Consider the following 47,539-nt stretch of genomic DNA (forward strand, 5'->3'; position numbering starts at 1 on the left):
GGTTGTTTATCAGTGCCGATGAGCAGGCCCTGGCGCAGGGGCAAGTCCTGGAAATGAGCGCGGCAACCGGCCGCCTGCAGCAGGCGGGCGAGCAACTGCAATCGCTCTCCGTCGATGCCCAGGCCGCCAACGCAGATCCCGCCGACGTGACCTCGCAACTGAACCTGCTCCGGCAAGAGCTGGAGCAGCTGAAGTCGTCCGTGCTGCTGCTCAGCGCGCCTCAGGGCATCGCCCTCACCAGCGGCAAGCATCTCCAGTTGGCCGCGCAAAACAACCTGATGCTCAACGCCGGGGGCGAAGCCGACCTCAGCGTGGTCAAGCGCTTGTTCATCGGCGTGGGGCAGGGGCTCAGCCTGTTCGTGCGCAAGCTGGGCATCAAGCTGATCGCCAACCACGGCCCGGTAAGCGTGCAAGCGCAAAACGACTCGCTCGAACTGATGGCTCGCCATGGCCTGTCGATCACCAGTACCGAAGACGAAATCCACATCACCGCCAAGAAGAAAATCACCCTCAACGCCGGTGGCAGCTACATCACCCTGGATGCGTACAGCATCGAATCGGGCACGGTGGGCGATTACAACGTCAAGTCGGCGGATTTCAACTACAGCGGCCCCGCCAGCATGAAGGCCACGCATCCGGATTTTCCGCAGAGCCTGTCCAAACAGATTTTGCACCTCAGCGTACCGCAAGCCCCCAACGCTCCCGACCAAGGCTGGGCGGGAATGCCCTACACGCTGTACGCCGACAGCGCTTTGCTCCAGCGAGGCGTGCTGGACAAGACCGGTCAGCTATCGATCGACCATCAAGTCGTGACCCGCAGTTACCGCCTGGATCTGGCCAACGGCCTGCGGTTCCAGATTCCGGTCCCCACCGACTACCGCAACACCGAGCAAGCGCACCTGGCCAATAAAGGCCTGCAAAACCACCCCTCGCAAACCGACCCCGAGGTGAGCCAACCCACCTCGCACACGGACCACCGCGCGCTGTACGCGGCGGTGTTGGAAGGCATCACTGACCAGGAAGGGAAAACACAATGAATCACCCCGACATCGTCTCACCCGTCGCACTGCAGCACACCAACGAGGTGACCTGCATCTCGCCCTGGTTTGTGCAGAACACCGAATACCATCCCGTAAAGGCCACCTATCACCCCTTGATCAATGGCGAAGAAACCTTCAAGGCCGTGCACCTGGCTATCGCGGCGGCCACGAAATCCATCGACATCATCTGCTGGGGATTTCAGCCGTCGATGTACTTTATCCGCGACGATCCCAAGGCGCCGAACATCGGCGCGCTACTCATGGACAAAGCCAAGGCAGGTGTCGAAGTTCGTCTACTGGGCTGGGAGATGCCGTTCAATACCGCCGGTGCGGGCGACGAGGCCAATCTGCCCGGTAAAGGACCATTGCGCATCATGGACCGGGAAATGCAACCCTCCACGGATGACCAGTACGCCAAGGATCGCGAATGGTTCGCCCGATGCGCGTTCACCGGCCACCTGGCCCCCGCCATCCGCGTAGCCCGCAACGTGCCCGTCTTCGTCAGTCGCGGTTTCAACCTGTTTGAAAGGGCCGAAGTGGCCCATCAAGCGAAATACAAAAGTCTCGACCCGAAGCTCAGCCCACTTACGCTTGTCGCGCTGGCGGCGGCAGCGACCCACCATCAAAAGACTGTTTTGGTGGACTACGAAATGACAGATCGTGCCGTCGGTTTTGTCATGGGCCATAACATGCTCGACGAATACTGGGACACCGACGGGCACACGGCGCTGAAGCGCGACAAGGGCGACAAACCCGAACCCAACGCCGGCCCGCGTGGCGATACACCCCGCCAGGACATCTCCAGCCAGGTCAGCGGGCCGATTCTGGAACACCTGCACCACAACTTCGCCACCGCCTGGCGTAAAGAAACCGGCGAGGACTTGCTCGCCTCCCGCCAGGCCATGCAGGTGGGACCCAAACTCCAATGCACCGCCGGTGAAATCCGCCAGTTGGCGCAGCTCGTGCGGACCCAGCCCCAGGACGGCAAACGCGATATCGAGCGGCTCTACCTGCAAGCCGTCAACAACGCGACCCAGTTCATCTACATCGAGAATCAGTATTTTCGCTGGCCACCCCTGGCCGAACTGATCAAAACCGTCGCCGCCCGCCATACCCAGGCCGGGAAGGACCCCGGCGAACACGGCCATTTGCATTTGTTCGTGATCACCAATGCCGACGAGTCCGGCATCGGCCCGGGCGCCTTGAACACTCAACGCATGCTTGAAAGCCTCGGACGCGGCGACACCATTCCGAATCTGACGAAATTGCAACGTATTGAGAAAGCAAAAGCTCAATCAGCGGCACTGGCGCCCACCCTGGGTGAACTCGTCGAAAAACAGGCCCTGCTCACGCTGACCAGTCTCACTGATGCGTTGGGAGGGACCGATATCAGCGACAAAGCCAGGGAAGCTCAAAGGGACACCGCCAGGTCCAATGAGTGGCGGCAGGACGCGCTCAAGAACCAGATCGAGGCGATCGAGAAGGACGCCGTTGTTGCGGACTTGGAAATCCCCGGGCTCAAGGTCCATGTGTGCTCATTGGTCGCCTCCAACTCACCCGCAGGTAAAAAATGGATGCCGGTGTACATCCACTCCAAATTGATGATCGTGAATGACGTGTTCACCACCCATGGCTCGGCCAATATCAACACTCGCAGCATGCAGGTTGATAGCGAGCTGAATATTGCTCATGAGTGGGCGAGTGTGACGCGGGCGTTGCGCAGACGATTGTGGGATCTGCATACGAATGGGGAGGGTGCACAGGATGATCCGTCTGAGGCGTTTAAGGCTTGGCGGGACATCATGGACAAAAATAAAAAACTTCAGGATGACGAAAAGACGCCAAGCGCCTCCCTCGTCGAATTCTATTACGGCGACGATGAGCGAAAGGACCTCGACTGATGCGCCGTATCTTCCTGCTGGCATGCCTATTACTAGCCGCTTGCGATCTTGACGGCGACTTTAATAACACTATGAAGGACAAATCCTTGAATCCGCTCACTGAGATTAAAGCCAATCTGGCATTCAGCTGCATGCACGAGACGATTCCCGAGTCGCCACCCGATGCCGATAGCCTGTTTCAATACGCGCGCTGGCTGCAAAAGAACAACCAGCTCAAACAGGGCAAAAGTGTCGATTCTGAAATTGAGCGGCTGTACCGCATCGCCAGCGAGAACGGAAATTATAAAGCCAACATCAACCTGCAGAACGGCGCCATGCGTGGACACTTCAACGTCCGTGGCGAAGAGCATTTGCGCATGAGTCAGCAACTGATCGAAGCAGGTGTGGCCACGGGTTATTTCTTCGCGGGAGCCTTTCTGAAGAACGGATCAGCTGGACTGAAGCAAGATACAGAAATGGCACTGCGTTACTACCGCAAAGCTGCGGATCAGGGTAGTGCAGAGGCGCAATATTACGTGGCTGACAAGTTGGCGCCCAAAAAGATTGCTCCTGCGGTTGCTCGGCAGATGCGTAAATGCGCCGCTGAACAGGGACATGGTAAATCGGCCGTCATGCTATCGCTCTACCTCCAAGAAGAACAAAAATATAACGAAGCTATGGAAGTCCTACAGAGGGGCGTGGCTGCCGGTAATGAGAATGCCGCCGGCCGTTTGGAAGAAGCATTTCGGGGACACTCTCCCTCAAATGAATTGTATTACCTAGGCCAAGAGGAAGACCTCGAACGCGCCGCGCGTTACGAGAAAATCTGGAGGGTGCTCGCAAACTATTCCTACGCCAACCCTACGGTCCCCGAAATCAACGAAATCCTCCCATTACCGCCAGGCAAGCTGCCCGTCTGGGACGGCAAACTCCAATGGCTCGAAGCACGCCTGGCCAACATCCCACCGCAAAAGCCCAGCGAGGCACTGATCCATCAACTGGCCAAGGCCAAGAGTCTCGACCCTGTTACCGGTCGGCCAACCCCAGACTCACCCGCCTTCATCCAGGCCACATACCCCTGGCCAACCTGCGAGAGCGGCCAAGCCTGCCCGCAGACTGGCTACTGGAAAGCCGAACCGATCTACTATTTTCGCGCGAGCATCCAGGGAACCCCTATCCGTCGTTTTAAAAAGGGCGAAATGATGCCAACCCAGGAGGTCACGAGGTACCAACGCCGTTTCTTACTCGCAGACCGAATCACGGTTCAAGTGGAAAACGTTAGTTGGAGATTGTTCGGTGAGGCCTAGATATCGAGCGCGGCGCTGGAATGCAATTCATTTTCAGTGACGGCGGCGCCGGCACGGCCGGTCTTTGGAACGGTTTTGACGCCTGTGTCGCCACTATCGAAATAGGCATTTCAGTTTCTACGTTCCGTGGCGCAAGGCAGTACTGATACGTAAACGGAGTGTCTGTTGAGCCGACAACAAATCCTCTGTTGCAGATGGTGACAGCATCAGAAGAGGGAACCGCTGATAAAGACGGGTAGATACCTCGGCATAACCGAAGCCGTTCAGAAGCATTGCAGTCCACGGGTGGCCCAGGGGATCTCATACTGAGCTTGATGCCAACCACCGTCAGACCGACAATCCACGAGACGACCCCGTGATGTGAACCAACAGGCGTGATCGCCTGAGGAGGCGTTCAAATGAGTCCCTCATCGCCACTCATCTTGCAAGACCGCGCCGCAGCCGGCCGTCTTCTGGTGGAGCCGCTGCTTCAATACGCGCACAGAGCCGATGTCATCGTCCTCGCCTTGCCCCGTGGCGGGGTGCCGGTGGCCTATGAAGTGGCCACTGCCCTGAAGATTCGCCTGGACCTGATGCTGGTGCGCAAGCTGGGCGCTCCCTCCAATCAGGAGTTCGCCATGGGCGCCATTGCCAGCGGCGGTATTCAGATCCTCAACGACTACGCGCTGCGGGCGCACCCGATTGATCAGGCCACCTTCGATGGTGTGGTGGCACGGGAAAGCCGGGAGTTGTTGCGACGTGAGCAGGCGTATCGGGGAGCTCGCGCGCCGGTGCAGCTCAAGGATCAGGTGGTGATCCTGATCGATGACGGCCTGGCGACAGGCGCCTCGATGATGGCGGCGATCCAGGCGGTGCGTTTGCAGGCGCCGTCGCGCATCGTCGTCGCCGTGCCGGTGGGGCCGATCGAGACGGCGGAGGCGTTGCGCCGTGAGGTGGATGAGCTGATCTGCCCCGTCGTACCGGATTGGTTCATGTCGATCGGTCATTGGTACATGGATTTTTCCCAGACTTCGGATGCAGAGGTCGTCACGCTGTTGCAGCGGGCCTGGCAGCGAGAGCCCCGTCGCGCTCGACAGCCTCCCGGTCATGAGTGACCAGGCTCAGGGCTTTGCCGGGCCGGGGCATCGGGATGGGGGTGCAGGACCTCACCGATCATGACGCCGCCCTGCGCCACGAGGCGCGCCATCGCAACCACCTCGTGTTTGCCGATGGCGTCGTCCAGATTCGCCGAGTCGTCTGCGGCAAAAAAATCAACACGGGCAGTTGGATCAAGACATTCAAAAATATAGCGGCAACGCTTCCAGTGTGAACTCGAGGTGACTACCCCGTAATCCGCCCAACCGCGTTTTTGCGCAAAGGCGATGATCATCCAAACGTCTTCGACCGTATTGGCGCTGAGCAGGTCGGCGGGTGCCGCTCTATCGATCGCTGCGCCTCGATTGAGCAAGCTTTGGTGCACCAGCTCGCGGTGTGGCGTGTTGGACGTGTTGAAATGATCGCCGAACCCGCCCGTCGCCAAGAGCACGACATCGGGCTGCATTTGCTGCAATTGGACCGCTCGCTCAATTCGTCCGATGGACATGGGTGAAAGCTCGCCATCGGCGCTGTTGGGGGAGGCAAGAATGAATACCGGTTTTTTCATTTCAGTTCACCCTTCAGCGTGTGGCAGCGGCGGTTGACCCAGGGTTCCGGGATTCGGTTGCAGCCATGAGAATCGTCGCCACCCAAGGCATGGGTCGACTGACCTTACTGAGGTGTCAACCGGGTCTGAGCCTGCGCGGCAATTGCCCGGGCACAGGCCCGGATCGCTTCTACAGCCTGGCCGGCATCCAGGGCATGGAAACGATAACTGGGCATACTGACGCTGATGCACCCCACAACGCCTAGCGCAGGGACAACAATCGGACAGCCGTAGCAACAGATATCGTCCTCGTTTTCCTCCAGGTCCGTGGTGTAGCCCCTCGCCGCACTTGTCTCGATCTCGGCGAGCAACGAGTCCAAACGGGTAATGGTGTTGCTCGTGAGAGGGCAGACATTGACCGTTGAAAGCAGTTTCTTGACGTCCTCGACTGGCTGTTGCGAAAGCCAGGCCTTGCCCACCGAACTGGAATACAGCGTGACGCGGGTGCCTATCCGCGACGCCATGCGCACCGTACGCCGGGACTCGAGTTTGCTGATGTAGATCATTTCCAGGCCACTGCGCATGGCCAGGTGGACGGTTTCATCCAGCCTGTCGCGCAGCTGAACAAGGTAGGGTTCGGCGATCGCGCGCAGATCAGAACCTTCCCAGGATTTGTAAGCCAGACTGATCAGCCGCGGGCCGAGGCCGACTCGACCCTCGGTGCCTGCCTCCACCAGCATGCCTTCAGCCAGCAGCGCAGCGACGATGCGGTGAGTGGTGGGGCGTGGGTAGCCCAGCGCTTTGGACAGCTCGCCCACGGAGGGCGGTTGCGGCGCGTCCGAAACGACCTGGAGCACGTTCATGAACTTGGTGAACGCAGCCGTTCCGGGTACATCGTTGTTTGAAGCCATAAAGAAGGTCTACGCCACCAGATACCCCCCGTCCACCGGCAGGATGGTTCCTGTGATGAATGCGGCCGCCGGGCTGCACAGGAAGACCACCGCGTCTGCGATGTCATCCGGTTTGCCCCATCGACCCAGTGGGGTGCGTTGAAGAATAGGCTGCGAGCGCTGAGGATCGTTTTGCAGCGCTTCGGTCAATGGCGTCGCGATCCAGCCGGGCGCCACGGCATTCACCCGAATGCCGTCGGCAGCGTACGCAATGGCAAGCGATTTAGTCAATTGCATCACCGCGCCCTTGCTGGCGCTGTAGGCCGGAACCAGGCCTCCGCCAAAAAAACTCAACATCGAGGCGGTGTTGACGATCGTGCCACCGCTGGCGGCCAGTTTTTCCCGTGCCAGGCGGCAGCAGCGCATGGTGCCATTGAGGTTGATATCGATGACTTTCTCGAACACCTCGATTTCATGCTCCTCGCCGCGGCGGATAACGCCGGCGCAGTTGATCAGTATGTCCAGGCGGGGAAGTGCGTCGAACAGGTTTTGCAGGGCCGGCGTATCGGTGACATCGATTTCCATGGCCCTGAGGTCCAGGTTGGCCGGGACAGCCAGCGCTTCGTGGTTGAAACCTATTGCCACGACGGTGGCTCCCAGCGCTGCAAGCTTCAGTGCCACGCCAGCGCCGATTCCCGTGGTACCGCCGGTGACGACCGCCGTCTTGCCTTTGAACAGATCATTGTTGAAGGTCATGAATGTTGCTCCGCAACCGGGGAGGAAAGAGGGAGAGGGGTGTCGTTTGCCGGTATCGGCTCCTTGACCAGGAAAAAGTAGGCGATGGCGCCCAGCACGGCGATCACGCCGCTGGCCACCAGGGCCCCTTCGTAGGTCCCCGTGGTCTGCACCACCCAGCCTGTGATCACGGGAGCAAAGGAGCCGCCCAGGTAACCGCCGAAGTTCTGGATGCTGCCGATCGACGCGACCTTTCGCTTGGGGGCAATCACGCTGACCATCGTCCAGCAGGCGGCACTAGCCATGTTGATGAAGAACATCGCAATCGAAATCAGCACCATCGCCCAGACGATGTCCGGGGTGTAGGCCGCAGGAATGGTCGCCAGTGCGCCGCCCAGCAACCCGATGCAAACGGTCCACTTGCGCGTGGCGATGACCGGCAGTTCGCGGCGTACCAGAAAGTCCGCAATCTGGCCCGCGGCAATCATGCCCAAGGCACCGAATACATACGGAATGGCAACCACCCAGCCAGCGTGGGCCACGGACAAGCCACGGTCATGTTCCAGGTAGCTGGGCAGCCAGGTCAGGTATAACCAGACCATGTAAATCACGCCGGAAAATCCGAGCAACATGCCCCAAGTGGTGCGATGGCCAAACAGCGAACGCCATTCTTTCCAGCTCATCTTCTGGCTGCTCTGCTCAACCTCCTCGTGTTGCGCCAAGTGCCGCACGTCACTGTCATCGAGGACGGACTCGCTACGATTGCGATAGCAGGCGTACCAACCGATTCCCACGAGCAGGCCGGCAATCCCGGTAAACACAAACATCCAGCGCCAACCGAACGCCAGCATCAGCGCCGTGAGTAACGGCGGAGCAAGACAAGGGGCAAGGCAACTTGATGCAATGAAAATCCCGGTAGGGCCGCCACGCTCGCGTACGGTAAACCACTCACTCACGACCTTGGCCCCTGCGGGGAACAACGGCGACTCGCCAATCCCCAGGATGGTCCTGGCAATCATGAATTGTGAGAAGGAATTCACCAGGCCGCAGCACAACTGGGCGACCGACCAGAAGCAGATGCCAGCGCCCAGTATCAGACGGTTGCCCAAGCGATCGATCAAGGCGCCTACGGGCAGTTGGGAAAATGCGTACGCCAGAGAGAAAGCGGAGAGCAGCAAGCCCATCTCTGTAGGACTGAGTGCCATCTCGTCGCGAATCGACGAGTTGGCAATGGACAGGGCGCTTCGGTCTATGTAATTGACGAAGCCAGCCACGGTGAGAAAGCTGATGGCGATCAACTGAATACGTTTGAGTTTCGCCGATTTGGCAGGCGGGTTATTCATTGGCTTAATCTCTTTGTCATTGTTTTGAGATGCAAGCTGGCGCAAGGCTGCTTTCGTCGCTTGAGGCGGACGGCGGCTGTGCAGTGCTAGCGAATGAACTGGTCGACGTAGTCGCCACCCAGGCCGACTTCTTCGTAATACGTTCTGCACATGTCGATTTTGGTGAATACGTCTTCGTAACCGACGTTCGCCCCCCAGGGATCCACGTAGTACATGCAGCCCTGGACGTTGAACAGGGTGATCATTTCTTCAACCCCCTCATCCACGACAAGGGTGTGGGTCTCCCCCGGCGGCTCGAAGGCGTAGCTGCCTTCAGTCGCTTCCCAGTCGTGTTCCAGGTAGTGCCAGCACCCCTTGATGACATAGGCGTGTACCGGCCCCGGATGCCGATGGCGGCTCAATACGCCGGACTTGCGCACGCGCAGCAGGTTGATCCAGTAACCCGCCGAGCGATTCAGGCATAACGGACGAAACCAGACGTTTTCCGCTTGCGGGACCCAGACTCGCTCGTCCGTCGGCACCGCGTCAGGCACGACGAGATCCGGCAATATTCCTGATGGCTGTGGGTGCTGGTAGGGCATTCGCTTGAGTTCGTCGGCGGTGTAGACCGTTCGTTCGGGGGTAGTATCAGGCATTTTTATTGTGCGTCCATATTATGGAGTTGATGTCCACAATATGATTGCAGCGAAAAAGTTCGGGTGTCAACTTGTTGCTGATTGAAATTTGATGAGCCGGAGAATAAATCCGGAGGAGAAAGACAGAGCCGGCGCAGCTGTGCGCCGCAGAGGAGAGGGATCAGATACTTGGCATTGGTAGCGTGTCGTCGTACAACGTTGTCTGGCCTCAGCGTTGGACATCAAAGAAGGTTCAGCCCTCGCAGCCTCACCCCAAAGCTTCAAGCTATAGCATTCTGCAGGTTAAATTGTCCTGTGAACCGGGTCTTTGAGACGAGCGGCGGTTGTTTCAGATTGACAGCCAGGTACTAAACTCGATATAAAAAAGCCTAGTTGTACGACGACAGACGAATCATTCGGCTGTCATCTCTAAAAATAAAAAGTGTCGACCTCTCATGAATTCAGCCCGCTTGTCCACGTCCCGCAATGCCCCCTCCAATGGTTCGAATCCTGGCTGCTTGCCGCGCAATACAGCCGGCCTGTTGCAGCGTTTTGCCGATGCTCCCCGAGTCAATTGATCTCGCTTGAAACCGAGCAATCATCAGCATAATCCAACAATAAAGTGATGCTATGAATCTGAACGAGCCCCACATCCCGCAACGAGTCGGCCAGGCTGTCGGCAACTATCGCTGGACCATTTGCGCGCTGTTGTTTTTTGCCACCACCGTCAATTACCTGGATCGCCAGGTCCTGAGTCTGTTGGCGCCGGATCTGTCGACGCAATTTGGCTGGAGCAATACCGATTACGCCAACATCGCCTCCGTCTTTCAGTTTGTGTATGCGATTTCCATGCTGTTTGCCGGTCGCGTGGTCGACAAGATCGGCACCAAGACCGCCTATGTACTGGCGATCGGCATCTGGTCGACCGGCGCGATCATGCACGCCTTTGCGGTACCGATGGGCGAGGGGATCGGCGCCCTGAGCAGCGCGTTGGGCCTTGCCGTCATCCCGGTCTCGATTGCCGGCTTCATGCTGGCGCGCGCCGTGCTGGCGATCGGTGAGGCGGGCAACTTCCCGATCGCGATCAAGGCCACCGCCGAATACTTCCCGAAGAAGGAGCGCTCCTTCGCCACCGGTATCTTCAATTCCGGGGCCAATGTCGGCGCGATCCTGGCGCCGATCTGCGTGCCGCTGATTGCCGCCCTGTGGGGCTGGGAAGCGGCGTTCATCGTGATCGGTGCGTTGGGCTTTGTCTGGGTGGCGGTATGGATCGCGCTGTACGAAAAACCGGAGCAGCAAAAACGCCTGTCGGCGCCGGAGCTGGCCTACATCCGCAGCGATCAGGGTGCGCAAGCGCTCGCCGGCACCGACTCGGCTGCCGCCGCTAAAAAAGTATCGTGGTTCAAGCTGCTGACCTACCGCCAGACCTGGGCCTTTGCCTTCGGCAAATTCATGACCGACGGCGTGTGGTGGTTCTTCCTGTTCTGGCTGCCGACCTACCTGTCGGCGCAATACGGCATGAAGGGCCAGGCCATCGTGTTGCCGCTGGCAGTGTTGTACACCATGACCATGGTGGGCAGCATCGGCGGTGGCTGGTTCCCCAGCTACTTCATGGCACGCGGCGACGCGCCGTATGACGGTCGCATGAAAGCCATGCTGGTGATCGCACTCTTCCCGCTGCTGGTGTTGCTGGCTCAGCCATTGGGCTACATCAGTTTCTGGGTGCCGGTCCTGCTGATCGGCGTGGGCGCCTCGGCGCACCAGGCGTGGTCGTGCAATATCTTCACGACCGTGTCCGATATGTTCCCGCAAAAATCCATCGCTTCGGTGGTCGGTATCGGTGGCATGGCGGGCGGCTTGGGCGGCGTCGCGATGACCAAGTTAGGCGGTTGGGTGTTCGACTATTACAAAACGATCAACGATATCCATACCGGCTACATGATCATGTTTGCCATCTGTGCGCTGGCCTACCTGGTGGCGTGGAGCGTGATGAAGGTGCTGGTGCCGCGCCATAAGGAAATCACCGATCTGTAGAAGAGCGATTGGCTTGGCACTGATGGGGCGCAGTGAAACGACGCCCCATTTTACTGCCTGGCGACTTTCCACGGGCAAGGTGGGACCGCTCGATGGGGCTCGCCACCGAGCCTGGATGGATAACCAAAAAATCCTTTACGAGCCAGCACAGGCACCGGATGATCTTGCACCAGCGGACGCAGCAGCCCGACAGAAAAAACAAGATCAGGTGCCTCTATGCTTCTCGAGCAGGCGTTGTTAACCGATGTCAGCGGCAAGCCGCTTCAGCAGCATCACAAGAATTTTTCTACCGAATGGGATGAAATCAGCGACTGGTCGGATCGCGTCTACATGCCCTATCGGGTGTGTCCCGTAGGGCAGGCCATCAAGCCGAGCGCCAGCATGCACTCGTCGAGGATCGGCGAGCTGACGCTGACGCGTTTTGCCTATGGCGTGGCGGTAAGCATTGACGATTTTTCCCCCGATGCCGGGAACGCGCTGCTGCTCACGACCGTTCGCGGCAATGCCCGGCACTGGGCGCAGCGTTCGGTCACAGAAGATACTGCGGCGGGCGAATCCTTCATTGCCGATTGCAGTCGGGTCGATTACCGGATCGACCTGGACCCGGATCACCTGCAGCTGAATCTGACCATTCCCCATGCAGTGCTGGAGCGGATGGCGCAGCAGTGGTTCGGGTTCGTCCCCGATGACCGGTTCTGGCGACACAAGTGCGTCCTCGGCGGGGTCGGTTCGAGCTGGTTGAGTCTGCTCGAGTACACCGTTCGCTGTGTGGCCGAGGCCCCCGGGCACATGGCCGAAGGGCGCATGGGCGCGCACCTGGAGCACAATCTTTGCGTGCACTTGCTGCAGGAATGGGCCAGCCGCGCCGGGCGGGCGGGGCTGGATCTGAGCAGTCCGATGAACCGGATCGCTCCGCGTTATGTGAGGGCTGCCGAAGAGTTCATGAGTGCCAATGCCGCGAACCTGCCGACGCTGGCAGAGGTGGCTGGCGCAGTCGGGACCAGTGTGCGGTCATTGAGTGGTGCCTTTTCGCGTTTTCGTGGCATGACCCCCGGTGCATTCTTGCGCGAGCAGCGGTTGCAGGGGGCGCGCCGGGATTTGTTGGCGACTGATCCGCAATCGGGTACGACGGTGGCGGTCATCGCCTCTCGATGGGGGTATCTGAACCTGGGGGAATTTGCCGGGATCTATCGCAGGCGGTTTGCTGAACTGCCTTCGCACACCTTGCAGCGCCGTCTGCGCTAGCGTGTGACGCAAAAAAAAGGGCACCGGAAGTGGCGTCCATCCCACCCACTCGGTGCCCCAAAAAAACCGGTCGTTCGTCTCGGGTCAGAACACCCACAACGGCCGTCGATGCGGGTCTCTCCACCCCAGAGGTGAATGGCTCAGCCGGTCAGATAGCGGTAGGCCGCCGTTTCGAAACCCAGATAGCCGGAGACCGAGATGGGGTCGGCGAACGGTAGGGTCTGGGTGGCCCAAAAACCACCGATGCCGTTCTTGCGATCGATCCAATAGAACAGATTGGCCAGCCCAGCCCAGGCCAGAGAGCCCGCCGGGCGACCGGTGTGCGCATCCTCGTCATTGATCATGAAACTCAGCCCCCAGGACTTGGGCTTGCCCGGGAAGAATTCCGCGGTGTTGGTGAGGCTCGGGATAACGCCGGGCAGGGCTTTGATCTTCAGGTTGTCGAGGCCGTTTTTTTCCGCCAGGCGAATCGTCTCCGGCCGTAGGATCCGCCCATGATCGCCTTGTCCATCGTTCAGCCAGGCACGAATAAACCGACAATAATCCTGCACGGTCGAATACAGGCCATGACCTCCCATATGCACTTCGGGATCCTGCGGCAGGATGAAATCCTCGAGTACGCTCAGCGATCCATCCACTTCACGCTGATGCAGGCAAGCTCGCCGCTGGAGCATCGACGGGGTCATGGTAAAGGCGGTATCGGTCATGCCCAGCGGCTCGAAGATACGCTGCTGCATGACTTCGCCCAGGCGCTGTCCGGTAATGGCCTCCACCACCAGGCCGGCCCAATCCAGGTTGGAGCCGTATTCCCACTGTGCTCCGGGCTCGAACAGCAAGGGTGTTTGCAGCGCCGCCAAAGACCCGCTGATGATGCCGGGCAGTCCCTGTTCCCGGGCCAGTCGGTTGTAGTGTTCGTTGAAAAACTCATAATCAAAGCCTGCGGTATGAAGCAGCAGCATGCGGGTGGTGATGGGTTTTTTCGGCGGGCGCAGGCGAGGGCTGCCGTCGCTGTCGAAGCCCTCGAGTACCTGCCGTTCGCCGATCATCGGCAGGTAGTCCCTGGCGGGCGCATCGAGATCCAGTCGACCTTCCTCGACCAACTGCAGCACCGCGGTGGCGGTGATCGCTTTCGTCGCGGAAAACAGGGCGAAGACGCTGTCGGTGGTCATTTCCCCGGCTTGACCGAGTGTGCGTTGGCCCGAAGCGCCTTGATAGACCAGGCCGTCACGCCCGGTGATGGCGGCGACCACGCCAGGCACGCGTAGCGGTCCACCTGTGACGGTACTGAACAAGTGGTTGAGTGACGAAGTAAGACCTGTATTCATTATTCTTACTCTCCCTACACCCCTCCATGGCCGGCTGGCGCTCATGGCGAGGTGTGCAGTGGTAGGACTGGCTTGCCCGACGTGAAGCGCTGAACGTCGGGGCCAGTGGAGAGTAAGAACATGCAATCAGGGCGTCTGTCGGTTGCCGGCAGAGGGTGTCGGAATCAGGCAGTTAATTTATATGCCGGGCAGGTGAGGCGATGCAAAAAACGGCTCAGGCAAAAATCCCGAGTAAAATCGTCGCCAGAATCACCGTCGAGGCACCACCGATACGCGTGGAGATCTGCGCGAACGGCATCAGCGCCATGCGGTTGGACGCCGACAGGATCGCCACGTCCCCGGTGCCGCCCAGGCCGCTGTGGCAGCAGGTCACGATGGCCGATTCGATGGGGTACATTTTCATCAGGTTGCCGATGAAAAAGCCGGCAATCGTCATCGACACCACGACGGACACACAGACCAGCACATAACCGACCGAGAACACTTTGACCACGCTGTCGAGCGGGACGTAGAGCATGCCCAATCCGATCATGACCGGCCAGATGAAGGCCGCGGACACCAGTTTGTAGAAAGTGTTGGCGCCTTTCTCCAGCTTTTCCGGCAAGACTCGCATGTACTTGAACAGCACGGCCGCCAGAATCATCATCACCGGGCCTGGAATGCCCACGACTTTCTCCAGCAGACCGCCGAGGATGAAGAAGGCGCAGATGACCAGCACCCCGGCGCCCATGATCCGGAAGTCGACCATCGAGCCGGTGTCTTCCTTGACCTGGAATTTATCGTTCTCGGCCTTGACCCGAATCAGCGAACCTTCGCCATTGAGGTGTGGACGCTTGAGCGCCAGGCGGGCCAGGTAACCGGCGCAGATGATCGCGGCGATGTTGCCGACCACGGCGGCCGGTGCCAGTTGCGCGACGTAGATGTCCGGCGTCCCGCCGAGGATGGCCGAGTAGGCCAGCGACAGCGGCAGGATCCCTTCGCCAATGCCGCCGCCAATGATCGGCACTATGATGAAAAAGAAGCTGTGGTAGAAGCTGTAGCCCACCAGCTTGCCCACGAGCAGCCCGCTGCCCACGGCGGCCAGGGTGCCGACGAGCAGGGGGATGAACATCCGGATCATGCCCTGGACCAGAATGAAGCGGCTCATGCCCAGAATGCTGCCCACCACCAGGCTCGCAATCACGAAGTATAAAAAATTCGCCTCCTTCATCAGCATCTTGGTCGCGTCGATGGTGGCGGGGCCGAAGAAGCCGAAGAACACCAGCACCGAAGGCAGCATCAGGCACAGGATGGCGCCGCCGCCGATTTCCTTGAGGATGGGCAGGCGTTGCCCCATCTGGCCGAAAAACACGCCCATGGTCATGATCACGGCAAGGCCGCCGATCATGTTTTTCGGCAGGAAACCGAGGTGGGCCGAGAGAAAAACAATCAGGGCGATGCCAAGAAATATCGGTAGCGGGACCACGCCTATTTCATAGGCACACAGGTTGCGCAGGCGCTGACGAAACCCGCCATCACGGACTTCATCGAGGTTCAGGGGCTGCTCATAAGACTTGTTCATGGGGCTCATTCCTCATGCTTGTTTTTATCGAGGATTCAAGGAAACGCACGGCTGACCGGTGACGGATCACTCGTCGGTAGAACGATGGTATCCTTCGCGAATCATGAGATAAACCGCGTAAGTATGAGGCGTATGAACACGAATCGTGATCAATTTCCCCTGCCCGAAGACCTGAAGGTGTTCCTGACGGTGGTCCGCAAAAATGGCTTCGCCAGCGCCGCGGAGGAGCTGGGTTTCTCACCGGCCTACATCAGCAAACGCATCTCGGTGCTGGAAACCACGCTCGCGACGCGCTTGCTGCACCGCACCACCCGGCGCATCGCGTTGACCGACGATGGTGAACGGGTGCGGGTGTGGGCCGAGAAGCTGCTGGGCGATCTTGACGATTTCCTCGGGGAAATCGCCGAGGCGCGGCACCAGCCAAGCGGCTCGCTGCACATCTGCAGCAGCTTCGGTTTCGGACGCAATCATGTCGCGCCGGCCATCTGCAAGCTGTCGCAAACCTACCCGAAACTGGAAATGCGCCTGGACGTGTTTGATCGCGTGGTCGATATCGTCAGCGAAGGCTTCGATCTGGAAATCGCGTCGGCGATGACCTGCGGGCCAGCACCTGGGCCGCAAACTGGTGAGCAATCGGCGGGTGCTCTGTGCCGCGCCCGAATACCTGGCGCGGCGCGGCGTGCCGCAGTCGCTGGACGATTTGAAAGACCACGATTGCCTGGTGCTCAAGGAGCGCAATAACGCCTTCGGGGTCTGGGAGCTGACGAAAGACGGGCAGCCGGAATCGGTGCGCGTCAGCGGGCCCTTGTCCTCCAACAATGGCGAGATCGTGCTGGAGTGGGCGTTGAGTGGTGGCGGGGTGTTACTGCGTTCGATGTGGGACGTCAAACCGATGCTGGAGCAGGGGCGCCTGGTGCAAGTGCTGCACGAATACACCCAGAGCGCCAATGTCTGGGCGGTGTATCCGACGCGGCTCAGCCAGTCTGCCAAGTTGCGGGTGTGTGTTGAGTTTCTGGAGGAGTATTTTCGCGAGCTGTCCGTCGAGTGAAGCCCTGGCGATGCAGAACTTGCCTCGGGACTTGAGTACGCACCGATTACCTGCAGGAGCTGGCTTGCCTGCGATGAACCGGAGAGCGCCGCGGAGTGTCAGGTTTCCAGCGCTATCGTTGACGACCATCGCGAGCAAGCTTGCTCCTACAAGTTATCGTAACCAGGGATTTTCAGTCAGGTGCCGGGATTCGAAACCGCGGATCTGCTCGGCACGCTGCAGCGTGGTGCCGATGGCATCCAGACCGAGCAGCAGCGATTGCTTGCGCAGTTCATCGATCTCGAACGGGATCACCGTACCATCGGCCAGGCGGATGTTTTGCTCGGGCAGGTCGATGCTGATCGCCGCGGTCCGCGGATCGCTGATCACCTCCGCGATTTGTTGCAACCGAGTCTCGGACAGCTGAATCGCCAACACCCCGTTACGCTGGCAATTGTCATAGAAAATCCCGGCGAAGCGGGTGCCGATCAGTGCCCTGATCCCCACTTGCTTCAAGCCCCAGACCGCGTGCTCGCGACTCGAACCGCAGCCAAAGTTGGGCCCGACCACCAGGAACGCGGCGTCGCTCCAGGCCGGTTGATTGAGGATGAATTCAGGGTTGGGCGCGCCGGATTCAAGGAACCGCAGATCGAAGAACAGGCCCCGGTCCAGCCCCTTGCGGTCGATCCCCTTGAGAAACTGCTTGGGCATGATGACGTCGGTGTCGATGTTGGACGCCAGGAACGGTGCTGCACTGCCGGTGACCGTAGTGAAAGGTTGCATGCTTCAAGCCTCCAAGGCGAATGATCGAACGTCAGTCAGGTGACCGGTAATCGCCGCCGCGGCGACCATCGCCGGGCTCATCAGATGGGTGCGCGCACCGGCGCCTTGACGGCCTTCAAAGTTGCGATTGGTACTCGACGCACAGCGATCACCCGGGGCCAGCACGTCGTCATTCATCGCCAGGCACATCGAGCAGCCCGATTGCCGCCACTCGAAACCGGCATCGAGGAAAATCTGCGCCAGCCCCTCGTCTTCGGCCTGGTCACGCACCAGGGTCGACCCGGGCACGATCATCGCCCGCACATGGGCCGCCACGCGCTTGCCGCGCACCACCCGCGCCACGTCACGCAGGTCTTCGATCCGGGCATTGGTGCAAGAGCCGATGAACGCATGGCTGATCACCACGTCGCTGAGCGGCATGCCAGGCTCCAGGCCCATGTAGTGCAGGGCGCGCTGCATGCCCTGGCGCAGGATGAGGTCGGGTTCGGTGGCCGGGTCCGGCACATGCCCGCCGACCGGCGCCGCCTGATCGGGGCTGGTGCCCCAGGTCACCATCGGCTCCAGAGCCGCGATGTCGAGGCTCACTTCGCGATCGAAAAGGGCGCCTGCGTCACTGTGCAGCTCGCGCCATTTGCCGACGGCCTGATCCCAGATTTCACCTTGGGGCGCGCGGGGTTTCGATTGCAGGTAGGCAAAGACCTTCTCGTCCGGCGCCATGAACGCGCCCCGGGCGCCGGCCTCCACGGCCATGTTGCAAATGGTCATCCTGGCCTCGACGCTGAGGGCATCGATCGTCGGCCCGGCGAATTCAATCGCATAACCCGTGGCGCCCGACGCGCCGATCTTTTCGATCAGCGCCATGATGATGTCCTTGGAGGTCACACCGTTGCCGAGCACCCCGTTGACCGTGACGCGCAGGGTTTTCAGGCGCTTGTAGACCAGGGTCTGCGACGCCAGCAGGTGTTCGATTTCAGAGGTGCCGATACCGAAACCGAAGGCGCCCAGCGCTCCGTAAGTCGTGGTGTGACTGTCGCCCGCGGCAACCACCATGCCCGGCAGGATAAAGCCTTGCTCCGGGGCCACGACGTGTTCGATGCCCTGGCGCTTGTCGAGCACGTCGAACAGTTCGATGCCAAAGTCACGGCAGTTTTCTTCGAAGTACGAGACCTGCCGCGCACCCCCCGCGTCCGGCATCGTGGCGATGCGCGTCGGGGTGGTAGGGTTTACATGATCCACCACCGCGAGCGTGGCAGCGGGGCGCCAGACCTTGCGCCCGGCTTCACGCATGCCGCTGAATGCTTGCGGGCTGGTGTATTCGTTGGCGACCTGACGGTCGATGTACAGTAGCACATGGCCCTGGTCGTCGAGGGAACAGACGGTGTGGCTATCGATGTGCTTCTGATAAAGCGTTCTGGGGCTGTTCATGGGGGAGGGCTCATTATTCGTGTTGTGCGAGATCACGGGATGCGACTTAACGACAGCATATTCATCGCGGAATCTGCATCAAGAGTCGTTAAGTGAAGGCGTTGAGCACGAATTGTGAATAATGAGTAGCACCCAATCAGGAATGCGCGGTGTTCTTGAGCCAGGTTTCAAACCGCGTCGCCCCGAGGATTGGATGATCTCCCGGCGTCAGCGACTGATCGTTGACCGGCGCCCCGAAATACGGAACGGTATCGTCCGACACCGCCTGGCGCGGATCCTTGATGTGTTGCAGGTACTCGCTGACGAATTCCACCAGCGGTCGGCGTTCGGGACCGGCCACTTCCACGGTCTGGTTGCTCGGCATTTTCAACGCAATGTCGGTCAGTGCGGCCGCCACATCGATCGAGGCCACCGGTTGCAACGCGGCGCAGGTCAGGTGGATGGTGTCGCCGTCCTCGCGACCCGAGAAGGCAATGGCACTGATGAACTCGAAGAACTGTGTGGCCCGCAGGAGGGTGTAGGGAATGCCCGAGGCCTTGATCAGTTGTTCCTGGGCCATCTTCGCCCGGAAGTAGCCGCTGTCGAGCATCCGTTCGGTCCCGACCACGCCCAGCGCAACATGGTGTTTGACGCCGTTGACTTTCTCCGCCGCCAACAGGTTGTTCCCGGCCGTTTCAAAAAAGTGCAACGCCGCATGGTCTTCGAAAGAAGGCGAGTTGGCTACGTCGACCACCACGTCGGCATTGTTCAGCGCATCGAGCAGTCCTGCACCACTGATGACGTTGACGCCGGTACTGGGGGACGCCGCCAGGGTTTCGTGCCCCAGCGCCTGCAGGTTGTTGCACAGTTGGCTGCCGATCAGGCCAGTGCCGCCGATGACGACGATTTTCATGGTCGGTCTTCCGTGGTGGTGAGCTTTAATTAAACACCCGCTCGGCGCAGGCGTCGGGCGTGGCATCGAGTGGACCGACAGGTGGTCGGAAGTCAGGCCGGCAGGTGGCATAAACCGCGGTTCTTTGCTTTAGTCCACCTGTGGCTGGCCGGTGCGCCCAGCACCCCGACGCAGCAGGAAACCCTGACGGAAGAAGCCCATGACCCCTCGATTTTCACCTTCCGCCGCCTGGGTTGCCGCACTCGCATTCGCGGCCTTGCCCTGCGTCGAGGCGGCCGAATACACCCAGGTCAATGCGACTGCCAGCACCATTTCCTTCACCTATAACCAGTTCACCTCACGCGCCTACGGCACCTTTGGCAAGTTCGAAGCCACCCTCGATTTCGACACCGACAACCCCGCCGCCGCGCACGCTGCACTGCGCATCGACCTCGACAGCATCGACGCCGGCAGCAGCGATGCCAACGAAGAATTGCAGAAGCCCGCCTGGTTCGACACGGCGAGCTACCCAGTGGCGACGTTTGAATCGAGCGGCGTGAACGCCCTGAGCAACGATCGCTACCTGATCACCGGCAAACTCACGCTCAGGGGGATCACGCGCGTGGTGGAAGTGCCGGTGCAGCTCAAGACCGACAACGCCATTGGCATCTTCGATGGCCAACTGACGGTCAAACGCAGCGATTTCAACATCGGCGAAGGCGAATGGGCCGATGGCGTGGTGTCCAACGATATCAACATCAGGTTTCGCATGGTTGCGCCACAGCAGTAGGGTCAGTGCGCTCGTGGCGCCCATGTCGTGGGACAGTGGATGTCGATCAACTAGACAAAGACTTCCTGATGGTCTGATTTGCGTTTTCTGAGCGCAGCCAGCATATCCCTCTCGGTCATCCCGCTGGCCCAGGAAGGACGCAGTTGATAGTGGGGCTCATCCTTGAAGCTTTTCCAGTTTCCGCCCCACTCCAGGCCCAGGTCCATCGCCAATACCCCGACGGCTTTGTACTTGGGCGAGTTGCCGAGGTACTTGCCACTTTCAAAGATACCGATATCGAACGCGATGCCGAAGTTATGGTTGGACTGGCCACCTTTGGCATTGGTGACCGTCGGGCCATTATCAGGGCGACCTCTGGCGTAAAGCGCGTCCTGCTCTTCGTAAGTTCTTAGTCCGCTGATGATCTTGATGGTGATGCCGTTGAGTTTGGCTTTCTGTATGAGTGCTATGGCATAGGGGCGCACTTGCGGGAGCAAGGTGTCGATGTTCTTTTTACTTTTGGGGTCCAGGTCAGAGGTGGAATCGTCTGCCAGCGTTACGGCTTGATCGGGCACCAGGCGTTGGGCAATGGCGATCCAGGTTTGGGGCCCGGGTTTACCGTCGACGTCTACGCCGACAGCGGCTTGAACGGCACAGATCAGCTGTTGGATATCCATTGCTCTGTTCCTGCACGCGTGATGTTAATTGAATGTTACAGGGGTTGTTAATGTGGGTTTACAATGTTGCAATAGATTGTTGGGTGAGGGATTAGTTAAACGGTAGATGCTGTGGTGTGATTGATCAACTTGTCCTGGTTGATATAAGTTGTATCATCGTCATTACACATCTGTAACGCCGGCTTATCAGTTTTCAGTGAGTTAGTTATTTGTCCTTGATGTTTGTTGCTGACAGCAAGCGGCTCATCTAAGTTGTCTTGGGAGCCGTTTACAAGTGCACGGCATTGATAGACGGCACGTTCACTTTCTAGGCCCGGCAGCTGTCGGAAAGGAAGGTCGCGATGGCTAAACCCACTCGCAAGCCGCAACCCCTGATATTGATCCGCGGGTTCGGCGGGCTCAACGTCGAAGACGAGAAAAAGGCTACCTATCAAGGCTTCAACGACGGAACGGTCTACCCCCAGAAGCGCGGTGAAAACTATATCTATGAAGGGTTCATCCTCAGGTTCCTGAAGTCTTCCTGGCAATACCAGGATGCAACCAATGTGGTCGGCTATTACGGCGAAAATGTTGGCGATACCGCGCCGCCCATTCCTGTTGAACTGAAGGCATTGGATTCGGGCTTTTTCAGCCAAGGCAAGTTGATCATCGATCCGGCCATGGCGTTGCACCTGGTACGCACGGCGAATGACCCGAATCGGACACTGTGGGTATTTCGCTACTACGATCTCAATGACCGAAAAATGGTCGCCTACGGTGCTGCACTGCTGCGTCTGATCGACTTTATCCGGGCCCTGGCCAAGCTCAAGAACCCTGCGCAACCTGAGCCCATGGTCAATATCATCGCCCACTCCATGGGCGGTTTATTGGTGAGGCAGGCGATCCAACAGACGATTCCGGACGCTAAACGCAAGCCCGCCGATCTGATCAACAAAGTGGTGACCCTTGGTACTCCCCATCAAGGCATCGCCTTTCAAGTGTTGAAAAAATGGGTCGGGACCGAGGCGCAACAAGAGATCGAACATTTCAATCCGAACACTCAAAAAGACCCGAATATCCCCACGTCATTTACCCAATTTGGCAAGCATTTCCCGTTGGATCGCCTGCTGACAGTCGTAGGGACCAACTACAAATCCTACGACGTCGGCTCGGCCTCCCTGGGCAATCGGCTGTTTTCGGTGGCCGACGAATTCGGCATGAACTACAACCGCAGCGACGGCCTGGTCAAACAGAGCTTCGCACAGATCCCGGGGGCGCCACGAACCTTCGTGCATAAGTGCCATGGTGGTTTCGACTCGCTGGTGACGGCCAGGGAGTCATTCGAGATCGCCACGCGATTCTTCTTCGGCAACGTGAAGGTCCGTTTGCGGATGATCGAAGGTGAAGTGCTGCGCGGCATGGATATGTTCGGCAAGAGCGAGTTCTTTTTCGGCGTGTCGATCAAACCGCGCGGGGTCGATTTCGAACTGTTCCACCAGGGCGCCGATTCGGAAAACTGTTATGGCCCCTTCACCAAGACCAGCCTGACCGACCCGGCTGTGGAGTTCGGTTGGGCCGGCCCCGACCGGCTGATCTGGGAGGGGTATCTCAACACCACGCCGATACTGGAAGATGCCAGCATCAGCAAGAAAGACATGGTCATGCGCGTGGACTTTTATGTCGGCGAGCGCGATCTGTTTGGCGTGGGTTTTTCCGATAATGTGATTTTCAGAAAGCAGTACTACATTCGCGGATTGCTGCTGCCGCCTTACACCATGTTTATCCATGATGGCGAACAGTTTGCGGCGCCCGGTTATGTCGACGATCCCAAGACGCTGATGAAAAAAGTGGCCCAGGGGTGGGAATTCGATGTGACGGGGACGGGGTTCAAGGGGCGTTTCAGGATCGAGGTTGAGCAGGTGCCTGAGTGATAACCCGATTTCGCCAGGATAAAAAGATCGCAGGCTGCGCCAGCTCCTACGTCGACCGCGTACACCCTCGAGGGTGTTCGCACTCATGAAAAACCAAAGCGAATACCAGCCGAATTTAAGGTTGCAGGGTTCCCCTGCAACATAGAATCTCCCACATTTGATCGTTGGCGTACACGAATCAAATGTTCACCGAGAATCCACTGTGAGCGAGCTTGCTCGCGAAGGGGCCGGCACATCCAACACTCCAGTCACCTGACACTTACCAGTCTCAGTCCCGATATCGCAACGCCTCCCGCAACAAGGCAAACGCCGGCGACGCCTGACGCCGGCTCGGGTAACACGCCCATCATTTCTGCCGCCGTCTGGCCGACCCTAGCAGTTCTGCTAGTACCCAACACCAATCAACTGCGCCACAGTAAAACCCTGAATCGACGATCTTTCAGGGAACTCCACCATGTCTGCGAACCGTACAATCCTGCTCTGCCGCTATCATTACGATCCGCTGGATCGACTGGTTGCAAGCACACCCCTGACACAAGCCAATACTCAGCGCTTCTACAAGAAAGATCGCATGACCACCGAAGTACAGGGCGAGGTACGGCGCTCAATCATGCAGCACGACGATCAACTGCTGGCGCAGCATGAGCACCAGATCGGTACCGTGGAAACGCGCCTGCTCGCCACCGACCAACAACGCACGGTGTTGAATACGCTCGACACGGTTCAGCACAATCCTCTTGTCTATACAGCCTACGGACATCGCCCGCCCGAGAGCGGCTTACTCAGCTTGCTCGGCTTCAACGGCGAACGACCGGACTCGCTGACCGGGTATTATTTGTTGGGCAATGGCTATAGGGCGTTTAACCCGGTGTTGATGCGGTTCAACAGTCCGGACAGTTGGAGTCCTTTTGGAGCAGGCGGTGTGAACAGCTATGCCTATTGCTCCGGGGATCCTGTGAACAGAAATGACCCTTCTGGACATGTAGGGAAATTGCTTTGGGCAGCCATGCGCAACAACTTGAAATTCCTGGTCGGTCAGGGTGAGCAAAAAACTCGTCTTGTTCGTCAATCGACAAAGTTCCTTAAACAAAGCACAGCGAACAGTGCAGTAAAGCGTACAGCTGCGGATGCTTTTCAGAGCTTAATAAAAGAGGTGCCCATACAAAAAGTCGCTCCAACCCCACGGGCGCTTACCTTGGCCCCGCCACCCACACGCCCTCAAATCAACCAGACTTCCATTGTCAACCAACCGATGGCGCCAGTGAATGCTGCAGGCCAATTGCAAGCTAATCCCGGTAGCTCTATTCCCACGGCGGCCACGGCGCAAAACATGGACCTCGCATCTGGAGTGCAAATAGCTCAAACCATAGCCACCTTAGCGAGCAACGGCTTATCTCAAGCGCAAGTACTTGCGCTATTAAGGCGAAATGTGAGAGTGATTCCCCCGACGTCTAGCGCAATAAGAGCACCGAGAGCCCCCATGCGCGGACCTCAGCACCGTCAGCCTTTCTGATCGTTCTCACGCTCTTCGTCCCTAGTGTCCATTCATAACCGCAGCCTTGAACTGTGAAACATGACGGGACACTGGTGACGCAGAGCGTGGGAACGATCATTGCGATGCGCTGAGTACTTTAGCGAACAAGCCGCCTCGGCACGTTATGATAGGCAGCCCCGCGATCAACGCTTCACATCCGCCCCCCGGAGTCAGCCCCTGCAATGCCCCAGATCACCCATTACCAAGCCCCATGCCCAGAGCCGGTCAACAGCCAGATCCTGCAGATGGTCGTCGACTACCTGACCGACATCAGCATGGTCGCGATCCCGCCGAGCAACCTGTTGTACAACCTGTATCAGTACGCGATCGGCTATGAGGTTCATCTCTATCTGGAGGCCTTGAACGGGGCGAAAGGGATTGCCGTGGAGTTGCTGGTCGCGACGGACGATGACGACCCGGAAAAAGTTGTCGGCTTTTTGCTGTACCTGCCGGTCAAGGACGATCCCGAGGCGTGCGGCGTGGCGTACATGGCGGTGCAGGCCGGTTATCGGCGTCAAGGCATTGCCCGGCGGATGCTGCGGGAAATGGTCGGCCGTTATCCCCATGCCGAACTCACCTGCGCTGTGGCCAAGGTGCCTTATTTCGAGTCGATGGGCTTCCAGGTGGTGGGCGTGCGCGGGACTCAGGTGCTGATGAACACCCGCGACCATGGCAGTGAAGGCTTGATGGGGCTGTTGGATATGGCCTCGATCTACAGCTCGCTGGAGGTGCGGCAGATTCATACCTATCTGCTGCAAAAACACGGCAAGCGGGCGATGCTCGATGCGGAAAAGCAGCGGGATCGGCATCTGGACCAGATGACGCGCAAGGCGCATGAGTGTGTGCGCCAGCGGTTGGGGTAACTCGGTTGACTGTGGGAGCGAGCGGGCTCGCTCCCACAAAGAACGGGACTCAATCCCCCAGCCGGAACACCAACGCCTTCAACCCGCACTCGACATCCGCATCCGGAAACTCCGGCGGATTCTCCAGCCGTTGCTCGAACCGCAGGCTCGGCGCTTCACGCATGACGCCCTCGATCAGGAAATCCGCGCCGAACGCCGGGTCGTTCATGCAGGCCAGCACCGTACCCTGGGCACTGAGCAACTCCGGCAGGCGACGCAACACCCGCTGGTAGTCCTTGGTCAGCAAGAAACTGCCTTTCTGAAAGGACGGCGGGTCAATGATCACCAGGTCGTACGGGCCCTTGCCGATTACTTTGCCCCAGGACTTGAACAGGTCGTGGCCCAGAAACGTCACCTTGCCCAGGTCATGTCCGTTCAGTCGGTGATTGTCACGGCCTCGGCTCAGCGCCGGGCTGGACATGTCCAGGTTCACCACATGGGTCGCGCCGCCCTCGATGGCGGCCACCGAGAAACCGCAGGTGTAGGCGAACAGATTCAACACGCGCTTGCCCTGGGCATTGGCCCGTACCCAGTCGCGGCCATAGCGCATGTCGAGGAACAGGCCGGTGTTCTGTTTGCGCCCCAGGTCGACGCGATAACGCAGGCCGCCCTCGGTGATGGTCATGTCCTCGATCGCCGCCCCGAGCAGCCACTCGGTGGTGCTTTGCAGCAGGTAACGGTGTTGCAGCGCCAAGGTGTGCGCGCCGCAGGTCGCCCACTCAGGTGATTGAGTGAGTTCCAGCAGCCGCTGTTTCAACGCTTCCAGTTGCGCCGCTTCGGGTTCTTTGAACAGCGACACCAGCACCACACCCTGCAACCAGTCCACCGTCAATTGTTCCAGCCCCGGCCAGCAACGACCACGGCCGTGGAACAGCCGGCGGGTTTCTTCCGGGGCGGCTGCCAGGGCGTTGAGCAAATGATCGTGGAGGATGGAGAGCGCGTCAGAGTTCATCGGGCAGGATCGGCAACAGGTCGGGGCGGCATTTTAAACACAAATGCTCCCCAACGAATCAACAACGGACCTGCCCAGGGAGTTATCACGATTAATTTAACTTTCCGTGAGGATTTGGCGATTTGCCCGCCCTCATACTCGGCACCAACGATCAACCGCCGGGAACGCATCATGTCCTCGCTACCTGCTTCATCCCATCCTCGCTGGCTACGCCTGACCCATTGGCTCAATGCGCTGGCGGTGCTGGTCATGGTCACCAGCGGCTGGCGGATCTATAACGCGTCGCCGCTTTACGATTTCAGTTTTCCCGCTTCGATCACCCTGGGCGGCTGGCTCGGCGGCGCGTTGCAATGGCACTTTGCGGCGATGTGGTTTCTTGCCATCAACGGTCTTGTCTACCTGATCATCAACCTCTTCAGTGGTCGGCTGAAACGGCGCTTTTTCCCCGTCTCGGCCCACGGCGTCCTGCATGACCTGTGGGCCGCGTTGCGCGGGCGATTGGCGCATGCCGACCCGACTCATTACAACCAGGTGCAACGGGTGGCGTATCTGTTCGTGATGGTCGACATCGCGCTGCTGGTGATCTCCGGGCTGGTGCTGTGGAAGTCCGTGCAATTCCCGCTCCTGCGTGAGTTGCTGGGCGGATACGAAGGCGCGCGGCATGTGCATTTCATTGCGATGGCGTTGTTGGTGGCATTCGTCGCGGTGCATCTGTTGATGGTCGCGCTGGTACCCAAAACGTTGTGGGCCATGATTGTCGGTCGCAAGGAACCCGTATGAAAAAGCACATCGAAGGCTCGGCGCTGGACGAGTCGTCCATCCTGACCGACGCCCGGAAAATCATTGCACCGCAGATCGAGGATCGTTCCCGTCGCAACTTCCTGATGCGCGGCCTGACCCTCGGCGGCGTGGCCATGTTGTCCGGCTGCAACCTGACCGACAACGACAGTGTCGAGACGGCCTTGTCCGCCATGTCCCGGTTCAACGATCGGGTGCAGGGCTGGCTGTTCAACCCCAACGCGATGGCGCCCACCTATCCTGAGTCGATGATCACCCGGCCGTTTCCCTTCAATGCCTTCTACGGCATCGATGAGGCACCGACGGTGGAGGAAGAGGGTTATCGCCTGGAGGTGACCGGGCTGGTCGCCGACAAGCGCAGCTGGCGCCTTGATGAGCTGCGCGCCATGGCGCAGACCGAGCAGATCACCCGCCACATTTGCGTCGAAGGCTGGAGCGCGATCGGGCGCTGGGGCGGCGTGCGGTTCAGCGATTTCCTGAAACGGATCGGTGCCGACACCGATGCCAGATATGTCGGCTTCAAATGCGCGGACGACTATTACACCAGCATCGACATGGCCACCGCGCTGCATGCGCAAACCCTGATGGCGCTGACTTATGACGGCGCGGTGCTGCCTCGCGAGTACGGCTTCCCGATGAAGCTGCGCATGCCCACCAAGCTGGGCTACAAGAACCCCAAACACATCCAGGCGATATTCGTCAGCAACACCTACAGCGGCGGCTACTGGGAAGACCAGGGCTACAACTGGTTCGGTGGCAGCTGACGGCGCCCGGCAGTTTCAGTGCGCAGCACTCGCTGTGCTCATTCGCAACCTGTCATTCAAAGGAGTTTCATCATGAAAGTGTTAACCACCGCCGTACTGTCGATGTGCCTGGCCATGGGCGCTGCCAGCGTGTTTGCCGCCGATGCCATGAACAACGACAGCATGAGTAAGGATTCGATGTCCAAGGACGCCATGAAAAAGGATGCCATGAACAAAGACGCTATGAAAAAAGACGCCATGTCCAAGGACTCAATGAAAAAAGACGAGATGTCCAAGGATTCCATGGGCAAGGACGCCATGAAAAAAGACGCCATGTCCAAGGACGCCATGAAGAAGGACCAGATGGCACAGTAATTCGAACACTGTTATTCACGGGCTTCGCTTCCAGGACTCTCGATTTTTGTCGTTGCCTGTATCAAAAATGAATTTCCTCGGTGTCTGCGGCTCATACCTGTAGGCAGCGGATTTGAGACCGCGAAATCATTCAGGCAATCAGGGAGTGGCACAGTCATGAGTCCAGTATCGACAGCGGGCGAGTCGCTTCCTGGCGGGTTGATTCTTGTGGTCGAGGACGACCCGCTGATCCTGGAGTTTCTCTGCGAAATTCTTCAGGAGGAAGGGTTTGTGGTTGAGCCGCAAGCCAGTGCAGACGCCGCATCAGCCTATCTGGAAGGTCATTTCAATGAAGTACGGCTATTGCTGACGGACATCACCATGCCCGGCAAGCTCAATGGCGCGGACCTGGCCAACCAGTTCGGCGATCGCTGGCCGGACAAGCCGATCATGATCATGTCCGGCTTCGAAACCCCGGAAAGCTCCGGCGTCCGGCACCCGGTGTCGTTCATCAAGAAGCCCTGGGCGCTCGGGCAATTGATCGATTGTGTGCAAAGTGCCCTGGATTCACGCAGGACCCTGTAGGAGCTGGCTTGCCAGCGAAGGCGTCCGGACATTCAACATCGATGTCGGCTGATACACATCGCCTTCGCTGGCAAGCCAGCTCCTACAGGGGGTGGTGCAAGAAGGTGTACATTGCGTGAAATACCCGCCTGGCTCTTGCAAAAGGAAGCAGCCCTTTGCCTGTTCACAATTGCGTCTTCAACACCCCGTACCGCGCTTTTCTATTCGACATGGATGGCACCGTCCTCAACTCCATCGCCGCCGCCGAGCGGATCTGGGCCGCCTGGGCCTTGCGCCACGGGGTCGATGTCGAGTCTTTCCTGCCGACCATCCATGGCGCCCGCGCCATCGACACCATCAATCGTCTGGCGCTGCCCGGAGTGGATGCCGAGGCTGAAGCGGCATTTATCACCGAGGCCGAGATCGAGGATGTCGAGGGGATTGTCGAGGTGGCCAGTGCGGCGAACTTCCTCAAATCCTTGCCGGCCAGGCAATGGGCCATCGTCACCTCTGCACCCAAGGCGCTGGCGCGGCGACGGATGGCGGCGGCGGGAATACCGGAGCCTGAGGTGATGGTGACCGCTGAAGACGTCAGCGCTGGCAAACCTGATCCTGCCGGTTACCGACTGGCTGCTACGCGGCTGGGAGTCGAGGTGAGCGAGTGCCTGGTCTTCGAAGATGCGGCGGTGGGGATACTCGCGGCCGAGGCGGCGGGGGCGGACCTCGTGGTCATGACATCGACTCACATTCACCCGATCGAGACGGCGCATGCGACGCTGGTCAGTTATGACAGGGTGACCGCAGTAGTGGGTTCCGACGGCCAGCTGCGTCTTCACACCCTCTAACTGTGGGAGCGGGCTTGCTCGCGAAAGCGGTCTTTCAGACACATAAATGCTGAATGTACCGGCGCTTTCGCTGGCAAGCCAGCTCCTACAGGGGGTTGTGGTGTTTCAGTAGATTCTGGGAATCAACCGCCAGCTACGGGCGCAATAGGCTTCGTATTCATGGCCAAACTGTGCCCGCAACAGCGCTTCTTCAGCATGGATGCGCGCAATCAGCGGGATCATTGTCAGCGCGGCCAACAACAGGCCGACACCGGAGCGAAACGCCAGCGCCCAGCCCACGGCCGTGATCAACATCCCGAGGTAACTGGGGTTGCGCAAGTGGCGATAGATCCCGTCGGTGACCAGGCTATGCCCCGGTTGAATCGCCACCAGCCCACTGAAGCGTTTGCCCAGCACAAACACCGGCCACAGCCGCAGCGCACCGCCGATGATGACCAGCAGGGCGCCGAGCCAGCGAACCCCCTCGCCACCGAAGGTCCAGAATTCGATCCGGTCGGTGTAGGCCGGCAAAAAACCGCTCAATACGCCGATCACCCCGAAGGCCGGAAGCACCCAGCGATTGGCCCGGTCCTCACGTTCGCCGGAGCTCAGGTTGACCTCGGTAAACAGTGACGCGATCGCCATCACCAGGGTTGCCAATACCACGACCACCAGCGGCGAATGGGAAAAAAAACGCCGCAAATCCGCCCAGCCCCCATACCGCGAGCCCGAGGTAGGCGAGGGTGGCGGCAAGGGCAAAAAACGCCAGCCTGGCCGAGATTTTCATCCGCACCTCCACACATGAGCCTGACACCTCTCATTGTAGGAAATCCCAAGCAGATCCCAAGCAGATCCCAAGCAAATCCCGAGCAGCCCCCACGCAGCCCCTACGCCGCGTTGTCCGTCCGGGCATTGCGCCGGATCACCTGTGGCGGCTGGCCGAACGCCCGAAGGAACGCTTCGCGCATGCGCCGACGGTCGCTGAAGCCGGTCTCGACGGCGATCTGATCGAGGTTCAGTCGTCCGCGTTCGAGCAATTGGCGAGCGGCTTCCAGGCGCAGGTTCTCGATGGCCTTGGCTGGCGACTGGCCGGTCTCGGCACGAAAGGCCCGGCTGAATTGCCGAGGGCTGAGGCGCGCCACATCCGCCAGGTGTTCCACCGACAAGGCCTCGGCGAGGTGTTCCCGGGCATAACCAAGCACGGTCTGGATACGGTCGGATTTCGGTTCCAGTTCCAGCAGCGCCGAGTGCTGCGACTGACCGCCTGCACGGCGGTGGTACATCACCAGCTTCTGCGCCACGGCACGGGCCAGGTCGGCGCCATGATCCTTTTCCACCATGGCCAGCGCGAGGTCGATGCCGGCGGTCATTCCGGCAGAGGTCCAGATCGAACCGTCGATGACATAGATGCGGTCTTCTTCGACCTTGATCGACGGGAACCGTGCCTGCAGTTCCCGAGCGTACGCCCAGTGCGTGGTGGCCCGTCGACCATCCAGCAAACCGGCCTGGGCCAGGACAAAGGCGCCGGAGCAGATCGATGCCGTGCGGCGTGCGGTCTTGACGCTGGCGCGCAGGTAATCGAGCACACCTTCGGGCGCCTGCTGGAGGATGGCATCGCCGCCGACCACGATCACCGTATCGAACACCCGCTCGTCGAACGCCTCGGTGCCGACGCTCAGGCCACCGGAGGCGCGCAACGCGCGGCCGTGCTCCGACAACACACTGACGTCATAAAGTGCTTCGCCGGCGCTGAAGTTGGCGTATTCGAACACCGGCATGGCCGCCAGCGCCATGGACTGGAAACCTTCAAAAACGACAAACGCCACGCAAGTCATCGCCAGTTCCTCAAAGTGTCATGTCCTGAAAACGTACTTTAAACGTCATTTGCGACGCGCGTCAGCCAATTTATAACGGATCACACCCGGCGAATCTATCGTCTCACTGTGAAGGAAAATCGACATGGCCCTCTCCTCCAAAGGCACCGCACTGATCACTGGCGCATCTTCGGGCATCGGTGCAGTTTACGCCGAGCGTCTCGCCCGGCAGGGTTACGACCTGATTCTGGTCGCCCGCAGCCGGGGCAAATTGAACGTCCTGGCCAATCGGCTGAGCGACCAGACCGGCCGCGCGGTGGAAGTGGTCGCCGCCGACCTGAAAGACAAAACCGACCTGTTGCGGGTCGAAAATATGCTGCGCCACGACGCGAGCATCACGCTGCTGGTCAACAATGCCGGGGTCGGCGCCGTCATGCCATTGCTGGGCAGCCCGGTGGACGACATGGAAGAGATGATCAGCCTCAACGTCACGGCGCTGATGCGCCTGGCTTACGCGGTGGTACCCGGCTTCGTCGCCCGCGGCAGCGGAACCGTGATCAACATCGCCTCGATCGTCGCCATCGCTCCGGAAATTCTCAACGGCGTGTACGGCGGGACCAAGGCCTTCGTCCTGGGTTTGAGCCAGTCGATGCATCACGAGCTGGCCGACAAAGGCGTGCGCATCCAGGCCGTGTTGCCCGGCGCCACGGCCACGGACTTCTGGAGCGAGGCCGGTAATCCGGTGGAAAACTTGCCGCAGGAGATCGTGATGTCCGCCGAGGACATGGTCGACGCCGCGCTCGCGGGCCTGGCCCAAGGCGAGGTGGTGAGCATTCCGGGCCTGCACGACGGCGAGCAGTGGGACCGCTATGAAAGCCAGCGCAAAACGCTGTCCGGGTTGTTCGGCAACTCCACGGCGGCGCCGCGTTATCGCTGAAGCGGCAAGTCCGGGGGCCGGGGTGAACTAAGCTAGGGTAATGAGCGTGCACCCTTGGCTCGTTGAAACGATCGAGGAGCCGGTGGCGTGCCAAAGGGAGCCACCATGCTTCACATCAGAACACCCTTGATTCTGCACCCGGGCCTGTCGACCCCGACCCGGCGCATCTGGCTCAAACTGGAAAACCTGCAACCCAGCGGATCGTTCAAGCTGCGCGGCATGGGGCTGTTGTGTACCCAGGCAAAAGCTGCGGGCAAGCGCAAAGTGGTGTGCCCCTCCGCTGGCAACGCCGGTTTCGCCACGGCCGTGGCCGCCGCCAGCCTGGGCCTGAAAGCCTGCATCGTAGTGCCGCATACCACCCCGGAAACCACCCGCGCCAGAATCCGCAAGACCGGTGCCGAGGTGATCGTGCATGGCAAGGTCTGGGACGATGCCAATCAAAAGGCCATGGCGCTGGCGCAGGGCGCGCACACCGAATACGTGCCGGCCTTTGATCATCCGGTGTTGTGGGAGGGGCACAGCAGCATCATCGATGAAATCCTCGAGGACTGTCCGCAAGTCGATACGGTGGTGACGTCGGTCGGCGGCGGTGGCTTGCTGGCGGGGATTCTCACCGGCTTGATCCGCCATGGCCGCATGGACTGCCGGATAGTCGCCTGCGAAACCCAAGGCGCCGCTTCTTTCTCGGCGGCGCTGGCTGCCGGGCACCCCGTCAGATTGCCGCGAATCGATACCGTCGCCACCTCGCTCGGCGCGGCTCAGGTCGCCGCCTGGCCGGTGCAGCACATCCACGATTTTTCTCACCAATGCGTGGTACTCGGCGATCACGACGCGATCATGGGCGTGGTGCGTTATGCCAACGACCTGCGACAGTTGGTCGAGCCGGCGTGCGGGGTTTCGTTGGCGATCGGCTACCTGGACCATGCGGCGATTGCCGATGCCCGGGATGTGGTGATCGTGGTGTGTGGCGGGGTGAATATCAGTGTGCAGATGGTTGCCGGGTGGGCGCGCCTGTCCACTGCAAGCGCAAAGTAGCGTGAAGTCTGAAGCGAAGGCAGGGCCGGAAATGCCATTGAGGTTTCACCAGCCCCACCGCGACGTTTTCAGCTGTTATTGACCGGCAGGTGTGCCTTCCTGCACCAGGATGGCTCTGGCCAGGTCTTCATCGCTGGCCTTCAGGCCAGGATTGTTTTGACGAACCTGCTGCAACACCGACTCCAGGTACACCCCACGAATGGTGCCGCCACTGGCCACGAAGCTGGAGGCGTCATCCCGGGCGGGAATCATCATTTTGTCATCCTTGAAGGTCGAATACAGGGACGCGGAAAGGCCCGCCGAAGTGGCGACATCGCCTGCATCCACATCGGCCAGGGCCGAACCGACGGGCAAACAAAGCACTAGCGAAGAGATGAGAAACAGACGGCGCATGACGGAGTCCTCCGAAAGCATGAAGCGTAAAGGAAGTACTGCATACCTTAAGATGCCTGATGCCACCCAGTAGTTCCTTGCCGCCCAAACTATCACTTCGACCATAAACGCGGACCGGTCAGTTTTGCCTCGCCGCAGGCCCGGGTTTGCTCACCGCGAAAACCGCTTGCGATAATCCCGTGGCGAGACGCTCAGATTGCGCTGAAAGGTGAAGCGCATGCGTTCTTCATCCCCAAACCCGCACGATCGGGCGATCTGATCGATATTGCGCTCGGAATCCTCCAGCAAACGCCGGGCAGCCTCCAGGCGCATCACTTCGACAGCTTTGGCTGGAGTGCGGCCGGTCTTGAGTTTGTAGGCCCGGGCAAAGTTGCGCGGGCTCATCTGCACCTGTTGGGCCAACACGTCCACCGTGAGATTGGCCTGGCTGAGGTTCTGCGCGATCCACAGGTGCAGGTCGTCGAATGCGGCACTGTCCCCGGTTTGCGCTTGCAGCAGTTGGCTGTACTGGGCCTGGCCGCCGGGGCGCTTGAGAAACACCACCAGTTCCCGCGCCACTTCCAGGGCGACTTCGCGCCCGCAGTCGGCTTCCACCAGGGCCAGCGCCAGATCGATGCCGGCGCTGACGCCCGCCGACGTCCACACCGAGCCTTGCTGGATGAAGATCGCATCGCTGTCGACTTCAATCGACGGGAAACCCTGCTTGAGCATGTCGCACAGCAACCAGTGGGTGGCGGCGCGTCGACCGTCGAGCAAGCCGGCCTGCGCGAGCAGGAAGGCGCCACTGCACACCGAGGCGGTGCGTCGGGCCTTGGCCGATGCGCCTTGCAGCCAGGCGACCAGGTCCAATGATTCATTCATGGCCTGACGAATGTTCGGTGCGCCGGGCACGATGAGCGTGTCGATCGACTGATCGGTGAAATCGCTCAAGGCCAAGGTGTCGACGCCAAGGCCTTCCGCCGTCTGGATCAAGCCGCCGTCGAGGCTCGCCGTATGGCGCTCGTAACCTGGTAAGCCGCGATGGGCCATGGCCTTGGAGGCGGCCCAGAACACGGTTTGAGCCCCGGTCAAATCGAGCAGGCCCATCTCGGGGTAGGCGACGAAGACGATTGAACGCGGTTGATCGGGAGAGGGCGCCGGAGGGATTTCGTTCATGGGCTTCTATTTCGACAATGCCGGATCAATCCGGCCGGATTTCCGGGGTTTATGTCATTCAGGCCGACAGAGTTCAACCTCCAAACGACGAAATGGCCACTCGTGACAATCCAGAACAATTGTATTACCGGTACCTGTCTGTTTCCCCACCGCAGGGCTGCGTACCTTGGGTTCACTGCAACCAGACAAGGACCACCCATGCTGAACCGATTGGTACTGCCGTTTGCCCTGTTGTTCACCCTCAATGCCGCCCACGCCGCGGAGACCGAAAAATGGTATCCGTCGAAATACGGCGCCAAGGATGAGATCGGTGCGCTCAATCTGTTGAACGCCGAGTCGGTGCTCAACGCCGCGAAACTGATCAAGACCGGCAAAACCTACCCCTTGGCGGTGCCCATCGATAAAAACCTGCCGGCCTTCCGCCATCGCAGTTTTCATCTGACCAACATCCAACCCGGCGAAGCCGGCGGCACCACCATGGGGCCGAACAAGTTCACCTTCAACGACGAACTGGTGGTGGGCTGGACCGGTGTCGGCACCCAACTCAACGGCATCGGCCACATCGGCATCGACAACGTCTATTACAACGGCAACCGCGCGGCGGATTTCGTGACCGTGGAAGGGGTGCAGAAACTCGGCATCGAGAAAGTCCCGCCGATCGTCACCCGTGGCGTGGTGCTGGACATGACGGCGGTGTACGGCAGCGCCATCGTGCCGGAGAAAACCGAGTTCAGCGTCGCCGATATCCAGAAAGCCCTGGACCTGCAAGGCATCACCATTGAGAAGGGCGACGTGGTGCTGTTCAACACCGGTTGGCTGGAGCTGCTGGGCAAGGACAACGAAAAATTCCTCGCCGTGGAACCGGGCATCGGCATGGCGGCGGCCAAGTGGCTGGCGGACAAACAGATCGTCGCGTTCGGCGGCGATACCTGGGCCTCGGAAATCTATCCGGGCACAGACGGCCAGGAGTTTCCGGTCAATCAGTTCATGCTGGCGAAAAACGGCATCTACAACCTCGAGCTGATCGACAGCCGCGCACTGGTCCGGGACAAGGCCTGGGCGTTCATGTTCGTGCTGGGGCAGCCGCTGTACAAGGGCTCGACCCAGGTCAACATCAACCCGGTGGCGATTCGCTAAAGACCTCTGGAAACGAGTGGTTTTGGCCGGCTTGCGCAAAAACCTGTGGGAGCGAGCTTGCTCGCGAAGAGGGCGTGTCAGTCAACATTGATGGGGCTGACACTCCGCTTTCGCCGGCAATCCGATCTCCCCACAGGGGAGATCACCGGCGGGCATTGATCCATCGTTAGCGCATGCCAGACAGTGGTAACGTAAAAACCCACGAGGATTTTCTTCGCACTCAACCAACAGGAGCAGGGTCATGGAATTGGGAATAACGGGACGCTGGGCGATCGTTTGTGCCGCCAGCAAGGGGCTGGGGCTGGCTTGTGCGCGGGCCTTGGCAAAGGAGGGCGTCAACCTGGTGATCAACGCCCGGGGCAACGAAACCTTGCAGGCGGCGGCAGACGAATTGCGCCAACTGGCACCCGGCATCGAAGTGCGCACGGTGGCCGGGGACATCAGCGAGCCGGCGGTGCGTGAGCAGGTATTGGCCGCCTGTGCGCAGGTGGATATCCTGGTCAATAACGCCGGCGGGCCGCCGCCGGGGGATTTCCGCGACTGGCAGCGCGAGGACTGGCTGAAGGCGCTGGATGCCAACATGCTGACGCCCATCGAGCTGATCAAGGCCTGCGTCGATGGCATGGCCGAGCGCGGTTTCGGGCGCATCGTCAATATCACATCCGGCGCGGTGAAGGCGCCGATCGATGTGCTCGGCCTGTCCAATGGCGCCCGCAGTGGCTTGACCGGTTTCATCGCCGGGCTCGCGCGCCAGTCCCGGCTGGCGGGCAACAACGTCACCATCAACAACTTGCTGCCGGGGCCGTTCGAGACCGAGCGCCTGCACAAGACCCTGAGCGCCGCCGCCGACGCCACTGGCACCAGCGTCGACAGCGTCGGCGAACAGCGGCGCAAGCAGGTTCCGGCCCAGCGCTTCGGCCAGCCCGATGAGTTCGGCGCTTACTGTGCGTTCATTTGCAGCGCCCACGCCGGCTTCCTCACCGGGCAAAACCTGTTGCTGGATGGCGGCAGTTACCCCGGAACCTTCTGATCTTCCTGGCCCGGTCAAGGTGTACCGATGATCAGCGTCTGCGATGCCGTTCGTCGATGAGGGCTATGCTTGGCAGTGCGCCCATTGAAGTGGGAGACCTCCGATGATCAACGCACGCACTGCCCGCATGCTTGCCGATTACAAACGCTGGGCCGATCAACGCCTCTTCGACAGCCTGAGCGCCTTGCCGCCCGGCGAGGTCAATAAAGATCGGGTCTCGGTGTTCAAGAACATGATCGGCACCCTGAACCACATCTACGTCGTGGACTGCATCTGGCAGGCCCACCTCGAAGGCCGAGGGCACGGCTTCAAGACCTCACACGATTTGCTGCATCCCGACTTGGCCGAGCTGCGCGAGGCGCAAAAGGACATCGATCACTGGTACTGCGACTGGAGCGAGCGCCAGACCGATGATTCGCTGGATCACCCCGTCGAGTTCAGTTTTGTCTCGGGCGAAAGCGGCACCATGAGCGCCGGCGCGATGCTGCTGCACGTGGTCAATCACGCCAGCTACCACCGCGGCTGGGTGGTGCAGATGTATTTCGAGATCCCGGCGATGCCACCGGTCACGGACCTGCCGGTGTACCTGCGCGAATCCGATCAGGTGTATTTCCGCCCGCTCAATGCGCCGGCGGTGGCGCGGACATGTGGCGTACAATTTTCGAGCGCAACCAGCGTTCTGCCGGATCGTTATCGTTGACCCCGTTCCAGACCATCGACAGTTCGGACAGGTTGAGGTCAAACGGCGGGTCGTCGGCCCGCAACTGGCTGCTGCCCTCGATCAACGCGCACAGGCCGGCGAACTGCGGCACCGCCAGCACCGTACGGCGCGATGGGCTGATGCGCGCGAGGTTGTTGTCGATTACACCGGTCAAGTGACCGGAACACGACGTTGGCGTGTGGCCCTTCGCAGCATTCATCCAGGCTCCGCGAGTCGCCGTTCCATAACTTTAACCAGCAGCAAACAGTGCTGATGGGCATTTGTAGACAGCATCTATTATTTTTTTTATGCGAATAAAGTAAGCTTCATCAATCTGCTTAGCTATTTCGTAGCCTCTATTCTGTTTATTGACAGATAGCGTATGTTTCGTCAGTTCGTCAAGGTAATAAATTCTGGTGGCGCTGGCTGAAGCTGTCTCATCTGTTCTCTCGGCAAGTTTTCTGTAATCAAAGGCGTCGGACCATAGTGAGTTGGTGCGTGATTTTGTTTGGATGCTTGATAATAAGTCAAATCTTTTTTTCATTGATGGATCCGCTGTGGCTGTATTTTTTGCGAATGCTAGATCATAATTAAACTTTTGGTTTTCGATGTATCGGTTTGATTCAAGGTGGTATAATTTCTCTATTCTTGATCGTTGATTTACTGCGTTTTTTGCCGTTATTCCCGGCCTGGGTTTCGATATTAGTGGAATCGAGCTATTGCGATGCATGGTAATAGTGCCGTTTTTCTTTACGACGTTTATGGCTGCCCTTTTTGCCAGAATTCTAAGCCGTAGGACGGCCCCTAAACCCAGCGTGCTGTGTCCGTCTGGATCGGAGTTGTTAGTCGGATCCCCTAAACAATATGTGTAGGGGTTCAGCCCGCCCTCTCCAAACGGGCTCAAACTGTCCGGACTGTTAAACCGCATCAAAGCCGGATTAAACGCCCGATATCCACAGCCCAATAAATAATGCCCGGTCACCGGATCAGGTCGCTCGCCATTGAAGCCCAGCAAACTGAGTTCCCCATTTTCCGGGGCGCGGTGGCCATAGGGAGAATAGGCGATGGGCTGTGGTGGATGATCGGCGTTAAGTGATTGCGTTACGGTACGCTGCTGATCAGTAGCCAGTAACGAGGCTTTAACTGCATTGTCCTGAATACTCAACTGTGCCAACAATAAATCACCGTGCTGGACAATGGAATATTTCATCGCGTCCTGTATCTCGGTGGTCATCCGGTTTTTGCAGTAGAAGCGTTGAAGCTGAGGTTCATCAGATGGTGTATGGCCAATCAAGCGATCAAGGGCATCGTAGCGATAGTGGCATTGTTGCGATGAGTGTAGGCGCCTCATGAGTCAGTGCTCCATCGGTCTTATTTCGAGTGACCAGTGTTGCCGGTTTCGTGACGGGTGGGAACTAGCAGAACTGCTAGGTCCGGTACGAAATCAGCTGAAACTCATTTGAACCCCGTATGCGTCGGGATTCAGTAGAGTCCGCGTCCATCAAATGCAGGAGCCCACGATGGCCAAACGGTATGAGCTCACCGACGCAGCCTGGGAATTGGTTGCAGACCTCTTCATCGAAGCCCGGCGCGGTGGTCGCCCAAGGGCAGATGATCGCTTGATGCAGAATGGCAACCTATGGGTGCTTTGCTCAGGCGCTGCTTGGCTAGACATGCAGGAGCGATTTGGGCCCTGGTCTACGGTCTATCAACGCTTTCGTGATTGGCGCAACCGAGGCGCCTTCGATCAATTGCTCAAACGTCTTCACATCAGGCTCAACGAGCAGTCAGGTAATGGTAATGCCAACTTACATTCCCTCTTCGCGGGCAAGCCGGTCTCCAACTGTGGGCTAGTGTGAACTCGGATTTAATGACTACCAATGATTCTTGTGGGAACGACGATTCGGCTGGCCCGCGATGGCGGTATGACAGGCGACAACGATGTTGGGTGTGCTGGCCTCTTCGACAGCAAGCCGGCTCCTACAGGTTGCGTCCAGTCGGGTGGATCGAGTTGATCCAGCGCCCGGTTCACTGCCAGTTCGCCCAGTATGATGACTTGCGCAATGCCCGCAGGGCGTTGCGGCTGGTCCGTCCATATGGTCCGCCAGGTCCATGGCCATGACGTTGGTGGAGGCCAGCGATTCGCAAGCATGGGCCAGCAGGGTTTCTTGCGCTTGGTATGGGCCGGCAGTTCCGGGGTGCAGCTGACGCCGACGGAAATCTCTCCGCTGGCGAGCATCGACGACATCAGCAGGAAATTCACTCGACGCACCACCACGTTCTGCGCCTCCTCCCGCATCTGCTTGAGCAGCGGCGGAAACAGGCCGAACTCGGCGTCGTCGGACAGGCCGATGCGAAACACATCGCGGCTGGTGGACGGGTCGAAATCCTTGGCCCGGCTGACCGCCCCGGAAATGGTGTCCATCGCCGGCTGCAACTCCTTGAGAATCTGCAGCGCGCGCTGCGTCGGCTCCAGTACGCGGCCGTTACGCACCAGCAGCGGGTCGTCGAACAGATCGCGCAACTTGGCCAGTGAGGCACTGACGGCGGGCTGGCCGAGGAACAGCTTTTCTCCGGCGCGGGTGAGGTTTTTCTCGAACATCAGGGTTTCGAAAATCACCAGCAGGTTCATGTCCACGCGGCGCAGGTCGTTGCGGTTCATGGTGGGGGCTCGGTGGGGCTTGGGGTCTTTTAGTAAAGCACCAATCCCCCTTGAGGGCTTACTGTGGCGAGGAGGGGGCTGTGGGAACGAGACCGGCTTGCCGGCGAAAGCGGTGTGTCAGTCGACGGAGAGGTTGAATGCGCCGGCCTCTTCGCCGGCAAGCCGGCTCCTACAGGTCCTGTGTGTCACTGCAGATGGGGAGCGTCGTGCTGAAGTACTTCTTCGGCAATTTTGCCAAAAAACGCCCGAGTCATACTGAAGAACTGACTCAGCTTTGCTCCGGTGGGTATAAGGTCGATACCCGCGAGACAATGCAGGTTCATATCCTGGCCAATGTGTTCCTCAAAAAGCTGTTCAAGTTCTTCCCACCAGCGTTGGCGCAGATCTTGAAGATAAGGGCTATTGAGGTTGAGCAAATCGATGGTGTATCGAGCACGATCATCGTCCGGCGCTGACAGTCCATCGGCAGGCACCACACGGCCATCGGACAAGTAGGCGAAGAAGCGCACACAGTCTGGCTGATGGCACGAGATGAAGCGGTCCCTATCGACACCTTTCGACTTACCGAGCGCGTGACCACCAAACAATTCAGCGCCTTGCGTCTTGAGCGCCGGCAAATCATTTTGGCTATCCAGCGCACCGGCCGCCAGGTTGCCATAGTCAAAGGTTCGCTGAGGATGTTGGCTCTTGTTCTCGACGTGCTCTATGTGGAAACCAAGCCCAACCCGGTCGGGCCGCAGTTCACTGTAGCAACACAACCCGTACTGCTCCTCCAGCAGATAGTCCAGGACCTGGGTCTTATAGCCAAAACTGCTCCAGCGACTGGTGGCGGCATCGCTTGTCATTGGCGGGTTGGCATGTGAGTTATTCAGCTGAAAAGGACCATTACCGCGCTTGCGAACCGACTTCATCCCTTCAATGCCTCTTGCCGCTTTATGCTGCGTTGAAGACGCTGAAGCTGAGGATGCTGTTCGCCTAGGGCCTGGGTAAGCTGCTGCATCAGATCAATCGTGCGCTGTTCGTCGTAGCGGCCCTTGTCCACCCATTCGGTGAGTTGCAGCAAGTCGCGTTTTTCATCGACTGGCGGCTGTGGATCGACCTGCATCACACTGTGAAGCACGCTGTTGCTCGGCTCACCGTAGGTCATGGCAAGGGGCTGGGAAGCAATCAACAGGCCTCGGGCGTCTTGGCCGATTACCCGGATATTTTCGCGCCGGACAGTGCTGAGCACCTGCGGGCTATGAGTCGTGACGATGAACTGCATGGCGGGAAAAGCAGCTCGCAATGATCCTATGATTGACTGTTGCCAATAGGGATGTAGAAACATGTCCACTTCATCGATCAACGCGATACCTGGTGTTTCCAGCGGTGCTCGCGCCTCGAGATGCGGGTTGAGTTTACAGGCACGAAAGGCGAGGTCGGCGACCATGGCAATGCTGTTGCGCAGTCCATCGCTGAGCATATCGACAGGCAACACCCCTTGTTCAGGATGGTGCATGACCAACTGCTGTTGATGGCTGGCGCTGTACTCAAGGCTGTGCCAGCCGGTGGGCACTTTTATCAACCGGTCTATGGCATTCTTGATGGCTGCGATAATCTGTTCAAAGCGCAGCCCGGCTTCGGAGATTTTTTCTTTGCGCTCCAGAGCGATCAATTGGGCTTCACGATAGCTGAGGTAGATCCAGCTGTACCAGGCAGTGAAGGTTTTGAAACTGGACGAATAGGACAGGCAGTTCAGGTACCCGGACGTCCTGGAATATTCGCTCTTGTCGAGCGTAGTTTGAGCGGCGGCCGAGGTGAATCGCCCCTCGTACCAGAGTCGTGAAGTTCCCAGGTAGGTCACCATGGGCAAAATCACCTGCGTATCGTTACGCACCTGCTCCTGAAGCGATTTTCCGTATGAGGTAAGCGCTTTCGAGCCAGCGTCGCCGATAGTATTGGTGGATTTTTTCAAGCTCAGGCGTTGCTGCAACCAATGGTCCCGGCCAGCGCCGTCCGCCCATCTCCCCCAGGCTTCAATGGCACTGGGCGTTTGAGACTCCATGTTGCCACTGCTGAATTGTGCGAGTCGCACATCTTCGTTCTGGATAGTGGCGGATTTCCCTGTCTGGCTGCCAAGATCGAAGCCTTTGACGAAAGGCCACAGAGCGACCCGGGCCGCATCCAGAATGGTGGTTTTACCGCCACCGTTGGAAGCAATCAGTATGGTCAGATGCGGATCGAAGTCGATCTCGAACTCTCCAAAGCAGCGATAGTTCTGAATGCGCAGCTTGTCGAGCCTCACAGCTTTTTCTCCGATTTCGTTATCTGGCCAAACATAGGGAATACACCTGTGCGTTGCAGTCGAGTCAGCATACTAAATGCAAACTGCAAAAACGCTAAAGAATGCCGGTCATAACTTGCTCAGCCCCGGACTGATTGAGAACAAATCAAGCAAGGGCGCGCAAAGCCACCTCAAGTCCGTGAAGCTGGATGCGGACACTGTGGGAGACCGGCTTGCCGGCGAAAGCAGTATGACAAGCGACAACGATGTTGGATGTGCCGGCCTCTTCGCCGGCAAGCCGGCTCCTACAGGATTGCGGCTAGTTGGGTGGATCGAGTTGATCCAGCGCCCGGTTCACCGCCAGTTCGCCCAGCATGATGACTTGCGCAATGCCCAACAGGGCGTTGCGGCTGGGTCCATTCATATGGTCCGCCAGGTCCATGGCCATGACGTTGGCCGAGGCCAGTGACTCGCACGCGTGGACCAGCAGGGTTTCGGTATCGAGTTGCGGGTTGACGAAGAACATGGTGCCGGGTGTGCGCGGGGTGGCCATGATGTCGGCGGGGGTATTGGAGTGAAAGTCGAAGGCGTGTTCGGCGGCTTCGTGGGGTTTTTTTGAACCGAGGTTTTCGTAGGGGGATGCTGGATCGGTGTCCGGGGGATTTGGGGTGACCTTGAACATGGTGGAACTCCTAGAGAATTGGAGCTGCCAACATTCGCTGCGAAACGAAAAAGGTGGCAGCTGTACGCGGGTTCGCAGACCAGGACTCTAGGAACCCGGCAGATCCGAAGATCTCCCGCGCACAGCCGCCATGACATGAGTGACAGACCTGATAAAGCGTCTGCTCATGGACGGTAGACGTTGTGCGCCTAGAATTTACCCGGGCTGCGAAACCCGATCGCTGTTTTTCAGCGACCGGGAAACGATAGAGCCCAGGCCCAAGGCGCACAAGCCGGCGGATTCTGGCGTAACTGTAGGCAACGGCGCAAGGTGGTGTAGCTTTTGTGAAGTAACCTGCAAGGCTTTTAAACAAGCGCCGCCGGGCGCTGTTTAATGCACGGATTTCCCGCGAAAAGATATCTATCGGATGAACACTGACCTGTGGGGGCGGGCTTGCCCGCGATAGCGGAGTGTCAGCCGACATAACGGTGTCTGTCAGACCGCCATCGCGGGCAAGCCCGCTCCCACAGGGACTGCGTATAGCTGACGGATATTGGAATCATCTGCCTTTTTTATATGGCCGACGCTGGCTCGGTCAGCACCTTCCTGAACGTCTCCACCAGCGGTCGCAGATTGATCCGGTGCCACGCCGCCCACAGCGGTGTGGTGAAGGCAATCCATGGCACCTCCCGCAGCACCACCCCCGGTGGTGCGTTGCGGCTCAGGCCTTTCTGGATCATCGCAATCCCTAGCCCCGACGCCACCAGCCCCAACGCGGTGAAGGGTTCGGTGGCCTCCATGCGAATGTCCGGAGTGAAACCGGCGCGGATGCAGGCGCTGACGAAGTCTTCGCGGCTGGCGCAGTTCTGGCGGTGTTGCACGCCGATCCATTCCTGATCGGCCAGGTCCGCCGGGGTCAAGGTGGTCTGCTGTGCCAGGGGATGATGCTCGGGCAACGCCAGCAGCATCGGGTCGTCCAGCACCTGGAAGCCCAGCAGGTCGGAGTCATCGTCCGTCGGCGGTTCACTGACCAAGGCAATATCCAGACTACGCTGACGCAGGCCTTCGAGTTGTTCGGCGGAGCTCAGGTTGTACAGCGCGACGTGTACGTTCGGCCGGTCGACCCGCAGCACCCGCAACGCGTTTGGCAACACCCCGGCATGCATGGCGTTTTCGATGTAGCCGATGCACAGGCCGCCTTCTTCGCCGCGACCCAGGCGCTTGCCGAGGGATTCCAGGCGGTTGGCGTGGGTCAGCAGGGCACGGGTTTCGGCGAGGAAGGTCTGGCCGTCGCGGGTCAGGCGGATGCGCTGCTGGCTGCGTTCGAACAGGGTCAGGCCCAGGCGTTCCTCGAGCTGGGCGATCTGCCGGCTCAGGGGCGACTGGGAAATGTGCAGGCGTTCGGCGGCGCGACCGACGTGTTCTTCTTCGGCGACGGCGACGAAGTAGCGCAATTGGCGGATGTCGATCATGTCAGACCTCTGGGGACTCAAGTGCTGCACATTATGTCTTGGACGGTCCGATGCTCGCAATCTAGGATTTGCTCATCGGCAACGCAACACAAACCGTTCTGTAGGAGTCGGCTTGCTGGGGATAGTGGATCGTCTCGCAATAATTGCGGCGACTGTTTTAGCGTTTTCGCCAGCAAGCCGGCTCCTACATATTCAAGAGGATTCATTCATGAGCTTGAAAGACAAACTGCCCGGCACCCTGGGCTTCGGTACCGCACCCTTGGGCAACATGTTTCGCGCCATTCCCGAAGAAGAGGCGATGGCCACCGTGCACGCGGCCTGGGATGCCGGCGTGCGTTACTTCGACACCGCGCCGTTTTACGGTTCGGGCCTGTCGGAGATCCGTCTGGGCGCCGCGCTGGCCCAGTACAACCGCGACGACTATGTGTTGAGCAGCAAGGTCGGTCGGGTGATTCTCGATGAAGTCGAAGACGCCGCGGCCCGGGATCTGGGCGAGAAGAGCGGGGTGTTCGAACACGGTCGTCCGAACAAGATCGTCAACGACTACAGCGCCGACGCGACCCTGCGCTCGATCGAAGACAGCCTCAAGCGCCTGCAAACCGATCGCCTGGACATCGTCTGGGTGCATGACATCGCCCAGGACTTCTACGGCGATCAATGGCTCGAATATTTCAATCAGGCCCGCACCGGCGCATTCAAAGTGCTGACCCGTTTGCGCGAAGAAGGCGTGATCAAGGGCTGGGGCCTGGGCGTGAACAAGGTCGAGCCTTGCGAACTGACCCTTGATCTGACCGAAGCGCAGCCGGACGGTTTTCTGCTGGCGGGGCGCTACACGCTGCTCGATCATGACCGTGCGTTGCAGCGTTTAATGGACGCGGCGCTGGCGCAGAATGTCGAGATCGTGGTCGGGGGGCCGTACAGCTCGGGCATTTTGGCGGGTGGCGCGCACTTCGAGTACCAGAAGGCCAGCCCGGCGATCGTCAATAAAGTCGAGCGAATCAAACGTATCGCAGCGGCCCACGGGGTCGACATCAAGGCGGCGGCGTTGCAGTTTTCCCTGGCGAACCCGGCGGTGGCGGCGGTGATTCCAGGTTCCAGCCGTCCGGACCGGATTGCCGAAGATGTGGCTGCGTTGTCGGCGGTGATTCCTGCCGCGTTCTGGCAGGCGATGCGCGAGGCGAAGCTGGTCTCCGAGCGCGCACCATTGCCCATCACAGGAGCTTGAGCATGAAAATCGATCTGACTGGAAAACTTGCCATCGTCAGCGGCAGCACCGCCGGCATTGGCCTGGGTATCAGCAAGGCACTGGCCGAGTCCGGTGCCACGGTGGTGGTGATCGGCCGCGACACGGCCAAGGTCGAGCAGGCGCTGGCGAGCATTCGCCAGCAGGTGCCCGGTGCGCAACTGCGCGGGCTGACGGCTGACCTCGGTACGGCTGAAGGCGCGGATAAACTGTTCGCCGCCGAACCACGGGCCGACATTCTGGTGAACAACCTCGGGATCTACGACGCGGTGGATTTCTTCGACACGCCCGATAGCGAGTGGACGCGCTTCTATGAGGTCAACGTGATCTCCGGTGTACGCCTGTCCCGGCATTACGTGCCGGACATGGTCAAGCAGGGCTGGGGGCGGGTGATTTTCCTGTCTTCGGAATCCGGGATCGCGATCCCCGCGGACATGCTCAACTATGGCGTGACCAAAAGCGCCAACCTGGCGGTGTCCCATGGACTGGCCAAACGGCTGGCCGGCACTGGGGTAACGGTCAATGCAATCCTGCCGGGCCCGACGTTGACCGATGGCGTGGAGCTGATGCTCAAGGATGCCATCGCCGCGTCCGGTCGCAGTGTTCAGGAAGAAGCCGACGCTTTTGTGCAAAAGTCGCGGCCGACATCGATCATCCAGCGCGTGGCGAATGTCGAGGAAGTAGCGAACCTGGTGGCGTATATCGCTTCGCCGCTATCCTCGGCCACCACTGGCGCGGCGCTTCGGGTCGACGGCGGTGTCGTCGACAGCATGGCGATTTGAACCTTACTGATTAAGAGAGAACAGTACATGGCAACTGCATCAGCGTTTATCGATATCCCGGCTTCGGCCGATCAGGTCTGGCAATTGATCGGCGGCTTCAACTCGCTGCCGGACTGGCTGCCGTTCATTCCCCAGAGCGAACTGAGTGAAGGCGGGCGGGTGCGCAGTCTGCAAACGGCGGATGGGGCGGTGGTGGTGGAGCGGCTTCAGGCGTTTGATGACGCGGCCAAGACGTATAGCTACTCGATTGTGCAGGCCCCGTTTCCGGCGACCGACTACCTGGCGACACTCAGTGTCGAGGCGCAAGGGCAGGGCGCACGGGTGACCTGGTCGGGGCGGTTTGCGCCGGTGGGTGTGAGTGATGAGGAAGTGGTGGCGCTGTTTACCGGGATTTATCAGGGTGGGCTGGAGGCCCTGCGGGCTAACTACCCGGCCTGACCACACCACCACTCCCCTGTAGGAGCCGGCTTGCTGGCGAAGGCGTCCGTTCAGTGACAATGATGTCGACTGATCCACCGCCTTCGCCA

43 protein-coding genes and 6 pseudogenes are annotated in these 47,539 nt (G+C 59.5%); 25 read left to right on the forward strand and 24 right to left on the reverse strand.

Annotated features, from left to right (window positions below; genetic code table 11):
• From BZ163_RS10670 to BZ163_RS10685, 4 genes are all read left to right on the forward strand, one after another.
• On the forward strand, positions 1-1,037 hold a 1,037-nt coding region (locus BZ163_RS10670), incomplete at its 5' end, for a DUF2345 domain-containing protein (protein ID WP_143511015.1).
• A complete protein-coding gene (locus tag BZ163_RS10675; RefSeq protein WP_128870878.1) occupies positions 1,034-2,941 on the forward strand; it encodes a phospholipase in 1,908 nt (635 codons plus the stop codon). The genes BZ163_RS10670 and BZ163_RS10675, both read left to right, overlap by 4 nt.
• Complete coding sequence (locus BZ163_RS10680) at positions 2,941-4,227, forward strand: sel1 repeat family protein (protein ID WP_128870879.1); 1,287 nt, start codon at positions 2,941-2,943, stop codon at positions 4,225-4,227. The genes BZ163_RS10675 and BZ163_RS10680 overlap by 1 nt, the downstream gene beginning before the upstream one ends.
• Before the next feature lie 398 nt (positions 4,228-4,625).
• Positions 4,626-5,321 carry a phosphoribosyltransferase gene (locus BZ163_RS10685; protein WP_128870880.1) on the forward strand — a complete coding sequence of 232 codons (696 nt, stop codon included), beginning with the start codon at positions 4,626-4,628 and terminating at the stop codon, positions 5,319-5,321.
• Here BZ163_RS10685 and BZ163_RS10690 read toward each other — a convergent pair.
• The 5 genes from BZ163_RS10690 to BZ163_RS10710 form a co-directional block, all read right to left on the reverse strand.
• Positions 5,312-5,869: an ElyC/SanA/YdcF family protein gene (locus BZ163_RS10690; protein WP_128870881.1), complete on the reverse strand. Its 558-nt coding sequence runs from the start codon at positions 5,867-5,869 to the stop codon at positions 5,312-5,314. The genes BZ163_RS10685 and BZ163_RS10690 overlap by 10 nt on opposite strands.
• A 104-nt stretch (positions 5,870-5,973) precedes the next feature.
• Positions 5,974-6,759: an IclR family transcriptional regulator gene (locus BZ163_RS10695; protein WP_128870882.1), complete on the reverse strand. Its 786-nt coding sequence runs from the start codon at positions 6,757-6,759 to the stop codon at positions 5,974-5,976.
• 9 nt (positions 6,760-6,768) lie between these two features.
• Positions 6,769-7,494 (reverse strand): SDR family NAD(P)-dependent oxidoreductase, encoded by a 726-nt coding sequence (locus tag BZ163_RS10700; protein ID WP_128870883.1) that lies wholly within the window; start codon positions 7,492-7,494, stop codon positions 6,769-6,771.
• Complete coding sequence (locus BZ163_RS10705; RefSeq protein WP_128870884.1) at positions 7,491-8,816, reverse strand: MFS transporter; 1,326 nt, start codon at positions 8,814-8,816, stop codon at positions 7,491-7,493. The genes BZ163_RS10700 and BZ163_RS10705 overlap by 4 nt, the downstream gene beginning before the upstream one ends.
• An 86-nt stretch (positions 8,817-8,902) precedes the next feature.
• Entirely contained in the window at positions 8,903-9,451 is a 549-nt protein-coding gene (locus BZ163_RS10710) for a 2,4'-dihydroxyacetophenone dioxygenase family protein (RefSeq protein ID WP_128870885.1), read from the reverse strand.
• Between the two features lie 609 nt (positions 9,452-10,060).
• Between BZ163_RS10710 and BZ163_RS10715 the strand changes: the two genes are divergently transcribed.
• The gene (locus BZ163_RS10715) at positions 10,061-11,464 is read left to right on the forward strand and encodes an MFS transporter (protein WP_128870886.1); all 1,404 of its coding nucleotides are present in this window, start codon (positions 10,061-10,063) and stop codon (positions 11,462-11,464) included.
• A 216-nt stretch (positions 11,465-11,680) separates the two neighbouring features.
• Entirely contained in the window at positions 11,681-12,709 is a 1,029-nt protein-coding gene (locus BZ163_RS10720; RefSeq protein ID WP_128870887.1) for an AraC family transcriptional regulator, read from the forward strand.
• A gap of 140 nt (positions 12,710-12,849) precedes the next feature.
• Here BZ163_RS10720 and BZ163_RS10725 read toward each other — a convergent pair whose 3' ends face one another.
• Together BZ163_RS10725 and BZ163_RS10730 are read right to left on the reverse strand one after the other, a co-directional pair.
• Complete coding sequence (locus tag BZ163_RS10725) at positions 12,850-14,034, reverse strand: serine hydrolase (RefSeq protein ID WP_128870888.1); 1,185 nt, start codon at positions 14,032-14,034, stop codon at positions 12,850-12,852.
• 214 nt (positions 14,035-14,248) lie between these two features.
• Positions 14,249-15,595 (reverse strand): 2-hydroxycarboxylate transporter family protein, encoded by a 1,347-nt coding sequence (locus tag BZ163_RS10730; RefSeq protein ID WP_128870889.1) that lies wholly within the window; start codon positions 15,593-15,595, stop codon positions 14,249-14,251.
• A gap of 132 nt (positions 15,596-15,727) precedes the next feature.
• Between BZ163_RS10730 and BZ163_RS10735 the strand changes: the two are divergent.
• Positions 15,728-16,643 (forward strand): annotated as a pseudogene (locus BZ163_RS10735) (LysR substrate-binding domain-containing protein).
• Positions 16,644-16,796: 153 nt separating this feature from the next.
• On the opposite strand, the gene leuD reads toward BZ163_RS10735, so the two are convergent.
• From leuD to BZ163_RS10755, 3 genes are all read right to left on the reverse strand, one after another.
• On the reverse strand, positions 16,797-17,405 hold the full coding sequence (leuD, locus tag BZ163_RS10745) for a 3-isopropylmalate dehydratase small subunit (protein ID WP_128870890.1): 609 nt from the start codon (positions 17,403-17,405) through the stop codon (positions 16,797-16,799).
• A 3-nt stretch (positions 17,406-17,408) separates the two neighbouring features.
• Positions 17,409-18,830 (reverse strand): 3-isopropylmalate dehydratase large subunit, encoded by a 1,422-nt coding sequence (gene leuC, locus BZ163_RS10750; RefSeq protein ID WP_128870891.1) that lies wholly within the window; start codon positions 18,828-18,830, stop codon positions 17,409-17,411.
• 136 nt (positions 18,831-18,966) lie between these two features.
• Entirely contained in the window at positions 18,967-19,722 is a 756-nt protein-coding gene (locus tag BZ163_RS10755; RefSeq protein WP_128870892.1) for an SDR family oxidoreductase, read from the reverse strand.
• Between the two features lie 199 nt (positions 19,723-19,921).
• On the opposite strand from BZ163_RS10755, the gene BZ163_RS10760 reads away from it, so the two are divergent.
• Positions 19,922-20,491, forward strand: coding sequence for a YceI family protein (locus tag BZ163_RS10760; protein ID WP_128870893.1), 570 nt, complete (start codon positions 19,922-19,924; stop codon positions 20,489-20,491).
• A 50-nt stretch (positions 20,492-20,541) separates the two neighbouring features.
• On the opposite strand, the gene BZ163_RS10765 is transcribed toward BZ163_RS10760, so the two are convergent.
• A complete protein-coding gene (locus BZ163_RS10765; protein WP_128870894.1) occupies positions 20,542-21,147 on the reverse strand; it encodes a M15 family metallopeptidase in 606 nt (201 codons plus the stop codon).
• A gap of 341 nt (positions 21,148-21,488) precedes the next feature.
• Between BZ163_RS10765 and BZ163_RS10770 the strand changes: the two genes are divergently transcribed.
• From BZ163_RS10770 to BZ163_RS10780, 3 genes are all read left to right on the forward strand, one after another.
• The gene (locus tag BZ163_RS10770) at positions 21,489-23,057 is read left to right on the forward strand and encodes a triacylglycerol lipase (RefSeq protein ID WP_128870895.1); all 1,569 of its coding nucleotides are present in this window, start codon (positions 21,489-21,491) and stop codon (positions 23,055-23,057) included.
• Between the two features lie 454 nt (positions 23,058-23,511).
• Positions 23,512-24,570, forward strand: a complete 1,059-nt coding sequence (locus BZ163_RS10775; RefSeq protein WP_128870896.1) for an RHS repeat-associated core domain-containing protein — start codon at positions 23,512-23,514, stop codon at positions 24,568-24,570.
• A 203-nt stretch (positions 24,571-24,773) separates the two neighbouring features.
• Entirely contained in the window at positions 24,774-25,454 is a 681-nt protein-coding gene (locus BZ163_RS10780; protein ID WP_128870897.1) for a GNAT family N-acetyltransferase, read from the forward strand.
• A gap of 49 nt (positions 25,455-25,503) precedes the next feature.
• On the opposite strand, the gene BZ163_RS10785 is transcribed toward BZ163_RS10780, so the two are convergent.
• On the reverse strand, positions 25,504-26,445 hold the full coding sequence (locus tag BZ163_RS10785) for a class I SAM-dependent methyltransferase (RefSeq protein WP_128870898.1): 942 nt from the start codon (positions 26,443-26,445) through the stop codon (positions 25,504-25,506).
• Between the two features lie 171 nt (positions 26,446-26,616).
• Between BZ163_RS10785 and BZ163_RS10790 the strand changes: the two genes are divergently transcribed.
• The 5 genes from BZ163_RS10790 (at position 26,617) to BZ163_RS10810 (ending at position 29,749) form a co-directional block, all read left to right on the forward strand.
• Positions 26,617-27,225: a cytochrome b/b6 domain-containing protein gene (locus BZ163_RS10790; protein WP_128870899.1), complete on the forward strand. Its 609-nt coding sequence runs from the start codon at positions 26,617-26,619 to the stop codon at positions 27,223-27,225.
• The gene (locus BZ163_RS10795) at positions 27,222-28,007 is read left to right on the forward strand and encodes a molybdopterin-dependent oxidoreductase (protein ID WP_128870900.1); all 786 of its coding nucleotides are present in this window, start codon (positions 27,222-27,224) and stop codon (positions 28,005-28,007) included. Before BZ163_RS10790 ends, BZ163_RS10795 begins: the two co-directional genes overlap by 4 nt.
• A 72-nt stretch (positions 28,008-28,079) precedes the next feature.
• The gene (locus tag BZ163_RS10800) at positions 28,080-28,361 is read left to right on the forward strand and encodes a pentapeptide MXKDX repeat protein (protein WP_128870901.1); all 282 of its coding nucleotides are present in this window, start codon (positions 28,080-28,082) and stop codon (positions 28,359-28,361) included.
• Between the two features lie 156 nt (positions 28,362-28,517).
• Complete coding sequence (locus BZ163_RS10805) at positions 28,518-28,925, forward strand: response regulator (protein ID WP_128870902.1); 408 nt, start codon at positions 28,518-28,520, stop codon at positions 28,923-28,925.
• 155 nt (positions 28,926-29,080) lie between these two features.
• The gene (locus BZ163_RS10810; RefSeq protein WP_128870903.1) at positions 29,081-29,749 is read left to right on the forward strand and encodes an HAD-IA family hydrolase; all 669 of its coding nucleotides are present in this window, start codon (positions 29,081-29,083) and stop codon (positions 29,747-29,749) included.
• Positions 29,750-29,854: 105 nt separating this feature from the next.
• On the opposite strand, the pseudogene BZ163_RS10815 reads toward BZ163_RS10810, so the two are convergent.
• Positions 29,855-30,515 (reverse strand): annotated as a pseudogene (locus BZ163_RS10815) (isoprenylcysteine carboxylmethyltransferase family protein).
• 100 nt (positions 30,516-30,615) lie between these two features.
• Positions 30,616-31,563: a GlxA family transcriptional regulator gene (locus tag BZ163_RS10820; protein ID WP_128870904.1), complete on the reverse strand. Its 948-nt coding sequence runs from the start codon at positions 31,561-31,563 to the stop codon at positions 30,616-30,618.
• A gap of 124 nt (positions 31,564-31,687) precedes the next feature.
• On the opposite strand from BZ163_RS10820, the gene BZ163_RS10825 reads away from it, so the two are divergent.
• Both BZ163_RS10825 and BZ163_RS10830 read left to right on the forward strand, forming a co-directional pair.
• A complete protein-coding gene (locus tag BZ163_RS10825; protein WP_128870905.1) occupies positions 31,688-32,479 on the forward strand; it encodes an SDR family oxidoreductase in 792 nt (263 codons plus the stop codon).
• A gap of 105 nt (positions 32,480-32,584) precedes the next feature.
• A complete protein-coding gene (locus BZ163_RS10830) occupies positions 32,585-33,514 on the forward strand; it encodes a pyridoxal-phosphate dependent enzyme (protein ID WP_128870906.1) in 930 nt (309 codons plus the stop codon).
• 75 nt (positions 33,515-33,589) lie between these two features.
• On the opposite strand, the gene BZ163_RS10835 is transcribed toward BZ163_RS10830, so the two are convergent.
• Both BZ163_RS10835 and BZ163_RS10840 read right to left on the reverse strand, forming a co-directional pair.
• Positions 33,590-33,907, reverse strand: coding sequence for a DUF2388 domain-containing protein (locus BZ163_RS10835; protein ID WP_128870907.1), 318 nt, complete (start codon positions 33,905-33,907; stop codon positions 33,590-33,592).
• Positions 33,908-34,057: 150 nt separating this feature from the next.
• A complete protein-coding gene (locus BZ163_RS10840) occupies positions 34,058-35,062 on the reverse strand; it encodes a GlxA family transcriptional regulator (protein ID WP_128870908.1) in 1,005 nt (334 codons plus the stop codon).
• A gap of 198 nt (positions 35,063-35,260) precedes the next feature.
• On the opposite strand from BZ163_RS10840, the gene BZ163_RS10845 reads away from it, so the two are divergent.
• The 3 genes from BZ163_RS10845 (at position 35,261) to BZ163_RS10855 (ending at position 37,929) form a co-directional block, all read left to right on the forward strand.
• Positions 35,261-36,199, forward strand: coding sequence for a cyclase family protein (locus tag BZ163_RS10845; protein ID WP_128870909.1), 939 nt, complete (start codon positions 35,261-35,263; stop codon positions 36,197-36,199).
• A gap of 241 nt (positions 36,200-36,440) precedes the next feature.
• The gene (locus BZ163_RS10850; protein WP_128870910.1) at positions 36,441-37,229 is read left to right on the forward strand and encodes an SDR family oxidoreductase; all 789 of its coding nucleotides are present in this window, start codon (positions 36,441-36,443) and stop codon (positions 37,227-37,229) included.
• A gap of 103 nt (positions 37,230-37,332) precedes the next feature.
• Entirely contained in the window at positions 37,333-37,929 is a 597-nt protein-coding gene (locus BZ163_RS10855) for a DinB family protein (protein WP_128870911.1), read from the forward strand.
• Here BZ163_RS10855 and BZ163_RS10860 read toward each other — a convergent pair.
• Both BZ163_RS10860 and BZ163_RS10865 read right to left on the reverse strand, forming a co-directional pair.
• Positions 37,850-38,183 (reverse strand): annotated as a pseudogene (locus tag BZ163_RS10860) (LysR family transcriptional regulator); the annotation flags it as partial. The gene BZ163_RS10855 and the pseudogene BZ163_RS10860 overlap by 80 nt on opposite strands.
• On the reverse strand, positions 38,180-39,280 hold the full coding sequence (locus tag BZ163_RS10865; RefSeq protein WP_128870912.1) for an RHS repeat-associated core domain-containing protein: 1,101 nt from the start codon (positions 39,278-39,280) through the stop codon (positions 38,180-38,182). The gene BZ163_RS10865 and the pseudogene BZ163_RS10860, both read right to left, overlap by 4 nt.
• 169 nt (positions 39,281-39,449) lie before the next feature.
• On the opposite strand from BZ163_RS10865, the pseudogene BZ163_RS10870 reads away from it, so the two are divergent.
• A pseudogene (locus BZ163_RS10870) lies at positions 39,450-39,716 on the forward strand (transposase); the annotation flags it as partial.
• Between the two features lie 209 nt (positions 39,717-39,925).
• On the opposite strand, the pseudogene BZ163_RS36355 reads toward BZ163_RS10870, so the two are convergent.
• The 6 genes and pseudogenes from BZ163_RS36355 to BZ163_RS10895 form a co-directional block, all read right to left on the reverse strand.
• Positions 39,926-40,097, reverse strand: a pseudogene (locus BZ163_RS36355) (DUF6124 family protein); the annotation flags it as partial.
• Positions 40,094-40,591, reverse strand: a pseudogene (locus BZ163_RS36360) (LysR family transcriptional regulator); the annotation flags it as partial. The pseudogenes BZ163_RS36355 and BZ163_RS36360, both read right to left, overlap by 4 nt.
• 185 nt (positions 40,592-40,776) lie before the next feature.
• Entirely contained in the window at positions 40,777-41,502 is a 726-nt protein-coding gene (locus tag BZ163_RS10880; RefSeq protein WP_128870913.1) for a retron system putative HNH endonuclease, read from the reverse strand.
• Positions 41,499-42,875, reverse strand: a complete 1,377-nt coding sequence (locus tag BZ163_RS10885; RefSeq protein WP_305881747.1) for an AAA family ATPase — start codon at positions 42,873-42,875, stop codon at positions 41,499-41,501. The genes BZ163_RS10880 and BZ163_RS10885 overlap by 4 nt, the downstream gene beginning before the upstream one ends.
• A 298-nt stretch (positions 42,876-43,173) precedes the next feature.
• Positions 43,174-43,536 carry a DUF6124 family protein gene (locus BZ163_RS10890; protein WP_128870914.1) on the reverse strand — a complete coding sequence of 121 codons (363 nt, stop codon included), beginning with the start codon at positions 43,534-43,536 and terminating at the stop codon, positions 43,174-43,176.
• A 551-nt stretch (positions 43,537-44,087) separates the two neighbouring features.
• Entirely contained in the window at positions 44,088-44,987 is a 900-nt protein-coding gene (locus BZ163_RS10895; RefSeq protein ID WP_128870915.1) for a LysR substrate-binding domain-containing protein, read from the reverse strand.
• 208 nt (positions 44,988-45,195) lie between these two features.
• Here BZ163_RS10895 and BZ163_RS10900 point away from each other — a divergent pair, with 208 nt between their 5' ends.
• The 3 genes from BZ163_RS10900 to BZ163_RS10910 are packed head-to-tail and all read left to right on the forward strand — an operon-like array spanning position 45,196 to position 47,450.
• Positions 45,196-46,212, forward strand: coding sequence for an aldo/keto reductase (locus tag BZ163_RS10900; protein WP_128870916.1), 1,017 nt, complete (start codon positions 45,196-45,198; stop codon positions 46,210-46,212).
• Positions 46,213-46,214: 2 nt separating this feature from the next.
• The gene (locus tag BZ163_RS10905) at positions 46,215-47,012 is read left to right on the forward strand and encodes an SDR family NAD(P)-dependent oxidoreductase (RefSeq protein WP_128870917.1); all 798 of its coding nucleotides are present in this window, start codon (positions 46,215-46,217) and stop codon (positions 47,010-47,012) included.
• A 27-nt stretch (positions 47,013-47,039) separates the two neighbouring features.
• On the forward strand, positions 47,040-47,450 hold the full coding sequence (locus BZ163_RS10910) for an SRPBCC family protein (RefSeq protein WP_128870918.1): 411 nt from the start codon (positions 47,040-47,042) through the stop codon (positions 47,448-47,450).
• Positions 47,451-47,539 lie beyond the last annotated feature (89 nt).

It is taken from the genome of Pseudomonas sp. VI4.1 (assembly GCF_002029345.1).
Classification (GTDB): domain Bacteria; phylum Pseudomonadota; class Gammaproteobacteria; order Pseudomonadales; family Pseudomonadaceae; genus Aquipseudomonas.

Bases quoted from the DNA above. Each gene is read 5' to 3' on its own strand.
- BZ163_RS10675 (WP_128870878.1), top strand. From the start codon at position 1,034: ATGAATCACCCCGACATCGTCTCACCCGTCGCACTGCAGCACACCAAC.
- BZ163_RS10680 (WP_128870879.1), top strand. From the start codon at position 2,941: ATGCGCCGTATCTTCCTGCTGGCATGCCTATTACTAGCCGCTTGCGAT.
- BZ163_RS10685 (WP_128870880.1), top strand. From the start codon at position 4,626: ATGAGTCCCTCATCGCCACTCATCTTGCAAGACCGCGCCGCAGCCGGC.
- BZ163_RS10690 (WP_128870881.1), bottom strand. From the start codon at position 5,869: ATGAAAAAACCGGTATTCATTCTTGCCTCCCCCAACAGCGCCGATGGC.
- BZ163_RS10695 (WP_128870882.1), bottom strand. From the start codon at position 6,759: ATGGCTTCAAACAACGATGTACCCGGAACGGCTGCGTTCACCAAGTTC.
- BZ163_RS10700 (WP_128870883.1), bottom strand. From the start codon at position 7,494: ATGACCTTCAACAATGATCTGTTCAAAGGCAAGACGGCGGTCGTCACC.
- BZ163_RS10705 (WP_128870884.1), bottom strand. From the start codon at position 8,816: ATGAATAACCCGCCTGCCAAATCGGCGAAACTCAAACGTATTCAGTTG.
- BZ163_RS10710 (WP_128870885.1), bottom strand. From the start codon at position 9,451: ATGCCTGATACTACCCCCGAACGAACGGTCTACACCGCCGACGAACTC.
- BZ163_RS10715 (WP_128870886.1), top strand. From the start codon at position 10,061: ATGAATCTGAACGAGCCCCACATCCCGCAACGAGTCGGCCAGGCTGTC.
- BZ163_RS10720 (WP_128870887.1), top strand. From the start codon at position 11,681: ATGCTTCTCGAGCAGGCGTTGTTAACCGATGTCAGCGGCAAGCCGCTT.
- BZ163_RS10725 (WP_128870888.1), bottom strand. From the start codon at position 14,034: ATGAATACAGGTCTTACTTCGTCACTCAACCACTTGTTCAGTACCGTC.
- BZ163_RS10730 (WP_128870889.1), bottom strand. From the start codon at position 15,595: ATGAACAAGTCTTATGAGCAGCCCCTGAACCTCGATGAAGTCCGTGAT.
- leuD (WP_128870890.1), bottom strand. From the start codon at position 17,405: ATGCAACCTTTCACTACGGTCACCGGCAGTGCAGCACCGTTCCTGGCG.
- leuC (WP_128870891.1), bottom strand. From the start codon at position 18,830: ATGAACAGCCCCAGAACGCTTTATCAGAAGCACATCGATAGCCACACC.
- BZ163_RS10755 (WP_128870892.1), bottom strand. From the start codon at position 19,722: ATGAAAATCGTCGTCATCGGCGGCACTGGCCTGATCGGCAGCCAACTG.
- BZ163_RS10760 (WP_128870893.1), top strand. From the start codon at position 19,922: ATGACCCCTCGATTTTCACCTTCCGCCGCCTGGGTTGCCGCACTCGCA.
- BZ163_RS10765 (WP_128870894.1), bottom strand. From the start codon at position 21,147: ATGGATATCCAACAGCTGATCTGTGCCGTTCAAGCCGCTGTCGGCGTA.
- BZ163_RS10770 (WP_128870895.1), top strand. From the start codon at position 21,489: ATGGCTAAACCCACTCGCAAGCCGCAACCCCTGATATTGATCCGCGGG.
- BZ163_RS10775 (WP_128870896.1), top strand. From the start codon at position 23,512: ATGTCTGCGAACCGTACAATCCTGCTCTGCCGCTATCATTACGATCCG.
- BZ163_RS10780 (WP_128870897.1), top strand. From the start codon at position 24,774: ATGCCCCAGATCACCCATTACCAAGCCCCATGCCCAGAGCCGGTCAAC.
- BZ163_RS10785 (WP_128870898.1), bottom strand. From the start codon at position 26,445: ATGAACTCTGACGCGCTCTCCATCCTCCACGATCATTTGCTCAACGCC.
- BZ163_RS10790 (WP_128870899.1), top strand. From the start codon at position 26,617: ATGTCCTCGCTACCTGCTTCATCCCATCCTCGCTGGCTACGCCTGACC.
- BZ163_RS10795 (WP_128870900.1), top strand. From the start codon at position 27,222: ATGAAAAAGCACATCGAAGGCTCGGCGCTGGACGAGTCGTCCATCCTG.
- BZ163_RS10800 (WP_128870901.1), top strand. From the start codon at position 28,080: ATGAAAGTGTTAACCACCGCCGTACTGTCGATGTGCCTGGCCATGGGC.
- BZ163_RS10805 (WP_128870902.1), top strand. From the start codon at position 28,518: ATGAGTCCAGTATCGACAGCGGGCGAGTCGCTTCCTGGCGGGTTGATT.
- BZ163_RS10820 (WP_128870904.1), bottom strand. From the start codon at position 31,563: ATGACTTGCGTGGCGTTTGTCGTTTTTGAAGGTTTCCAGTCCATGGCG.
- BZ163_RS10825 (WP_128870905.1), top strand. From the start codon at position 31,688: ATGGCCCTCTCCTCCAAAGGCACCGCACTGATCACTGGCGCATCTTCG.
- BZ163_RS10830 (WP_128870906.1), top strand. From the start codon at position 32,585: ATGCTTCACATCAGAACACCCTTGATTCTGCACCCGGGCCTGTCGACC.
- BZ163_RS10835 (WP_128870907.1), bottom strand. From the start codon at position 33,907: ATGCGCCGTCTGTTTCTCATCTCTTCGCTAGTGCTTTGTTTGCCCGTC.
- BZ163_RS10840 (WP_128870908.1), bottom strand. From the start codon at position 35,062: ATGAACGAAATCCCTCCGGCGCCCTCTCCCGATCAACCGCGTTCAATC.
- BZ163_RS10845 (WP_128870909.1), top strand. From the start codon at position 35,261: ATGCTGAACCGATTGGTACTGCCGTTTGCCCTGTTGTTCACCCTCAAT.
- BZ163_RS10850 (WP_128870910.1), top strand. From the start codon at position 36,441: ATGGAATTGGGAATAACGGGACGCTGGGCGATCGTTTGTGCCGCCAGC.
- BZ163_RS10855 (WP_128870911.1), top strand. From the start codon at position 37,333: ATGATCAACGCACGCACTGCCCGCATGCTTGCCGATTACAAACGCTGG.
- BZ163_RS10865 (WP_128870912.1), bottom strand. From the start codon at position 39,280: ATGAGGCGCCTACACTCATCGCAACAATGCCACTATCGCTACGATGCC.
- BZ163_RS10880 (WP_128870913.1), bottom strand. From the start codon at position 41,502: ATGAAGTCGGTTCGCAAGCGCGGTAATGGTCCTTTTCAGCTGAATAAC.
- BZ163_RS10890 (WP_128870914.1), bottom strand. From the start codon at position 43,536: ATGTTCAAGGTCACCCCAAATCCCCCGGACACCGATCCAGCATCCCCC.
- BZ163_RS10895 (WP_128870915.1), bottom strand. From the start codon at position 44,987: ATGATCGACATCCGCCAATTGCGCTACTTCGTCGCCGTCGCCGAAGAA.
- BZ163_RS10900 (WP_128870916.1), top strand. From the start codon at position 45,196: ATGAGCTTGAAAGACAAACTGCCCGGCACCCTGGGCTTCGGTACCGCA.
- BZ163_RS10905 (WP_128870917.1), top strand. From the start codon at position 46,215: ATGAAAATCGATCTGACTGGAAAACTTGCCATCGTCAGCGGCAGCACC.
- BZ163_RS10910 (WP_128870918.1), top strand. From the start codon at position 47,040: ATGGCAACTGCATCAGCGTTTATCGATATCCCGGCTTCGGCCGATCAG.